Genomic DNA, 54,924 nt, shown 5'->3' on the forward strand with positions numbered 1-54,924 from the left:
GTGCCACGCGGGCCGGCACGCATCGCGACGGCGGCCAGGGCATGGCGTAGGTCGTGCACCGAAGGCGTGCGACATCCCGGGTCGGTCACCGAAGACGTCGCACACGGCTTTCGGCCGTGCCCGACCTACGGGATGGATGTCCCGGCGCTAGGCGGGTTCCGGTGGGGGGTCGGCGTGCTCGCGCAGATCGAGGGTCACGCGGACCACGTCGGGCTCGTCCGGGTGGGCGCGGCGCCGGAAACCGAGCTCCTGGCACAGGCGCAGCATGATCTGGTTCTCCCGGAGCACGTCGCCGAAGATCTCCTGGATACCGCGGCTGCGGGCGTACTCGATGATCCGCTCCATCATCAGCCGGCCCAGCCCGCGCCCGGTCAGCGAGCGGTGGATGATGATGGCGTACTCCGCGCGGGTGTTGTCCGGGTCGGCGTTGATGTGGACGACGCCGTGGATGGTGGCGTGCCCGGGCATGCCGGGATCGGTGAGCACCAGTGCCATGTCCCGGTCGTAGTCGATCTGGGTGAAGCGCGCCGCCTGCATGTGGGTCATGCGCTTCATGGGCATGAAGAAGCGCAGGCGCACCTGCTCCGGGCTCAGCCGGGTGAAGGCGTCGCGCAGGGGCATCTCGTCCTCCGGGGTGATCGGGCGCAGGCGCAGCTCGTGGCCGTCTTCCCCGGGGATGGTCTCTTCCAGCTCCCGGGGGTAGGGGCGGATGGCGAGCCGTCCGGTGCCGCTGCCGCTGCCCCGGCCCACGCGCACGCGCGCGTCGAGCGCCATCACCCCGCGGTGGTCGGCGAGCAGCGGGTTGATGTCCAGCTCGGCGACCTCGCCGAGATCCGCGACGATCTGCGAGAGCCGTACCAGGGTGAGGGCGATGGCGTCGCGGTCGGCGGCGGGCACGCCCCGGTAGCCCCTGAGCTGACGGTCGATGCGGGTGCGCTCCATCATGTCGTAGGCGAGCTTCATGTTCAGCGGCGGCAGGCCCAGGGCCTGGTCGCGGATCACCTCCACCGCCGTGCCACCCTGGCCGAAGAGCACCACCGGGCCGAACTGGTCGTCCTCGGTGACGCCGGCGATGAGCTCCAGGGCGTCGGAGCGGATGATCATGGGCTGGATCGTGAATCCCTCGAGCCGCGCGTCCGGCTTGTGCCGGCGCACCCGGGTGACGATGCTCTCGGTGGCCTCGCGGACCTCCTCGGCGTCCGCCACGTCCAGGGCGACGCCGCCGACGTCGCTCTTGTGGGAGATGTCCGGCGAGAGGATCTTGATTGCGAACGGCCCCTCGAGGTCCCCGGCCACACGGGCGGCGTCCTCCGGGTCGCGGGCGATGCGGGTGGGCACCACGGGGACGCCGTAGGCGGCGAGCAGCTCCTTGGCCTCCGCCTCGCTGAGCCATTCGCGCCCCTCGTCCCGCGCGGCGGTGACCAGCGAGCGGGCGTGCTCGATGTTCGGCGTGAAGCTCTCGGGCACGGAGGGCGGTGTCTCCAGCAGGGCGAGCTGGTTGTGGTGGAACTCGACCACGTGCATGAACGCCCGCACGGCGCCCTCGGGGGTGGTGTACGTGGGGATGCCCGCGTCGGCGAACTGCCGCCGTGCCGGCACCGCCAGGAAGTCGCCCACCCAGCTCGTGAGCACCGGCTTGCGCCCGCGCCGGCGGTGGCGGCCGAGCGTGAAGACGATCGCCCCCGCCGCCTCGCCGGGGTCGGCGATGGCGGTGGGGCAGTTGAGGGCGAGCACCGCGTCCACCTCGCGGGCGGCCATCAGCGTCTCCAGGGCCTGGCTGTAGCGCTCGCCGGGGGCGTCGCCGATGATGTCCACGGGGTTGCCGCGGGACCAGGTCGCCGGCAGGTGCTCGTTGAGCTTCTCGACGGTCTCCTCGGAGAGCTCCGCGAGGTGACCGCCGCGCTCGATCAGGGCGTCGGTGGCGAGCACGCCCATGCCGCCGCCGTTGGTGAGGATGGCGAGGCGGTCGCCGTTCGGGGTGGGGGCCAGCGCCAGTGTCTCCACCGCGGCGAACAGCTCGCCGAGGGTGTCCACCCGGAGCATGCCGGCGCGCCGGAAGGCGGCGTCGTAGACCTTGTCCGAGCCCGCCAGCGCGCCGGTGTGCGAGGCCGCCGCCCGTGCGCCCTCGGCGTGGCGGCCGGATTTCACCACGATAACCGGCTTCATGCGCGAGGCCGCGCGGGCCGCGGACATGAACTTGCGGGCATCGGTGATGGCCTCGACGTAGAGGAGGATCGCGCCGGTGTCCGGGTCGTTGGCCAGGTAGTCGAGGAGGTCGCCGAAGTCCGCGTCCGCCATGTCCCCGAGGGAGATCATGTGCGAGAAGCCGATGCTGTGGTTCTGGGCCCAGTCCAGGACCGCTGTGACGATCGCCCCGGACTGGGTGACGAAGGCGATGCGCCCGCGCGGCGGGCTCAGGTGTGCGAAACTGGCGTTCAGCCCGGCGCCCGGGACGATCAGGCCCAGGCAGTTGGGGCCGAGGATGCGCATCAGGTGCGGGCGTGCCGCGTCGAGCATGGCCTGGCGCAGGGTCTCGCCGCGCTCGTCGTGACCCTCGCCGAAGCCGGCGGTGATCACGATCGCCGCCTTGGTGCCGTGGGTCCCGAGCTCCTCGATGATGCCGGGGATGGTCTCCGGCGGGGTGGCGATCACCGCGAGGTCCGGCGTCATCGGCAGGCTTGCCACGTCCGGATAGGCGAGCACGCCCTGTACCGCACGGTGCTTGGGGTTGACCGGCATGATCGGCCCCTCGAACCCCGACTTGAACAGGTTCCGGGCGACCACGCTGCCCACGCTCCCCTCGCGGCGGCTCGCGCCGATGAGGGCAATGGAGCGCGGCTTGAACAGGTACTCCAGATTGCGAACGGTCATAGGGCGTTCCCTTGGTGGTCGATTGCCAGTGACTCAGTCATCCGATAGCCCGTCGCCGGATCGCGGGGCGGGCGACGCCCGCGCCGGGCATGTGTCCACGGCCCGCCGCGGCTGGGTGCTCGCCTGCGTGATGCTGACGATGTTCCTTGCCGCCATCGAGGGCACCATCGTGGCCACGGCGATGCCCGACATCGTATCTTCCCTCGGGGGCGTGAGTCTCTATACGTGGGTGTTCAGCGGGTTTTTTCTCGCCCAGGCGGTGGCGACGCCGCTTGCCGGCAAGCTTGCGGACCTGTTCGGGCGCCGGCCGCTGATCATCGGCGGTGTGGCGGTCTTCCTGGGGGCGTCGCTCGTCTGCGGCCTGGCCACCTCGATGCCGGTGCTGGTCGCCTGCCGGCTGGTGCAGGGGGCGGGGGCCGGCGCGGTACAGCCCGTTGCCATGACCCTGGTGGGCGATCTCTACACCCTCGCCGAGCGTGGCCGCATCCAGGGCTGGCTGTCGAGCACCTGGGGGATCTCGGCGCTGCTGGGACCGCTGGTCGGCGGCGCCATCGTCGACCATGGCCACTGGCCCTGGATCTTCTGGCTGCACCTGCCCTTCGGGGTGCTGGCGATGGCCGGGCTGGCGGTGTTCCTGCGCGAGCGGCCGGTGCACCGCCACGACGGCGTGGACTATCCGGGGGCCGGCTGGTTCCTGCTCGGCTGCGCCACGCTCATGCTGCTGCTGGTACAGGGCGGTGTCGCCTTCGCCTGGGGCTCCGTGCCGGCGCTCGCCCTGGCGACGACCGCCGTGGTCGGCGGCGTGGCGTTCCTGCGCCGCGAGCGCCGGGCCCCGGAGCCGCTGATGGACTTCGGCCTGTGGCGCTACCCCCTGATCCGCGTCGCCAACGGCGCGGCGCTGACCGCGGGGATGATGATCATCGGCCTGACGAGCTTCCTGCCCGCCTATGTCCAGGGCGTGCTCGGCACCTCGGCGACGGTGGCAGGGTTCGCGCTCACCGCCGTCTCCGTGGGCTGGCCGGTGGCGGCGGTGATCTGTGGGCGGATGCTGCCCCACGCCGGCCCCCGGGTGACCGCGCGTATCGGCGGCGTGTGCCTGTGCCTGGGCGGCGTGCTGTTCATCTCCCCGGGCATGGTGCTGGGGCCATGGTGGCCGGCGCTCGGCTCGTTCGTCACGGGGCTCGGCATGGGCTTCACCAATACCACCTTCGTGGTCAGCATCCAGAGCGCGGTGGGCTATCGCCAGCGGGGCGCGGCCACCGCCGGCAACCTGTTCATGCGGCTGTTCGGCAGCGCCCTGGGGGCCGCGATCCTCGGCGGAGTGCTCAACCAGCGGCTGCAGGCGGGGCTGTCGGGGACGTCCGCCGACCTGAACGAGGTGCGCGGGCTGCTCGGTCACGGCGGCGGCGAGGCCGTGGTGTCGCTGGCGCCCGCGCTCCAGACGGCGCTGGCGGATGCCCTCGGCTGGGTGTTCGCCGGTGTGCTGCTCTTCGGGGTGCTGACCGCGGTGCAGTCGTTCCGCCTCCCGGCGCTCGCGCCGGGTCACGCCGGGGAGCGGCGCTGAGCGCGACCCGTTCAGGGGTGGCCCGTCAGGATCAGCACGGCGGGCAGGGTGAGCGCGGAGATCATCGTCTGCACCGTGAGCAGCGCAGCGACCAGGGTGTGATCGCCGCCGAGCTGGCGGGCGAGGATGAACGCGGAGGTTGCCGTGGGCAGGGCGGCAAAGAGCACCAGCACCCGGGTCTCCAGCGGGGTGAGAATGAGCGCCGTCGCCGCGGCCCAGGCGATGGCCGGCATGATCGCGAGCTTGAGGATCACGCCGGCGGCGAGCACCGTCTTGTTGCCGCTGGCCGTGCGCAGCTGCAGCCCCGCACCGACGGTCATCAGGCCCAGGGGCAGGGCGGCACGGCCGACGATCTCCAGCACCCCTGCGCTGCCCAGCGGCAGGCCGATGCCCGTGCGGTTGAGTGCCAGGCCCGTGACGCAGGCGAGTACCAGCGGGTTGCGTGCGATCCCGCGCAGGGTCGCGCCCAGCGAGCCGTGGCCGCCGGCATAGCGCAGCAGCACGCTCACGCAGATCACGTTCACCAGCGGGATGAGCATCGCCATCACCAGCGCCGCCACCGCCGCGCCGTTGCTGCCGTAGACGGCCAGGGCGGTGGCCACCCCCAGGTAGGTGTTGAAGCGTATCCCCGCCTGGAACACCGACGTGAACCCGGGGCCGTCCACAGGCAGCGCCCGGCGCAGGGCGAGCAGCACCGCGCTCATCGCCGCCAGGGTCAGCGCCACGGCGGTGGCCACCGGGGCGATGCGCGCGCCGTCGATGCTGGCGGTGGCGAGCTTGTCCACCAGGAGTGCGGGGAAGAGCACGAAGTAGACCAGGCGCTCGAGCTGCGGCCAGAACCCCTCGCCCGGGAAACCCCCGCGGCGCATGAGGTGTCCCAGGGCAATGAGGGCGAAGATCGGTACGAGAGCGCCGGCGACGGTCTGCAGGCTGGATACTGGCATGTCAGTGGCTGCGGTCTGTCGGTGGCGCCGCCGCACCGGCGGCATCGGCCCGCCGGCGCGGGGCTGCTAACCTGTAGGGATTGCCCCGCCGGGTGTGCCTGCCGGCGGGGGCCGTCGTGACGCCGGGTCTTCGGGCTTGACGCCGCCGGCCATTGTAAGGCGTGTTAGTTAGTGTGACATCAATCATCCAACTGATCCCGGAGGCCAGCAGAATGAAGGCGTTCTTCCACCCATCCCAGGACGGTCATCACCCGCAGACGTATTTTTCGCGGGGTCAGATGCGCGCCCCCCAGGAGCTGCCGGAGCGCACCCAGCGCATCCGTGAGGGGCTCGACGCGCTCGACATCCCGGTGGTGGAGCCCGCGGACTACGGTATGCGTCCCATCAACGCCGTGCATGACCTGGGATATCTGCGCTTTCTGGAATCGGCTCACCGGCGTTGGCCCGAGGACTGGGGCAACGAGGTCATGTCGAACGTGTTCATGCGCTCGCCGAATCCGATGCGCGGTATCCTCGCCGAGGCGGCGCGCTACCTTGCCGACGGCAGCTGCCCCGTGGGCGAGCTGACCTGGAATGCGGCCTACCATTCGGCGCAGTCGGCGGTCTCCGCGGCCTCCACGATGCTGGACGGTGAGCAGTACGCGTACGCGTTGAGCCGTCCGCCGGGGCACCACGCGCGCATCGATGCGGCCGGGGGGTTCTGCTATCTCAACAACGCCGCCATCGCCGCGAGGGTGCTGCAGTCCCGCTATCCGCGGGTGGCGATCCTGGACCCGGACATGCATCACGGCCAGGGTATCCAGGAGGTCTTCTACGACCGCAGCGACGTGCTCTATGTCTCCATCCATGGCGACCCCACCAACTTCTACCCGGTGGTAAGCGGTTTCGAGGAGGAGCGCGGCGAGGGCGCCGGCTACGGCTACAACCTCAACCTGCCCATCCCCCATGGTTCGCCGGAGTCCGCGTTCTTCGACCGGTTCGACGAGGCCATGCAGGCGATCCGGCTGTTCGCGCCGGACGTGATCGTGTGCACCCTCGGCTACGACATCTACAAGGACGACCCCCAGGCGAAGGTCGCCGTCACCTCCGAGGGCTTCAACCGCATGGGCGCGACGCTGAACGATACCGGCGTGCCGGTGCTCGTCGTCCAGGAGGGTGGCTATTTCCTCGAGGCGCTCGCCGAGAACACCCGCCAGTTCTTCTCCGGCCTGCTCGGCCGCTGACGACCGGCCGCCCGGGCCGGTGGCCCGGGCGGCCCTCGCCTCCGCTATCCCAGGATCTCCGGCAGGAACAGCGAGATCTGCGGGATGTAGGTGATCAGGAGCAGGAAGATCAGCATCAGTCCCAGCCACGGCAGGGCCGCGGACATGGCCCAGCCCAGGCTGCGGTTGGTGATGCCGGCGGTAACGAACAGGTTCAGCCCCACCGGCGGGGTGATCATCCCGATCTCCATGTTCACCACCATGATCACGCCCAGGTGGATCGGGTCGATGCCGAGCTGCATGGCGATGGGGAAGAGGATCGGCGCCATGATCAGCAGGATCGCCGACGGCTCCATGAAGTTGCCCGCCACCAGCAGCAGGATGTTGACCACGATCAGGAAGCCCCATGCCGGCAGGCCCCAGCTCACGATCGCCTCGGCGATGTGATGCGGGATGCGCTCGGTGGTCAGCACGTGGGCGAACAGCATCGCGTTGGCGATGATGAACAGCAGCATGATGCTGGTCTTGGCCGCGCTCAGCACCGTCTCGCGCATGTCCGGATGCCAGGCGCTGCGCGGTACCGCAACGAGCATCTGCACGGCATTGCGGGCCACCGCGGTCGCGTTGGACTCGCCCTCGTGGCGCCACGGTGTCGCCTTCAGCGGACCGATGTCCCGGTAGACCAGCGCGGAGACCAGGAACGCGTAGATCGCCGAGACCGCCGCCGCTTCCGTGGGGCTGGCGACACCGCCGTAGATCGCGCCGAGCACGATCACTATCAGCATCAGCCCGCCGGAGGCCCGTGCCGCCGAACCGAACAGGGTACGGAAGCCGGGGAACGGCAGACGCGGCAGGTCCATGACCCGGGCGGCGATGTAGATCGCGAGCATCAGGATGCCGCCCATCATGATCCCCGGGATCAGCCCGGCCATGAACATCTTCGCCGCCGAGGTCTGGGTCGCGGCGGAGTAGACGAGCATGACGATGGACGGCGGGATCAGGATGCCCAGCGTGCCGGCGTTGGCGATCGCCCCGGCGGCGAACTTCTCCGGATACCCCGCCTTGGCCATGCCGGCGATCACCAGGCTGCCGATGGCCGCCACGGTGGCCGGCGAGCTGCCGGAGACCGCGGCGAAGAGCATGCACGCCAGCACCGAGGCCATGGCGAGGCCGCCCTTGATGTGGCCCACGCAGTTGTTGGCGAAGTCGATCAGCCGCTCCGCCACGCCCCCCGTGGAGAGGAAGGCGGAGGAGAGGATGAAGAACGGGATCGCCAGCAGCGTGTAGTGATCCGATGCCGCTGAGAAGAACTTCAGCGCGATCGAGGCCAGCGAGTCGTTGGAGAACAGCAGGATCGTGACGATGCTGGACAGCCCCAGCGACAGCGCCACCGGGATGCCGATCAGCATTGCCCCGAACAGCAGGATGAACAGGAATGCGGTGGTCACGACCGGCCCCCCTCGTCGGCGTGCGTGGCCTCGAAGTGCTCCATGGTCTCGTCCGCCTCGTTGGCGAACGGAAAGCCGTCGGCCCGGCCGCGGACGATGTTCACCAGCAGGATCACCAGCCGCAGCGCGATCAGGCCGAAGCCGATGAGCATCACGCTGTGCGCCGCCCATGTGGGCATGGGCAGGTCCTCCATTGGCAGCCCGAGCATCCACATCTTGTCGAGGTAGACCCAGGAGCCGTAGAGGAACAGGCCCGCGTAGCCGAGGCAGGCGACGACCGCGACGACCGCGACCGCGCGCCTGGCCCGGCCCGGCAGCGCCCGGGTGAAGAGATCCACGCCGATGTGCGTGCCCTCCTTGATCCCGTGCGAGGCGCCGAAGAGCACGAACCAGCCCGCCAGGGTCAGCGAGCCCTCTTCGGCCCAGTCGATGGTCGCGCCGAAGCCGAAGCGCATGACGGTCTCGACGAACACGAGCAGCGTCAGGACCACCAGGAGGAGGGCGATAATGTCCTCCTCCAGGCGGTTGAGCAGTCGAATGATGCTCATCGTGGGCCTACCCTCAGCCGTCGCACGCCTCGGCGGCGTCGATGAGGTCGCCACCGATCTGCGAGCGGAACTGGTTCCAGACCGGCTTCATCGCCTTGACCCACTGCTCGCGCTGATCGTCGGAGAGGTCGATCACCTCGCTCTCACCGGAGTCGATGACCTTCTGCTTGGCCTCCTGGTTGAGCTCATTGGCGAGGCTGTTGCCGTACTCCAGCGCCTCGTTCATGGACTCGCGGATCACCTTGCGGCTCTCCTCGTCGAGGCTGTTCCAGAAGCTGGTGGAGGTCACCACCATGTAGCCGAGATAGCCGTGGTTGGACTCGGTGATGTAGGGCTGCACCTCGTAGAACTTCTGGGTGTAGATGTTCGACCAGGTGTTCTCCTGACCGTCGATGGCCTCGGTCTGCAGCAGGGTGAAGACCTCAGAGAAGGGCTTCTTCACCGGGGCGGCGTCAACAGCCTTGAACTGCGCGGCCAGCACGTCGGAGGACATGATCCGGAACTTCTTGCCGGCGGCGTCCCCGGGGGTGCGCAGCGGATCGCTCGCGGAGAGCTGCTTCATGCCGTTGTGCTGGTAGCCGAGGCCGATGATGCCCTTGTCCTTCATGTGGTCGAGCAGCATCCGGCCCTTGTCGCTCTTCTGGAAGCAGCTCACGGCATCGATGTTCTCGAACAGGAACGGCAGGTCGAAGACCTGGAGGCGGTCGGTGTAGCGGGAGAACTTCGACAGCGCCGGCGCGGCCATCTGCACGTCGCCGAGCTGCATGGCCTGCAGCACCTTGTTGTCGTTGTAGAGCTGCGAGTTCGGGTAGACCTCGACCTGCACCTTGTCGCCGATGCGCTCCTCGACGAGCTTCTCGAAGCGCTGGGCCATCTTGCCCTTGGGGGTGTTCTCCGCGACCACGTGGGAGAACTTCAGGGTCACCGGCGCGGCGAAGGCGCTGGCGGAGGTCAGGGCGAGGGCGGCACCGATTGCCAGGGCGGAAAGTCGCATGGGGATGCTCCTCCGTCGTTGTGTCGTGTCGATTTCATATGTGACGCAGCCTCACAGGGCTGGTGCCTGTGCGGCAGCAGAAACCGTGCCAAGCTTAAAGACTGCCCCTGCACATCCGGTGAGAACGTCGGCGTGACGCTGCGCGGGTATTGTCGCCCGTGTCTGCCAGTCACCGGTAACATCCTGTTATTAAAAAGGATTTCTGGGCGGGGTGGCGGTCTCCGCGGGCATCGGGACGATGACGCGCGAGCGGGGCGCTGGGAGGTCGCCGTGACCCCGCCCGGCCGGGGTACCGGTGGCGGGTTCCCGCACACTTCGGTGTGTTCTGGGTGGCGGTTTTCCGCACACCCGTGGGATGGCTATTCGGTGAACTGCTCCCGGGTGAGCCCGTACTTCTGCATCTTGTCGTAGAGGGTCTTGCGCGGGAGACCGAGCGCGTCGGTGGCGCGGCTGATGTTGCCGTGCTCGGCGCGCAGCGCGCTCTCGATGAGGGCACGCTCGAATCCCTCCACCTGCTCGCGCAGGCTCATGGCCGCAGCGGTGCCGTCGCCGGTCTTGTCCAGCACCCGGTCGAGATCGAAGGCGTAGTGCTCGCCGAGGAGCACGTAGCGCTCGGCGACGTTGCGTAGCTCACGCACGTTGCCGGGCCACTGGTGCGCGAGCAGGGCGCTGCGCTGCTCCGGCGAGACCGCCGGCACCTCGCGCTGGTAGCGGTGGTAGCCCGCCACCAGCATGAAGTGCTGGAACAGCAGCGGGATGTCGTCGCGGCGCTCGCGCAGCGGCGGGACCTCGAGGCTGACGACGTTGAGCCGGTAGTAGAGGTCGTCGCGGAAGCGGCCCTCGTCCGCGGCCTGGCGCAGGTCGACCTTGGTGGCCGCGACCACCCGCAGGTCCAGCGGGACCGGTGCGTTGGCGCCGACCCGGATGACGCTGCGCTCCTGCAGCGCGCGCAGGAGCTGGACCTGCTGGGCCAGCGGCATGCTCTCGATCTCGTCGAGGAACAGCGTGCCGCCGCTGGCGTGCTCGAGCTTGCCGATGCGCCGGGTGCGTGCGCCGGTGAAGGCCCCCGCCTCGTGGCCGAAGAGCTCGCTCTCGATGAGCTCGTCGGGCACCGCGCCGCAGTTCACCGCCACGAAGTTGCCCTCCCGGCGGCTGCTGTGCTCGTGCAGCGAGCGCGCGACCAGTTCCTTGCCGGTACCGGTCTCGCCGTGGACGAGCACGTCCGCGCCGGTGTCGGCGACCTGGTGGATCAGAGAGCGCAGCCGCTGGATCGCCGGGGTGTTGCCGATGATCCGCGGACCGGGGGCGCTCTGGGCGGCAAGCTCCTCGCGCAGGCTGCGGTTCTCCAGGGTGAGCCGGCGCTTCTCCAGCGCCCGGCGCACGACCTCGGTGAGGGTTTCCGGGGCGTAGGGCTTCTCGACGAAGTCGTAGGCCCCGTCGCGCATGGCGCCGACGGCCATGGCGATGTCGCCGTGCCCGGTGACCAGGATCACCGGCAGGTCCTCGTCGATAGCGAGCGCCTCGCGCATGAACGCGAGCCCGTCCATCTGCGGCATCTTGATGTCGCAGACGACCACCCCCGGGAACTCCCGGTCGATCCGCGCCAGTGCCGGTGCCGCCCGTTCGCAGGCGGTCACCGACAGGCCCGCGAGCTCCAGGGTCTGGGTCGCGGCCAGCCGGATATGGGCCTCGTCGTCGATGAACAGTACCGGCGCCGTCGCCGTCTCACTCACCGCTGGCGTCCTCCGTGGTTCGTGGCAGCGTCACGGTGAAGACCGCGCCGCCGGCCGGGTCGTTGTCAGCATGCATCGTGCCACCCATCTCCTCGATGATCCGCGCGGAGATCGACAGGCCGAGGCCGAGGCCCTGACCGGTGTCCTTGGTGGTGAAGAAGGTCTCGAAGATCTGGGCGAGGTGCTCGTCGTCGATCCCCGGGCCGGTGTCGCGCACCCGCGCCTCGATCCAGTCGTCGCCGGCGCTCAGGGTGACGTGCACCTCGCGCCGTTCGGTCTCCGCCATCGCCTGGGTTGCGTTGCCGATGAGGTTAACGAACACCTGTTCCAGACGGACGGTGTCGCCCAGGCAGTACAGTGGCTCGGTGTCCCAGTGGCGGAAAACCGCCACCTCTTCCCGGGAGAGCTGCGGGTCGAGCAGCGCGAGCGCGTCGTCCACCGCCGCGGGCACGGACACCGCCACCGGTGTGCCGGTGCTCTTGCGCGAGAAGAGCTTGAGCTGGTTGACGATGCGCGCCATCCGCCCGGTGAGGTCGGAGATCAGCGACAGGTTGCCGCGGGCGTCGTCCTCGCGGCCGTGGTCCAGCAGCAGCCGGGCGTTGTCCGCGTAGGCGCGGATCGCGGTCAGCGGCTGGTTGATCTCGTGGTTGATGCCGGCCGCGAGCTGGCCGATGGCGGCGAGCTTGGCGGCCTGCACGAGCTCGTCGCGGGTGCGGGTCAGCGCGGCCTCGGTGCGCCGGTGCTCCTCGATTTCGCGGCTGAGGCGGCGGTTGGTGGCGAGCAGGTCGCGGGTGCGCTCGCTGACGCGCTGCTCGAGCTGGTCGTGGGCCTCGCGCAGGGCGCGCTCGCCGGCCTTGCGCTCGCTGAGGTCGTGGAGGGTGACCAGGTAGCGCCGGCCTTCGGGCAGGTCCATTGCGGAGACGGCGACCTCCAGCGGCAGGTCCGAGCCGTCGCCGTGGTGGGCGGAGACCTCCAGCAGCGGCGGGGTCGCGGTCTCCGCCGCCATCCGCAGGCCCTGCTCCAGGGTGCGCCGGTCGCCGCCGTCGAACAGTCCGGTCAGCGGGTCGCCGGAGACGGAGTCGCTGATGCGGCCGAGAAGTGTCTCGGCGGTGGGGTTGAGCGAGGCGATGCGCCCGTCCGCGGTCAGGGTCACGAGCCCGGCGCGGGTGTTGTCGATGATGGCGCGCACCCGCTCGGCGTTGGCCGCCGCGGCCTCCATGCTGGCCTGCTCGAAGCGCCGGCGCTCGGCGAGCCGTGCCCGCCGCTGGGCGAATACGCCCGCGGCCAGCGCGATGGCGAACAGGCTCGCCGCGGCGAGCAGCACCGAGCGCACGATCTGCTCGTAGACCGGCGCCGTGTCCGCCATCACGTGGACGCGCCAGCCCGCCGTGGGCATGCCCCGCTCCTGGCGCAGGAAGCGCCCGTCGTCGCCGAGGTCCACCAGGGCGCCGCCCCCGGTCAGCGCGGTGGTGGAGTCCCGTTCCAGCGGCGTGAGCGAGCGCCCGGGGTAGCGCTGGGTCGACTCGATGCGCCGGCGCTGGGGGGCGGTGAGCGGGTGCAGCGTCTTGAATCGCCAGCCCGGCTCGGTGGACAGGAAGATGACGCCCGCCGGGTCGGTGACGATGAACTCCCGGCCGCTGCCGCCGCGTTCGCGCTCCAGCGGGGCCAGCGGCACCTTCACCACCACCACGCCCAGGACCTCGTCGCCGCGGCCCACCGGGGAGGCGAAATAGTAGCCGCGCCGGTTCGAGGTGATGCCCAGCGCGTAGAAGCGCCCGAGCCGTCCCTTAACGGCCTGCTGGTAGTACGGCCGGAAGCTGTAATTGTCGCCGATGAAGGAATCGGTGTCGTCGAAATTGCTTGCCGCCACCGTCAGGCCATCCTCGTCGAGCAGATAGATGGCCGCGGCGTTGGAGACGTTCGCGGCGAGCTGGAGGTAGCGGTTGACCGAGTGCCAGGCGTCGGCGTCCGCGGGGTTGCGGAGCAGGCGCTGGAGCCGGCTGTCGTCGGCGAGCAGCGAGGGGAGGTACTCGAACTTCTCGAGTTCGCGGCGGACGTTGGCGATGTAGAGCCGCAGGTCGTTGGCGCTCTGCGTGCGCAGCCCGGCGTAGGCGGATTCCCGCGCGAGCCACCAGGTGCCCGTGAGTACGGTGGCGGCCACCGCGAGCGCCGTTGCGGCCACGAGGGCGCGTATCCGCCAGCGGCGGCTGCGGGGCATCGGTTCGGGGATTGCGGCTCGGCTCGTCACGGTCACCTGGCACAGTGTACTGATCTTCTCCGGGGGCGTGTCACGCGCAGGATGCCCGGTGTGCCCCCGGTCGAGTTGATCGTCGCTCACGTGCAGGCGATTCTGCCGTCCCCTGCCGCATGCGGAGGGCGGTGCTGGTAGACTGTTCCCGGTAGGGGATCCGGAGCCGAAAGATCTGGACGAGATGTGGGCCGAAAGGCTGTTCGGACAGTCGAACGGTCAGTTGCCCGTCAGTAGCAACATCCCGGGCCCCGACTATCGCTATGAGCGGACTCACCACGGAAGGCAGCAGAGGGTGACACCATGGAAGCGTTGTTCTCGACCGTCGTCATCGCGACGAGCGTCTGGGTTCTAATCGATGCCAGGACCATCGGTGTGGAGAAGGGCCAGCTAAGCGGCCTGGCGGACATTGGTCCCTGGGGATGGTTCTTTGTCTGCCTGTTCCTCTGGATCGTCGGGTTCCCCTATTATCTCGCGAAGCGCCCTGAACTGAAGCGCATCAACGGCAAGGACTGACACCAGCCCCGGGCTACGGGAACGCTTCCCCTGGGAGCGCGCGGACAATGGAGGTGGAAGCCATGGAATGTCCGGCATGCGGCTACGTCCGGCAGGAAACGGATGACGCCCCGGACTGGCAGTGCCCCAACTGCAAGCGGGCGTACAACAAGATCGGTGGTGGCCATAAGGAATACTCGGACGTCGACGTGCCGCAGCGCGGGCGCGTCCCGCATCGGGGTCACGGCGGGCGGACGTCCGCCTCCATCGGGGCTCCGAACAACGCGCTGGCCATCCAGCTGATAGGTCTTATCGGCTCAGCCCTCCTGATCATCGGTCCATTTGCGCCGTTCATCAGCGCCCCGTTCATCGGAAGCATCACCCTGTTCAAGGGTGGCGAGGGTGACGGCATCTTCATCCTGGGGTTCGGCCTGATCGCCCTGCTCTTCAGTTTTACCCGGCGCTACACCGCAGTCGCAGTGGCCGGGTGTCTCTCCGGCGCCTTGTTGGTCTTCACCTTTATCAACACGCGGATGAAGCTGAACGAGGTCAGCGACAACCCGTTCCTGGAAGCCGTGTCATTCCAGTGGGGGGGCGCACTCATCGTGCTGGGCGTCATCCTGACCATCGCGCCGGCGGTGATGGTGCGGCAGCGGTAAGGAGGCATCGGGGCCAGCGTTGTAGGGGCTCAATGTGAGTGAGAGCCAGGCCGAGGCTGGGAGCAATGTCTGCTCGTGTGGGTCCGGAACCGTGCCACAGTTCTCGCTAGAGAGGCGTTGATAGAGACTCGTATGGACCTGTCTTAACCTAAGAGTTAACATCGGTTGTGCGGTTAGCGATCGTATACAGGGATAAGTGGAGCATCGTCGCACCTATGGGCACTAACGGAGAGTGTCCGGTGCTCGATTATATGGAGGGGCTGGGCGATGAGTTCCAGTCAGCCGTTGATGGAATGGTCGCGCTACTTGCCCATATCGCCCAGGATCCCAAAGGTCCCAGGGAGCTTCCCGACAAGCTGTGCCACCAGGTCGGGGATCATCTGTGGCAGTTTACGAAGGGGAGGCTTCGCCTGATCTGGTTCTATGATGGGGGTCGTGTCGTAGTTTGCGCCCATGCTTACTTCAAGAAGTCTCAGAAGACCCCGAATCGCGAACTGGAGGCTGCGTGCAAAGTTCGTGAAGCTTACCTTGCTGCCAGGGAAAGAGGAGAATTGATGTATGAGCGCGACGAGTGAGCGATTCAATAGGCTACTTGACCGCGCGAAGAGCAGTGGTGCGCTGCAGGCCGAGCGTGCAAAGCTTGACTATGCGGTGTCGCTCAACAACCTTCTCAAGCGCCTTGGCCTCAAGCAGGCCGAGTTTGCGCGCCGAGCCGGGACTAGCCCTGCGTACATCACCAAGGTGCTCCGCGGCGATACCAATTTCACCATCGAAACCATGGTGAAGCTTGCAAACGCCGCCGACGGTGAGTTGTGCCTGAAGGTCGCCCCCCGTCACTCCGATATCCGGTGGGTTGGAATTGTTCGAGGCGAGGGAAGGAGGCACCCTTACCCGTGGGCACATGAAGAGGGGCGCCGACGCTATACGACAGGTGATGATCATGAAGACGACCGAATCAACCCCGTTGCGGCTTGAAGATACGTTTTTCCCGGAGATTGAGGTTAAAGCCAACCCCGAATTCTTCATGGGGCAGTGCGAGGAGGGTTTCTCGGTCGAGACGCGATGCACGATTTTCCCCGATGAGCAAAGGGCGACCCGCTTTTCCTTGCAGCTACACTTGCGCGTTCTCGATCGGGACGAAGAGGCGCTCTCACCTTACCATGTTAATTTGACAGCGTTTGGGGGGTTCTCGGTCGATGATGAGTATGTGGAACATTTTCAGAGCTATGTGACTGCTGCGGTTAGCATTTTAGTCTCCTCTGCCCGAGAGCTCACGTTGCAGCTGACCGGGCGAGGGCCGGGGCCGTCCATTCAAATTCCCACTCTGAATCCAGGTGAAATTATTCACGATGCCGAAGTGGTTGAAATGGACCACGAAACGGCCAATTCCGGTAATGACGGTGAGGAAAGGCGTGCGTAATTGCCTACACAGGAATTTTTGTGGGGCCGGCTCACGGACTTGCCGATACCTCAATTCCAGACATTTAATCCCGCCTTCCGGCGGGTTTTTTTCTCGTTACGGTTAGTGCGACGCTATTTGCGTACGCATTCTCGCGCTTGGCGTCATGTTCTAAGAAGCGAGGGGTATCCCTGCCAACCTTCCCTCCAAGGCACAGCCGGTGCTTCAGCGCATCCGGAAGAGCTCCTGGTGGAAGGCGCCCGCGGGCAGGCCGTGGCCGGTGAAGTCCCGTCGCAGTGCCCGGCCGAAGGCCACCGGGCCGCAGAACCAGAGGCCGGCCTCGCGCCACTCCGGCACCGCCTGGCGGATGTCGTCCGGCGTGAGCCGGCCGTCGCGCGGGGTAATGGTGACGTGCAGGCGCACGCCAGCGGCGCGGGCGTCCCGGGTCAGGCGTTCGATCGCGGCGGGATCGTGATCCGTGGTCGGGTGGAACAGGTCGACCGACGGTCCGCCCGGGTGACGGGCGAGATACTTCATGCGTGCGATGAAGGGTGTGATGCCGATGCCGGCACCGACCCAGATCTGGCGCGGGCGTGCGTCGTCGAAATCGAAGCAGCCGTAGGGCCCCTCCACGGTCACTGCCGTCCCCCCGCACAGCTGCTGTTGCAGCTGCGCGGTGTGGTCGCCGAGTCCCTTGACCACGAATTCCACGCAGCGCTCCTTCGGGTCCCAGGCCGAGGCAATGGTGTAGGGGTGCGCCCCCTCGTTACGGTCGACGGTCACGAAGGCGAACTGCCCGGGGACGTGGCCCGGCCAGTCCGGCGCGAGTGCGACGGTGGCGGCCACCACCCGCAACGGGTCGAACCGGGTGACCGAGCAGACCTGGCCGCTGACGCGGCGTGAACGGCCGATGCGGCCGCTGAGCGAGAGCGCCGCGGCGATGCTGCCTGCGGCGAGGAGTAACGCCAGCACCCAGCCGACCGGCTGCGCCCAGTAGTCTGTGCTGGTCAGCACAATCGCGTGAAAGACGAGGGCGAGGTAGCCCACCGCCAGCCACTTGTGAGTCCAGCGGAAGACGCGGTAGGGGACGCGCTGAAGCAGGGCGACCACGATCAGTGCGGCGACGGCGTAGAAGGTCCACTCGCCCACTGTCTCGGCGATCCCGCGCAGCATGTGCCCGAGCGATTCCCCGCCGGCTCCGCCGCCGTGGGCCGGGCCGGGTCCACGGCCGGGACGAGATAGCCATCCCCAGCCGACCATCCACTTCGTCCCCAGCGCCCACCACCAGTGAACGACCGCCACGGTCAGGGCGGCGATGCCCAGCCACCGGTGCAGGCGGTACATCTTGTCGAGGCCGTTGAGCCGGCGTTCCGCCCGGGCGGGTCGGGTGGCCAGGACCATCGCCACGCTCATGGCCCCGATCGCGAGCACGCCCGTGTACTGAACGAATGCGTGCCGGAACGAGAAGTAGTTGAGTGGCTCTGGGAGGAGCGTATCCGCGAGCAGCCAGAGGAGGGTCAGCCCGGCCAGGAAGGACCAGAGCGTGAGTTTGATGGCGCGCATCGCCGCGTGTCCCTTTTGCGTTGTCGTGTTACCCGTTTGACGGGAATGATGACGCCTTCTGGTGCCGGCGGGCATGACGCGGGTCAACGCCCGCCGGCGGCTCGTGTGCCGGCTCTGCCGGTTCTATTGGGGCGTGCCCCGCACCATGCGCTGCAGGGTCGCGTCCCGGTCGACGTAGTGGTGCTTGAGGGCCCCGAGGATGTGGAGGGCCAGCACGCCCACCAGGATCCAGGGCAGGATCTCGTGCGCCTCCTCGCCGAACTCGTGGAGCGCCTCGTTCTCGGCGACCAGCGGCGGGAGGGAGAACAGCCCGAAGAAGCCGGGCGTGTGTCCGCCGGCCGAAGCCATGAACCAGCCGGACAGCGGGATGATGACCAGCAGCGCGATCAGTGCCCACTGCATCAGTGTTGCGAGCCGGCCGGGGAAGTCGGCGTCCCGCGGCGGGCGTTTACGGTTGGTGGTCCGCCAGAGCACCCGGAGGATGCCGAGCCCGAGCACGCCCACACCGAGGCTGACGTGGAATCCCATCAGGGTGTGCTCGGTGGACTCCGGGAGGTAACCCGCGAACCAGCCGATGGCAAGCATCAACACGATGGCTGCGGCAGTAAGCCAGTGGAGCCAGCGGGTGACCGTGCCGTAATCAAACGGTGTGTCGCGCAGTTGCATTGGAAGAACTCCTTGGTCGTGTCGGTTCACTCGCAATGGTGCGATGCGATAGTGGGCGGAATATGAAGATACCGGGGAGTCGGCGTGGTTGTGCTTGCGTCGTGCGTCCCGCGCGGGATACTTGGCGCACGCAACGTGGCCTGCCATGACGGAGGTCAAGTCGAGAGGGTGGGCAGAAATTGATGAGACGACCGGGCATCACCGCGAAGCTGTTTCTCGCCATTCTGGGCGTCACGCTGTGCGTGGTCGTGCTCATGACCTTTGCGGTACAGATGACCTTTCGCAGCGATTTCCTCGACTACGTGCGAGAGCGCGAGGGCGAGCGTATCGACATGCTGGCGTCGGTGCTCGCCGATTATTATCGCGAGGCCGGCGACTGGCACGATCTGTCCGAAGACGGGCACTGGCGGCGCCTGCTCCGGGAGGCGCTGTGGCGCCAGCGAGAGGCGGAGGCCCATCACCGCGAGCGCGACGACGGCGAGGACCACGACGAACACCGGGAGCGGGATCACGGGGACGACGATGGCCGCGATGACCGCCACCGCGAGCGCGACGATGATGGCCACGGCGGGTCCCGGCGTGCGGTTGCCGGTCCTCCCGGGGACGTGCCGTCCATGCAGGGCCCGGTCCGTTTCGGCCCGGCCCTGCTGAATGCGGAGCGGCAGCACGTTGCCGGGCCTAAGGCGGTGCCGGGTCAGTCGGAGTCGCGGCCGGTCATGGTGGATGGCGTAACCGTGGGCTGGCTTGTCTATCGCCCCCCGGGGCGTATCACCGACCATCTGGCCCTGCGTTTCCAGGAGAAACAGTTCGACGCCGCCTGGATGACCGCGCTGGTCGTGGTCGTGCTGGCCACAGTGGTGAGCCTGCTGCTCGCCCGTGGCTTTCTGGCACCGGTGCGCCGGCTGGCGGGCGCGACCCGGGCGCTCACCGCCGGGCGGTTCGACACACGGGTGGACGAGCCCCGCCGCGACGAGCTCGGCCAGCTGGCCAACGACTTCAACCGCCTGGCCGAGACCCTGGAGCGCAACGAGCGCCTGCGCCGCGCATTCATGGCGGATATCTCCCATGAGCTGCGCACGCCACTGTCGGTGCTGCGGGCCGAGCTGGAGGCCATGGAGGACGGTGTGCGCCCGCTCACCCGCGAGTCACTGGCGGGCCTTCAGGGCAGTGTCGCCACCCTGAGCAAGCTCGTCGACGACCTCTACGAGCTCTCGCTCTCCGATGCCGGTGCGCTCAATTATCGTATGGAGACACTGGATCTTGCCGCGTTGGCGGGGGCGATCGCCGAGCAGTGGCGCCCGCGGATGGCCGATGCGGGGCTCATGCTGGAGCTGGAGTTGCCCGACGCGCCGGTGACAGTCACCGCCGACCGTGGCCGCATTGGCCAGCTCCTGGGTAATCTGCTGCACAACAGCCTTTGTTATACGGACCGCGGCGGCGAGGCGCGCCTCGCCCTGGCCACGGTGGGCGGCGAGGCCGTGCTGCGGCTGGAGGACTCTGCGCCCGGCGTGCCCGCCGAGGCCCTGGAGCGGCTTTTCGACCGGCTCTACCGGGTGGAGGGCTCGCGTAGCCGCTCGAGCGGCGGCGCCGGTCTGGGCCTTGCCATATGCCGTAACATCGCGGAGGCCCACGGCGGCCGCATCGACGCGTATACGGCCCCCACCGGCGGTGTCGGCATTCGACTGACGCTCCCGCTGGCGGGCTGAGTGACGGGACCTGATTAACCAGGAGGGTATCCAGGGCATGAGTGGACGCATCCTCATCGTCGAGGACGAGCCCCAGCTCGCGGGGCTGCTGGCGGACTATCTGCGCGCGGCGGGCTACGAGCCGCACGTGCTCGACGACGGCCGCGAGGTCGTTCCCTGGGTCCGGGCCAACCAGCCCGACCTCGTCCTCCTCGACCTCATGCTTCCCGGCGAGGACGGCATGAGCGTGTGCCGTGCGATCCGCGGCTTCAGCGATGTGCCGGTGGTCATGGTCACCGCCCGGGTGGAGGAGATCGACCGCCTTCTCGGCCTGGAGCTCGGTGCCGACGACTACATCTGCAAGCCGTTCAGCCCCCGGGAGGTGGTGGCGCGGGTCAAGGCCATCCTGCGCCGGACCCGCAGCGATCCACCCGTCGGGGGAGGCCGCGGACTCGCTGTGGATGAGGCCGGTTACCGTGCCAGCCTCGACGGCGAGCCGCTGTCGCTGACCCCGGTGGAGTTCCGCCTGCTCGCCACCCTGGCGGCGCACCCCGGACGGGTGTTCTCCAGGGATCAGCTCCTCGACCACCTCTACGACGACCATCGCGTGGTCACCGACCGGACGGTGGATACCCACGTCAAGAACCTGCGCCGCAAGATGGCGGCGATCCGCGGCGACCAGGAGCTGATCCGCTCGGTCTACGGGGTCGGCTACCGGCTGGAGGCGCTCGACTGATCGCCGCTCGGGGCGCGCACGTCCGGGAAACGGCCGGAGGCGTATCGGTCGTGACACTGCACGCAGTTCCTGGTCATGCGCTCGTAGACATGTAATTCCTTGGCGGTATCCCGGCGCTGGCCCGCGCGCGCGAGGTCGGCGGAGATGTCGTGGAATTCCCGGTCGAGCTTGATGAATCCGGGTGGAACGGCCGCCTTGAGATCCTTGCGGTCCTGGGACGTGAGCGAGCGTTTGAGTATGAAGCTGTCGTGGATGCGCTGCGCGTTCTGCCTCACCGACTCGTGATCGCCGGTCACGATAGCGGTGTGGATACGGCCCATGGCGGATTGCACGGAGCGCATCTCCTGGCGCAGCAGACGGTCGAGCTTGTCGGTGAGGTTGGGCGTCACCGACGCCTGGCCGAACGCGGCGCTGCCGACGGCGATAGCGAGCACCGTGGTAATGGCCGTTGCGAATAGCCGTGGATGACGGAGTACGGGCATGGCGCACCTCCTTTAACAAGTACATAAAATGAATGTTATAAAACGATAAGCGGCGCCTCCTGTCGGGTCAAACGCGCCCGGCAGACGTTCACATTGTCTTCGCGATTCGCGCATATTCCCTCCATTGCCCGTGAGCAGAATCGTCTGCGAGGTCGCGGTCGGCCGCGGCCGAAACCCTTGCAGCAATCACGGGAGATGACCCATGCGTAAAGGCAAGCTCTTGATCGGTGCCACCGTTCTCACTGTCGTCGTTGCGGGCGTGGCCAATGCCAGCCCGGACCGGCGCGGGGGCCACGGTGCGTCCATGATGTCGGGTGTGACCCCGGACGACCTGCCCATGAGCGTCCAGGACCTCAAGGACCGCCAGGCGGGCCGTTTCTCGGAGGCGGACGTCAACGGTGACGGCCAGCTCGACGCCCAGGAGATGCAGGCGCTGATGATGCGCATGCGTGCCGAGCGCCGCATCCAGCGGCTCGACAGCGACGGTGACGGTGCCGTCAGCCAGGACGAGTTCGCTTACCCGATGGAGCGCCGGCTGATGCGGATGGACCGCAACGGCGACGGCCGCATCGAGCGCAGCGAGATCGCTCGTGGCTGGCACGAGGGCGGTCGCCGGGGCGCCTACGGCGAGCGTGGTGAGGGCGGCGAGCGCCGGGGCGACGACGACTGACGCCACGGCCGGAGGCGCCGCGTGCGCGGTGCCTCCATACTGTGAGTGGACAGGGCGTCGGCCCGTTTCGACAAAGGAGGGTGTATGAGCACGGAAGAAGAGGATGGCGGAACCCCCGCCGCGGAGACGGTCCGGGTGTGGGACCCGCTCGTGCGGCTGTTTCACTGGTCGCTGGTGGTGGCCTTTACCGTCGCCTACCTCTCCTCCGAGGAGGAGAGCGCGCTCCACGTGTATTCCGGGTACGTCGTGCTGGGGCTGATCGTTGTGCGCCTGATCTGGGGCGTGGTCGGCTCCAGGCACGCGCGTTTCCGTGACTTCGTGCGGCCGCCGGGGGAGGTCTTTGCCTACCTGCGGGGGCTGGCGTCCGGTCAGCCGCGCCACTACCTCGGCCACAATCCCGCCGGTGGCTGGATGGTCATCGCGCTGCTCGTCAGCCTGTTCGTCGTGACCCTGAGCGGCGTGGTGCTCGACTTCGCCGAGGGCGGCGGCGCGATGGCCGCGGCCGGCAGCGGGGTGGCGGTGATCGCCACGGCGCGCGCGGATGAGGGTGAGTACGGCGAATACGGTGAGGGCGGCGAACGCGGTGAAGGCGGCGAGGAGTTCTGGGAGGAGGTCCACGAGGCCTCGGCCAACGTGACGCTCTTTCTCGTATTCCTGCATATCGCCGGGGTGATCGTCTCGAGCCTGCTCCATCGCGAGAACCTGGTCCGCGCGATGGTGACGGGCCGCAAACCCAGGGCCTGACCGCGGGCCCGGGTCGGTCGCCCGTCTTGCGGGTAAGTGGGCGGCCGGGCTGTCGCGGCGGGGGGCTGTATTGCGGGTCAGCCCCTCGCCGCCGGCAGGTTCAGCATCACCACGCCGGCGACGATCAGCGCGATCCCGCCGGCCTTGGCGAGCGGAAACGTCTCGCCGAACACCAGCGCCCCGGTGATCGCCACGCCGACCATCCCGAGCCCCGCCCAGAGGGCGTAGACGTAGCCCACCGGCAGGTGTTTCAGGCTCATCGACAGGAGCACGAAGGCGAGGGCGTAGCCCGCGACCACGATCGCCGATGGGCCGGGACGGGAGAAGCCGTCGGAGGCCTTGAGTGCGGTGGTTGCGATCACCTCGCTGGTGATCGCGACGGCGAGCCAGATCAGCGCGTTCATGTCCCCGCCTCCGTCATCGCCTGCAGCCGGGCCATTACCGCGGCCCGCTCGTGCGCGTCCAGCGCCGGCAGGGCGAAGAGGTCGTTCATCCAGAGCCCGTCCGCGGCCAGGCGCACCACCATGGCGTCCACCGCGTCGATGCCGTCGTCCGCCAGCGCCGCCCGCCATGCCGGCTGGCGCTCGCGGATCGGGTCGAGCAGCGCCGGCGCGCCCGCGCCGGCGGCGAGGACAGCGGCGGCCATGCGGCTGTCCGGGTGCTCGCCGCGGTCCGGCGGCGAACACGTTGCCAGGTAGCCGCGGGCCCAGCTCCCGGGGCCGGCATCGGTCTCGCGGTGGGCGGCGATGCCGTCCTCGGTGACGGTGAGCAGGTGGGTCACCATCGCCCCGAGCAGCGCCTCCTTGGACGGGAAGTGATAGATCAGCCCGCCCTTGCTCACGCCGGCCTCCCGTGCCACTGCCGCCAGGGTGAGGTGGCGCACGCCCTGCTCCCGCACGAGCCGCGCGGCGGCCTGGAGCAGGCGCTCCCGCGTTGAATCCCGTTCGCCCATGACGGACTCCACGTCTCACAGTATGACGGGCGAGGACTATACCGACCAGACGGTATAGTTTCCACCCGGCCGGCGAATGCTACGCTGAATCAGCAGGTTGGTGGGGGCTGGCGGGCACGCTACCCCCGCGGACCGCACCGATATTCACGTCGCCGCGGCAGGAGGCCGGCCATGCGTTTCCATCGTCCCCGTACCCGGCTCGGCACCCATGAGGTCGACAACCAGCCCTTTCCCCCGGACGACTACGATGCCTGGGCCACGGACCGGCCCCTGCGCCAGCACGTCGCCCGCCTGGCACCGGAGTGGACGGCCTCCTCCCTCGCGGCGCTGGGCGAGGAGACCGGGCGCGGGTACTGGTTCGAGCAGGCCCGGCAGGCGGAGCGCCATCCACCGGAACTCGTTGCCTTCGATAACGGCGGCCGCCGGGTGGACGAGGTCCATTACCACCCCGCCTACCATGCCCTGATGGCCCTCGCCATCGGCCACGACCTGCACGGGGTGGCGTGGCGACGGAACGAGGAGGCGGGCGGTCACGTCGCTCACGTCGCCGGGCTGTACCTCTTCACCCAGCCGGAACAGGGCGTGTGCTGCCCGGTGACCATGACCCACGCCGCCGTGCCGGCGCTGCTCGCCGAGCCGGCGGTGGCCGAGGACTGGCTGCCGTGGCTGATGAGCACCCGCTACGATGCGCGCTCGCTGCCGGCCGGGGAGAAGGCGGGGGCGACCTTCGGCATGGCGATGACCGAGAAGCAGGGTGGCTCGGACGTACGCGCCAACACCACCCGCGCCGTCGCCACCGGCGGCGACGGTGAGTACGCGCTCACCGGTCACAAGTGGTTCTGTTCCGCGCCGATGTCCGACGCCTTCCTCACGCTGGCCCAGGCCGACGAGGGGCTGACCTGCTTTCTCGTGCCCCGCTGGCGGCCGGACGGAGGGCGTAACGGCATCCGGCTGCAGCGGCTCAAGGACAAGTGCGGCAACCGCAGCAACGCCTCCGCGGAGATCGAGTACGAGGACGCCTGGGCCCGCCGGGTCGGTCCGCCGGGCCGGGGCGTGCGCACCATCATCGAGATGGTGCAGCAGACCCGCCTCGATGCGGCGACCGCGCCGGTCGGCATGATGCGCCAGGCGCTGATCCAGGCGTGGCACTTCTGCCGCGCCCGGCGTGCCTTCGGCGCGACCCTCGCCGAGCAGCCGCTGATGCGCGAGGTCCTCGCCGACCTGGCCCTGGAGGTGGAGGCGGGGCTGGCGCTGGTCCTGCGCCTGGCCGCGGCGTTCGAGGCCCCGGCCGAGGCGGCCGGCGAGCGCCGGCTCGCGCGCCTGGGCACGGCGGCGGCGAAGTACTGGACCAACAAACGGGCGCCGGCGGTGATCGCCGAGGCCATGGAGTGTCTCGGCGGCAACGGTTACGTGGAGACCGGGCCGCTGGCGCGGCTCTACCGCGAGGCGCCGGTGAACGGCATCTGGGAGGGGGCCGGCAACGTGATCTGCCTCGACGTCCGCCGGGCGCTGGTGGACGACCCGGAGGCGGAGACGGCGCTGCTCGCCGAGGTGGCGCCGGCGCGGGGGGCCGACACGCGCCTGGACGCCGCGATCGAGGCGCTGCCCGCCGAGTTCGCCGCGGTGCGCGAGGACCCGGCGGCGGCCCGCCGGGCCACGGGGGCGCTGGCCCTGGCCCTGCAGGCGAGCCTGCTCGTGCGTCACGCCCCGGCGCCGGTGGCGGAGGCCTTCTGCGCCACCCGGCTCGGCGGCGGTGGCGGCTACACCCTGGGCTGCCTGCCCGCGGGGGTGGATCGCGACGCCATCCTGGAGCGGGTCTGGCCGGAGTGACGCCACGCGGCGCGTTACCGCCATCCGTGCCCGGTGGGCTATCCTTGCCGCTTTCTTTCGCCGGGATCGGGAGAGGTGGATTTGGAGAACGCAACCACGGTACACCGCCGGGGCATGCTGATCGCCGCGGCGGGCGCGCTGGTGCTGAGCTTCGATGCGGTGCTGGTCCGCCTGGCCGCGACGGACGGCTGGAACGTGGCGTTCTGGCGCGGCTGGGGCATCGCCGCGTCGATGGGGCTGCTCGCGCTGCTCCACCGTGAGCCCTGGCGCCCGGCCAATCGCCGCGAGGTGTTCGCGGCGCTGGCGGCGGCGGGGCTGTATGGCCTGAACACCGCGCTGTTCGTGCTCTCCGTCTCCCTGACCCGGGCGGCGAATACCGTGGTGATCCTGAGCTGCGCGCCGTTCTTCGCGGCGCTGTTCTCCTGGCTGTTCCTCGGCGAGCGCGTGCGCCCGCGGACCCTGGCGGCCATCGTCGTGAGCATCGCCGGTGTGGCGATCGTGTTCGCCGGCTCCGTCGGCGGCGGGACGCTGCTCGGCGACGCCCTGGCGATCGTCCTGTGTGTCTCGCTGGGCGGGGCGTTCACGGTGCTGCGTCGTTTCCCGTCGATTCCGCGTATCCCGCTGACCTGCGGTTCGGGCATGGTGGCGGGGGTGATGGCGTGGCCGTTCGCCGAGCCGCTGACGCTGTCGGCCGTGAGCTACGGCTGGCTGGCGCTCATGGGGCTGGCGCAGATGCCGCTGGCCTCGGTGCTGCTGATGACCTCCACGCGCTACCTGCCCTCGCCGGAGGTGAGCCTGTTCCTGCTCATCGAGACCGTGCTGGCCCCGGTGTGGGTATGGGGCGCGGTGGGCGAGGAACCCCCGCCGCTGACCCTGGTGGGCGCCGTGCTGGTGCTCGGCGCCATCGCGGTGCACTCGTGGCTGTCGCTGCGCCGGGTGGCGCCGCTGCGCGCTACCACATGAGGTCGTCCGGGATCGGGTGCTCCTCGTAGGCGGGATCGTCCGCGCCCTCGGCCGGGCCGCCACGGAAGGCGATGAGGAACGCCGCCATGGGCTCGATCCGGTCGGCCACCTCGGCGGGGATCAGCCGGTAGTGGCCGCGGGTGCGCGCGATCGCCAGCTCGCCCCGGGCGAGCTGTGCCTGCTGGGTGCCGGTGACGTACAGCCGCTTGATGCGCTCGCCGTGGGTGAAGTGGAAGGCCACGTCGGCATCGCGCTCGCTGCGGCGGATCTCCGAGTCGATCACCATCTTGCGCGCGGCCTTCTCGTCCGCCTGGCGCTTGCGCTCGGCCTCGCGCTCGCGGTTGAGGTCGCGGTCACGGGCGCGCTTGGCCTGGTCGTAGAGCTCGGCATGGGAGGCCGCGTCGCTCTTCGACGCCTGACGCTGGGATTTCTTTTTCTTGGGGCCCTTCTTGCGCCGCTTCTGGGACTCGACCCGCTGGACGTCCTCTTCCGAGGCGAGCCCGGATTTCAGCATCTGCTCGCGCAGGGAGTTGCTCATGGCGAGACTCTTTCGTTCCGGTGACCGTGATGCCGACAGGTTACTAAGCCGGCGATCGGTGACGCCAGCCTTCGGTGTGCCGACGGGCGGCGGAGGCCGTGTGGGGCGGCGCGCCGTCGCGCCGCCCGCACACCGTCAGCTCCGCGGCAGGCGCGGGAAGTGCAGGCCCGCCATCTCCTGGGCGATGCGCATGACCTGGCAGCTGTAGCCCATCTCGTTGTCGTACCAGACGTAGACCACACAGTGGCGGTCCCCGGCGATCAGCGAGGTGGCGTCGATGACGCCGGCGTGGCGGGAGCCGACCAGATCGGTGGAGACGGCCTCGGTGGAGGCGGTGTAGTCGATCTGCTCGGCGACGTCCGAGTACAGCGCGGCGTCGCGGAGGAACTCGCGCAGGCCCTCCTCGTCCACGGAATCATTGAGGGTGAGGTTGATCACCGCCAGCGAGACGTTGGGGGTGGGCACACGGATGGCGTTGCCGGTGAGCTTGCCGGAGAGCTCGGGGAGGGCCTTGGCCACCGCCTTGGCCGCGCCGGTCTCGGTGAGCACCATGTTCAGCGGTGCGCTGCGCCCGCGGCGTGAGCCCTTGTGGTAGTTGTCGGTGAGGTTCTGGTCGTTGGTGTAGGCGTGCACCGTCTCGACGTGGCCGTGCTCGATGCCGTAGCGCTCGTTGAGCACCTTGAGCACCGGGGTGATCGCGTTGGTGGTGCAGCTCGCCGCCGAGAGGATGCGGTCCTCGGGGGTCATGTCCCGGTGGTTCACGCCGAAGACGATGTTCTTGAGCTCGCCCTTGCCCGGGGCGGTCAGGAGCACGCGGCCGGCGCCCGTGGCCTCGAGGTGGCGGGAGAGGCCGGCCTCGTCGCGCCACTTGCCGGTGTTGTCGAGGATCAGCGCGTCCTTGATGCCGTACTCGGTGTAGTCGATCTCCGCCGGGTCGCTGGCGTAGATGACCTTGATGTAGTTGCCGTTCGCGACGATGGCGTTCTCTTCCGGCACGGTGAAGATCGATCCGTTGAAGGGGCCGTGCACGGAGTCGCGGCGCAGGAGGCTGGCGCGCTTGTCGAGGTCGTCGTCGTTGCTGTTGGGGCGCACGACGACGGCGCGCAGGCGCATCTTGTTGCCGGCGCCGGTCTTCTCGATGAGCAGCCGGGCGAGCAGGCGTCCGATGCGGCCGAAACCGTAGAGCACGACGTCCTGGGGTTCGTTGAGCAGCGGGCCCTCGCGGTCGACGATGTCGGCGAGCTCCTCGCGCAGCCAGTCGGTAAGCGCCGGACGGGGCTCCTCGAGGCGGCCGTAGGCGACGGCGAGGCGGCCCAGGTCCAGTCGTGCCGGGGCCAGGCGCAGGGCGGTCAGCGCCTCCAGTACGGCGAAGCTGTCGCGGATGTCCAGCGCTTCGCCTTCGTACTGCTTGACGAAGCGGTGCGCCTTGAGGATGTCGACGGTGTTGACGTTGTTGAGCGGGCGGCCGTAGATGCGCAGGACCAGACCGCGATCGCGGTAGAGGCGGCCGATCATCGGCAGCATCTGCTCGGCGAGCTCCTGGGCCTGTTTCCACTGCTGGAGGTAGAGGTCGCGCTCGGTAATCGACATGGATCGTTCCCCTGGGTTGACTGGTGCATCCGCGGCGGCCGCAGTCCATCGACCCCGCCCGGGCATGGTCGCCCAACCGCCTGATCGGCGCGGCGAATCCTACGATAAATCGAGGCGTTTGTCCCGCCCTCCCGGGGGACGATCCGACGACGGGGCCCGGGCGGGCCGGGGTGCGGGTGAGGAGCGCGGGCAGGGTCGCAAAACGTTCGCCCGGCAATTATCCTGACCGCTTCATGTCCAGGGGGCGTGCCGGTGCCTGCCATACCGGTGCGGGCAGCCACCCCATCCATTCGAGGAATCGCGACGTGTCCGATACCCACCCGTCGGCCGGCGGCGTCGCAGCGGCACTGGGGGCGTTCGGCTTCTGGGGCGTGCTGCCGCTGTACTTCCATCTCATCGGGCCCGGTGTCCTGCCCTGGGAGATCCTGGTCCAGCGCGTGATCTGGGCGGCGGTGCTGCTCGCGGTCGTGCTCGCCATGGCGGGGCGCTGGGGCCGGGTGTGGGCGGTCTTCGCGCAGCCGCACCTGCGGCGGCCGCTGATGGCGAGCACGGTGCTCATCGTCGCCAACTGGGGGGTGTTCATCTGGGCCGTCACCAACGGCCACGTGCTCGAGAGCAGCCTGGGCTATTACATCAATCCGCTGCTCAATGTCTTCCTCGGTTTCGCGTTCCTCGGTGAGCGGCTGCGGCGCTGGCAGATGCTGGCGGTCGGTGTGGCCGCGGCGGGCGTGATCCTGCGCGTGATCGCCTTCGGCTCGGTGCCCTGGATCGCGCTGGTGCTCGCCGGCTGCTTCGGCGGTTACGGGCTGATCCGCAAGCAGCTCGCCGTCGACAGTGCCACGGGCCTGTTCCTGGAGACGCTGATGGCCCTGCCCGCGGCGTTGATCGGTCTGGCCTGGATGTATGCCGAAGGACGCGCGCAGCTGTTCATCGCCTCGCCCGTCATCGACGTATTGCTGATCGGGGCCGGCGCGGCGACGGTGGTGCCGCTGGTGCTGTTCACGGCGGCGGCGCAGCGCCTCCGGCTGGCGACGCTGGGGCTGTTCCAGTACATCACGCCGACCATGCACCTGCTTACCGGCGTGCTCGTACTCGGCGAGCCTTTCACCGGGGCCGACGGCGTCACCTTCGCCGCAATCTGGACGGGTCTGGCGGTCTACACTGCCGATACCTGGTCCGCCCAGCGCGCCGCCCGGCGGCGGCTTCAGCCGAGCAGCGCCTCGAGCAGGTAGAAGAACATCACCGAGAGGATCGCGCCGGCGGGCAGGGTGACGATCCAGGACATGAAGATGTGGCCGATCATGCGCAGGTTGAGCGCGGCCATGCCCCGGGCGAGGCCCACGCCGAGTACGCCGCCCACCAGCGTGTGGGTCGTCGAGATCGGCAGTCCGGTGCCGGAGGCGAGGACCACGGTGGTCGCCGCGGCGATGGTGGCGGCGAAGCCGCGGCTCGGCGACAGCGAGGTGATGCCCTGGCCGACGGTCTGGATCACGCGCTGGCCATAGGTGATCAGGCCGATCACGATGCCGCCCCCGCCGAGCAGCAGGATCCACACGTTGAGGCTGGCCTTGGCGCCGACCTCACCGCTGTTGGTGACGATGCTCACCACCGCCGCCACCGGTCCCACGGCGTTGGCGACGTCGTTGGAGCCGTGGGCGAAGGCCATGGCGCAGGCGGTGATCACCATGAGCACGCCGAAGATCCGCTCGACGTTGGTGTAGTGAAAGTCGAGGTCCGCGTCCGGATCGATGTCCAGACGACGGATACCGGCAATGCCCACGAGCGTGACGACGATGCCGGCGGCGGCCGCGATCAGCACCGCGAGTGTCGGCGGGAAGGTGACCCCCACGTGCTTGAGGCCCTTGGTGATGGTCACCAGTGCGACCACGAAGCCCACGCCGAACATGTACACCGGTACGTAGCGCCGGGCGTTCGCGAGCGGCGTGTGCGAGTCGAGTATCAGCCGTTGCACGGACAGGAACAGCAGGAACGCGATGGTGCCTGACAGCAGTGGCGAGACCACCCAGCTCGCCGCGATGGACACGATTTTGCCCCACTGCACGGCGTCCGGGCCGACGCCCACCGCGGCGAAGCCCACCACCGCGCCGACGATGGAGTGGGTCGTGGACACGGGCCAGCCGAAGTACGAGGCCACCAGCAGCCATACCGCCGCGGCGAGCAGGGCGGCGAGCATCCCGAAGACCAGGAGCTGGGGGTGATCGGCGAACACCGCCGGATTGACGATGCCCTTGCGCACCGTGTCAGTCACCGAGCCGCCGGCGAGCAGCGCGCCGGCGAACTCGAACACGGCGGCGATGACCACCGCCTGGCCGATGGTCATCGCGCGCGACCCGACCGATGTGCCCATGGCGTTGGCGACGTCGTTGGCGCCGATGCCCCACGCCATGAACAGTCCGAACACGGCCGCCAGCACGAGCAGTGTGATACCGAATTCCATTGGGCCCCCGGGGATGGAAAGAGAAAACGGGTAGTTGGTTTCTTCTATCGAGCGAGCATGAGCTGCAGCCGGCTGCCGACCCGCTGGGAGCGGTCGGCGAGGCTGCCGATCCAGTCGATGATCCGGTAGATGAACATCACGTGGACCGGCGGCAGCTCGTCCTCCAGGGCGAACACGGCGCGCCGCGTGGTCACCTGGAGGCGGTCGGTGTCGCTCTCGATGCGGTCGAGCTCGGTGAGCATGCCGTTGACGATGTCCACCTCGTGGCCGCGGAAGCCGGTCTCGAAGAGGTCGTCGAGCTCGTCGATGGCCTTGCGGGCCTGGCGGGTGGCGTCCACGGAGCGCTGCAGGAAGGCCTCCATGGGCTCGGCGACGGATTCGGGGAAGGTCATGCGCCGGCCGAGGATCAGCCCGGCGATGTCCTTGGCGCGGTTGGCGACCTTGTCCTGCATGGCCAGGACCTCGAGGAGGTCGCGGCGGGCGACGGGTAGCATCAGGCCCTTGGGCAGCTGCAGGCGCAGCTCGTGCTTGAGGCGGTCCGCATCGCTCTCGATACGGCCGATGCGCTGCTGATGGGCCTCGGCGGTCGCCCAGTCCCCGGCCCGGACCGCGGCGAGGAACGGTGGGAGCTCCTCGACACAGGCGCTGACCTCCGCCATGTGTCGCTGCAGGGGGCTCACGGGGGATTTGCCGAAGAGCTGCGAGAAGAAGTTCGGCGCCATGTGCGTTCCCATCCCGGCTTGTTCAGGGGAGGGTATGGTAACGCCGGTGCCATCGATTTGTAACATTCGCGGCCCGGCCGGCGGCCGGGCCGCGGGGCGGGCTCAGGGGCTGATGCGGTCGAGCGCCGCCGTGAAGCCCATCAGCGAGAGCGGCAGGTTGACCGTCTTGCCGTTGGGTACGCGGATACTGACCTGGGCCTTGGTGCCGCCCTTGAGCTTGGCGAGGAGCTCATCCTTGAGTGGCAGGTCCGCCCGGCAGCCCGCCTGGAAGCAGATCTGTACGGGGAAGCGGATCGGCTCGCCGCCGTCGATGCTCATCTGCACGCCCGGGGGCAGGTGGATGCCCAGGGGCAGCTGGAAGACCGCCACGGGGCCGTCGACCTGCTCCTGGGGTGGATAGGCCACCGCCACCCGCATGACGAGCTTGTCGTTGTCGCTGCGGGTCACGCCCTGGAACATCTCGCAGCCGTTGCGCGGGCCGTTGTCCCCGAGTCCGCAGCGCACGCCCCAGTCCTCGAAGCGCTCGACGTTCTCCGAGTCGCCCTGCTGGCCCTGCGGCTGGCCCTGGGTGGTCTGCTGCGCGGTCTGGCCGCCGTTCTCGGCGGGTTTGAGGAAGTCGCTCTCGCCGCCGCGGCCGCCGTTGTCCAGCAGTCCGCCGCTCCCGCTCTGGGCCTGGGCCGCGCCGACCACGAGGATCAGTGCCAGGCCGATGCATCGTTTGAGATAGCGCATGGTGCTCCGTTCGCTAGCTGAAGGTGATCGGTGGCCCTCCAGTGTAGGGCCTGCACTCCGGCCTGGCGAGGCCGGTCACTCCCGGGACATGTCGGGCTTGGGGGTTTCCTTCTCGGTCGCCTGGAAGTGCTCGCGCAGCTGGCGGTAGCTGTCTACGAAGCCCGTCTTCACGTCGTCCCAGGTCTCCGCCGAGCTTTCGCCCAGGCGGTCGAACGCGCGGCCGAGGTCCTCGCGCTCGTCCTCCAGGGCGCGCAGGCTTGCCTGCGTCTTCTCCCGTGTCGCCTCGCTCATCTCGGACCACTGCTCGTCGGCGCGCTCGCGCAGGTTCGCAATGCGTTTGTCCAGCGCGTCCATGAGCTCATGGGCCTTGGTCACCGCCTGGTCGCGCTTTTCCGCGGAGTAGCGCTGCAGCGCCTCCAGGTTGGATTCGCCGCCCTGCTCCATGGTGGTCTCCGCACCGTTGCCGGCGGCGCTGCCCTCCGCTGCGGCCAGCGGCGCGGACAGGATCAGTCCGGTGAGCAGGCAGGTGAACAGCACGTATCGCATGGTCACTCTCTCTTGGCGTTGGGCGATGTCTTCAGCGTTGGGGGCGGGCGGCGCGAATGCAAGCCGCCCGCGGCTCACGAGGAGCACGAGAGCACGATGCCCCGTCCCCAGTCCGGCGGCGGCGCCGCGTATTCCGCGTATCCCGGTTGGTCGTCGAACGGCCGGCGCAGGCAGTCGAGCAGGCGCTGCGTCTCGCCCATGTCGCCGTCCTCCGCGCGGTCGATGGCCTGCTGGGCCATCCAGCTGCGCAGCACGTAGCGCGGGTTGACGCCGTGCATCGCCTGGCGGCGCGCGGCGTCGTTGCGCCCCTCCGTTGCCAGCCGGCGACGCCAGCGCCCGAGCCATTCCGCTGCGGCGTCGCGGTCGGCGAACTCGTCCAGGAAGTCCTCGTCCCCGCCGTCGGTGGCCGAGTGGAGTTCGCCGAGGGCGCGGAAGGTGCGGGTGAAATCGGCACCGCCGTCGGCCATGCGGGCGAGCAGGTCGCCGATCAGCCGCTCGTCGCCGGCCTGTGGCTCGGCGATGCCGAGCTTGTCGGTAAAGGCCTCGAGCCAGGCCGCGTCGAAGGCGCCCTCGTAGCCCGCGACGATGTCCCGGCCGATCTCCACCGCCGCCTCCGGCGTGTCCGCGAGCAGCGGCAGGCAGGCCTGCACCAGCTGGGTGACGTTCCACTCGCCGATGGCAGGCTGCATGCGGTAGCTGTAGCGCCCGCCCATGTCGGTGTGGTTCGGGGTGAAGGTGTCGCTGAACGCATCCATGAACGCGAACGGCCCGTAATCGATGGTCTCGCCGAGCACGGACATGTTGTCGGTGTTCATCACCCCGTGGACGAAGCCCACCGCCTGCCAGCGGGCGATCAGTGACGCCGTCGCGCGGACGACCCGCTCCAGCCAGAGGCGGTACCGGGCGGTGTGGCCGACGAGGTCCGGGTGGGCGTCGGCGATGACGTGATCGGCCAGGACGGGCAGGGCGTCGAAGCGTTCGCGGTAGTAGAAATACTCGAAGTGTCCGAAGCGCACGTGCCCGCGGGAGACGCGCAGCATCGCCGCGCCGGGCTCGACGCGTTCGCGCTGCACGGCGAGCGACGTGCCCACCAGCGCCAGCGCCCGGGTGGTGGGGATGCCCAGGTGATGCAGCGCCTCGCTGGCGAGGAACTCCCGCAGGCATGAGCGCAGCACCGCGCGTCCGTCGGCGCCGCGGGAGTAGGGGGTGGGACCGGCACCCTTGAGGTGGAGGTCGTAGAGTTGGCCGTCGTTGCCACGGGCCTGGCCGAGCAGCACGGCGCGGCCGTCACCGAGGCGGGGTACGTACTGCCCGAATTGGTGGCCGGCGTAGACCATGGCCAGGGGGGCTCCGCCGGGCAGGGGGACGTTGCCCGCGAGGATGTCGGCGTCCGCGGCCACGGCGCCGGGGTCGAGGCCGAGCAGCGCCGCCGTCTCCGGGCTCACGGCCAGTACCCGTGGCTCCGGCAGTCCGCCGGGTGCCAGGCGGGTGTGGAATTCGCCCGGCAGGCGGGCGAACCGGTTGTCCAGGCGTAGCGATGCCAGGCCTGCGGTCATGGTGGCTCCCGTGCTCGATGTTATCGGGTGAGGTCGCTCTCCACTGGTTGACCGTCCTGAACCCCGCCGGGTTTCCCGGCGTCGCGGACGAAATCCACCAGCGCCGGGAAGAACGCGTGGAAATCCGCCTCCAGCGCCGGATACAGGGCGGTCAGGGTGGGGCCGGCGCCGCGCAGCATTTCCCGGCGCCGGGACAGCCGTGCGGCCATGCGCTCCAGTGCAGCCACGGTGCTGTCGAAGTCCGCGTAGGCGGCGAGCCAGTCGTCGTCGCGCATCCGCGGCAGGATTGCGGCGAGGCGTGGCGGGAGGTGCCGGCCCTGGCGTTCCAGTGCGGTGTACGCGCCGCGGGTGAAGGTGGGCAGCGCCGTGGGGTGGTGGCTGGCCCAGTCCCGGGCGAGGAAGTGATCGAAGGCCATGTCCAGGATGATTCCGGCGGCCCGGCGATGGGGCGGCGGGAAGCGCCGCCGGGCGTCGCGCACGACCGGGTGCCGGTCGGTGAAGACGTCCACACGGCGGTGCAGCCGGATACCGGCACGCACGGCGTCCGGCAGTGCCGGGTCCGGCGTGCCGCGCACGAAATCGCCCATGAGGTTGCCCGCCAGGAATGCCGGATCGTCGTCGCCGGCGAGATAGGCGTGGGCGAGGAAGTTCACGAGCCCGGCAGCAGCGCCCGGACGTCTGCAGGTACGGCGACCGCGCGCCCCGCGTGGTGGTCCACCCACACCACCCGGGCTGAGCCGGTGGCGTAGACGACCCCGCCGTCGCCGGCGTCGCGGATCTCGTAGCGGGTGTCGAAGCTGCTGCGCCGGGGGGTGTCGCCGAACATGCGCACGTTGAGCGTGGCGGGGTAGACGATGGCGCGGCGGAACTCGCAGAAGGCGTTGACCACCACCGGCCCCAGTGCGGTGCCGCCGCCGACGCTCTCGCCGACGCCGATCTGCTGCAGCCACTCGATGCGGACCTGCTCGAAGTAGCGGAAGTAGATGGTGTTGTTCACGTGGCCGAGGGCGTCCATGTCGCCCCAGCGCACGGGGATTTCGGCCTCGGCCAGCAGGGTGGTGTCGGTGTTCTGGTTCACGCCGCCTCCGGTGTCTGCCTGGATCGGCCGCGCGCCGCGCGCGGCCCGTCGAAGGGGCATTGTAGCGCGCCGGCGCGGGCGCCGGCGCCGTCAGCGTCGGCGCGAGCCGCCGCCACCACCGCCACCGCTATCGCCGCGGCGGTTGTTGCGCTGCGGAGGGCGGCCGTTGCCGCGGCGCGGCGAGCTCACCCGCTTGGGCGGCTTGATGTCCTCGACGATGAGCTCCGGCGGGGCGAGCTCGGAGGGGATCTTCTGGTCGATGTAGGCCTCGATATCCGGCAGCGAGTAGACGTAGCTCTCGCAGGCGAAGCTGATCGCGTCGCCGCGCTCACCGGCCCGGGCCGTGCGCCCGATACGGTGGACGTAGTCCTCGGCGTCCTGCGGCAGGTCGTAGTTGACGACGTGGGAGACGCCGGGGATGTGCAGGCCGCGCGCGGCCACGTCTGTGGCGACCAGCACCGGCAGCTCGCCCTTCTGGAACTCGCCGAGCAGCTGCTCGCGCTTGTTCTGGGGGATGTCGCCGGAGAGCACCGCGGTCTTGATGTCGTTGCCCAGCAGGTAGCCGGTGACCTGCTCGGCGGCCCGCTTGGTGTTGACGAACACCATCGTGCGGGTGACGTCCTGGTGGCGCAGCACGCCGAGCAGCAGGCCGATCTTCTGGTTGTTCTCGACGTGGTAGAGCTTCTGGTTGACCTTCTCGGCGGTGATCTGCTCGGGCTCGATCTCCACCGTCTCCGGGTCGTTCATGTGCTCCCAGGCGAGCTCCTTGACGCGCTCGGACAGCGTCGCCGAGAAGAGCATGTTGATGCGCTTGTTCGGCGGGGGCATGCGCCGCAGGAGGTAGCGGATGTCCGAGATGAAGCCCATGTCGAACATGCGGTCCGCCTCGTCGAGGACGGCGACCTCCACGTTGTCCAGGGTGAACACCCGCTGCTTGTAGAAGTCGATGATCCGCCCGGGGGTGCCGATGAGCACGTCCACGCCGCCCTCGAGCTGGCGGCGCTGCTTGTCGTAGCCCGTGCCGCCGTAGATACAGGCGAACTCCATGCCCGTGAAGTAGCCGAGCTTCTCCGCGTCCCGGTGGATCTGCAGTGCGAGCTCGCGCGTCGGCGCGAGGATCGCCGCCCACGGCCCGGATTTGCCCTCGGCCACCGGTGTGGTCATGAGGTAGTGCATGGTCGCCAGCAGGAAGGCCGCGGACTTGCCGGTGCCGGTCTGTGCCTGGCCCGCGACGTCCTTGCCCGCGAGCGCCAGCGGCAGCGTGGCCTCCTGGATGGGCATGCAGCGCGTGAACCCCGCCTCGTCCAGGCCGGTCAGCAGCGATTCGTGGAGTCCCAGGGACTTGAAAGTGGTCTGAGTCAGATGGTCTTTGTCCATGGCGCGGCAGGATAACGGATTTCTCGCCGGTAGGGGAGGCCGCGTTACTAAAACCGCGTTTGGGGTCAGTGTATTGGCCGGGGCAATAGCGGTAGAATGCGCGCTACATTCACGGGCGGCCCACCCCCCGGCGCCCGGACAGACGAGGGAGTAGGCATGAGCGACATCCAGGACACCATCCGTCAGCAGGTGCAGGACAACCCGATCATCCTGTACATGAAGGGCACCCCGCAGTTCCCGCAGTGCGGCTTCTCCATGCGCGCGTCCCAGGCGCTCGCCGGCTGCGGTCAGGAGTTCGCCTACGTCAACGTGCTCGAGGACGAGGCGGTCCGTCAGGGCATCAAGGAGTTCGGTGACTGGCCGACCATCCCCCAGCTCTACGTCAACGGCGAGCTCGTCGGCGGCTGCGACATCATCCTCGAGATGTACGAGTCCGGCGAGCTGCAGAAGACGGTCGAGTCGGCCACCGCCAAGGAGGCGTAACCGCGCCAGCGCCCATCCCGCGGGCGCCGCCGGTAGAGGCGGCGCCCGTTCACGGGGTGTCCACGGCAATCCCCGTCAGCGGTTCCCGGCCGGCGCCCGGCGGGCGGCGAACTCCTCCGGACTGATCCAGCCGTTGCCGTCGGCGTCGATATCACCGAATCCCGGGGCGTTGCCGGCGTTACGCATTGGGTAGCCGTCCTGTGCCCGCTCGCCCATCCGGGTCGCACGGGCCCGGCTGAACTCCGCCTTGCCGATACGTCCGTCACCGTCCAGGTCAAAATCCGCGAACGTGGGCCGTCCGCCCTGCATGCCGGCGCCGGGCCCCTGGCCACCGCCGCGTTTCTCCTCCATGCGGACGCGCTGGCCGGCACGGAACTCCTCCCGTGTCAGCCGGCCGTCGCCGTCGCGATCGAATGACGAGAACGGCGGTGCGTTCGCCGCCCGGCGCCTCCCGGACATGCCGGTCTCGTCGCGTTGCGCCATGCGCCGCTCACGCACGGCGGCGAATTCCGCCTCGCTGATGAACCCGTCGCCGTTACTGTCGTACGTGGCGAAAGGCACGGGGCCGCGGGAGGGGAGGTCGGCCGCCGCGCTGCCGGCGGAGGCGAACATACCGGCGAGGGCGATCGTCACGACGAGGGAGCGGGTGCGTTCACGTGTTGCCATGATGGCCTCCGGAGACACAGTCGAATGACCGTCCGGCCGCCGGCTGTGGCGCGGTGGCCGGTCCCTGTCCCGGGTGGGTGCAGGAGTCAGTATCCGCCTGTCAGGCCCGGCTCACAAGCGGCCTTCGTCGCACCGGGACGATCGCCATGCTGCCGTGTCAGCGCCGGGCGAGGACGGCGTAGTCCGGGAAGCCGTTGAGCTCGTCCCAGCGATTGACGATGGTGCAGAACAGCTCCGCGGTCTTCTCGGCGTCGTAGATCGCCGAGTGGGCCTCGCGCCCGTCCCAGTCCTCGCCGGAGGCCTTCACGGCGCGGGCGAGCACGGTCTGGCCGAAGGCCAGCCCGGCGAGGGTCGCGGTGTCGAAGCAGGAGAACGGATGGAAGGGGTTGCGCTTGACGTCCACGCGCTTGACCGCGGCGTTGAGGAAGCCGAGGTCGAACCAGGCGTTGTGCCCCACCAGCACGGCGCGGGTACAGCCGGTCTCGCGGATCTCCTGGCGCACCGGACGGAAGATCTGGCGCAACGCCTCGTCCTCCGGTTTGGCCATGCGCAGCGGATGATCCGGGTCGATGCCGTTGAACTCCAGCGACTTGGGGTCGAGATTCGCGCCCTCGAAGGGTTCGACGTGGGTGGTGTGGGTCTCCGCCGGGTAGAGACGGCCGTCTTCACCCGCGCGCACGATCACCGCGGCGATCTGGAGCACGGCGTCCGTGGCCGCGTTGAGGCCGCCCGTCTCGATGTCCACGACCACGGGCAGAAAGGATCGGAATCGGTTGGCGATGGGGCGGTCACCCTCGCCGGGGAAGTCGGGCTCGTTCACGCTCGCGGCTCACTCCAGTCACTGTGGCAGTTCGGCAGCCCGCGCGCGGACCGCCGGTGCGGGGAACATCATACACGGCCGGCGGCACCGCCCGCAGGCGTCGTCCGTCGCCGTTCCGTGGCTACCCGGCGTCGTCTGCGTCCTCGACCCGCCAGGCCACCGTGGCACCGGCGCGCAGCGGCACGATCTCCCCGCCCGCCAGCGGCAGCGTCGCCGGCACCGGCGTGTCCTCGCGCACCAGGCGGATGCGCGAATCGTTGCGCGGCAGGCCGTAGAAGTCGGCGCCGTGGTGGCTGGCGAAGCCCTCGAGCCGGTCCAGCGCGCCGACGGCCTCGAAGGCCTCGGCGTACAGCGCCATCGCGAACGGGGCGCTGTAGACGCCGGCGCAGCCGCACGCGTTCTCCTTGGCGGTACGCGGGTGCGGGGCGGAGTCCGTGCCCAGGAAGAAGCGCGGGTCCCCGGAGGTGGCCGCCTCCAGCAGCGCCTCCCGGTCGCGTTCGCGCTTGAGGATGGGCAGACAGTAATGGTGCGGGCGGATGCCGCCGACGAGCAGGTCGTTGCGGTTGAGCAGCAGGTGGTGCGCCGTGAGTGTGGCGCCCAGTCGGTCCGGGCCCTGGCGGACGAACTCGATCCCGGCGGCGGTGGTGACGTGTTCCAGCACCACCCGCAGCCGCGGGTGGCGCCCGATCAGCGGTGCCAGGCGTTCCCCGAGAAAGGCCCGCTCGCGGTCGAAGATGTCCACCCCGGGGGTGGTGACCTCGCCGTGGACGAGCAGCGGCAGGCCCGCCTCGGCCATGGCGGCCAGGGCGTCGTCGCAGCGGTCGAGGTCGGTGACGCCGGAGTCCGAGTTGGTGGTGGCGCCCGCCGGGTAGAACTTGACCCCGTGGACAATGCCGCTCGCCGCGGCGGCCTCGATGTCCGCCGGCGTGGTGTTGTCGGTGAGATAGAGCGTCATCAGTGGCGTGAAGCCGGAGCCCGGCGGTGTATGGCGCAGGATGCGCTCGCGGTAGGCCGCGGCCTTGCCTGCGTCGGTCACCGGCGGTGTCAGGTTGGGCATGATGATGGCGCGGCCGAACTGCCGTGCCGAGGCCGGGACGACATCGGCGAGCACGTCGCCGTCGCGCAGGTGCAGGTGCCAGTCGTCGGGGCGGGTGAGGGTGATCGTCTCCAAGGTCAGCTCCGTCGGGCTCGCTGAGAGGCGGCAGTGCGAATGGCCGTATCAGTATACAGACACGCGGGCGGTTGATTTGTCCCGGCGCGCGTTCGATCATGTCCGGTTTACGGTGCGGACGCGCGAGCGGGATGCGCGCACGGCCGATTCAGGTTCAGCGATTCTAGGGACGACTGCGCGATGAGTGACGTGAAAAAGGTCGTGCTCGCCTACTCCGGCGGGCTGGACACCTCCGTGATCCTGCAATGGCTGCGGGATACCTACAATTGCGAGGTGGTGACGTTCACCGCCGATCTCGGCCAGGGTGAGGAGCTCGAGCCCGCCCGCGAGAAGGCCGAGCGCTTCGGTGTCAACGAGATCTATATCGACGACCTGCGCGAGGAGTTCGTCCGCGACTTCGTCTTCCCCATGTTCCGCGCCAATGCGCTCTACGAGGGCGAGTACCTGCTCGGCACCTCCATCGCGCGCCCGCTCATCGCCAAGCGCCAGATCGAGATCGCCCGCGAGACCGGCGCGGACGCCGTCTGCCACGGCGCCACCGGCAAGGGCAACGACCAGGTGCGCTTCGAGCTCGGCTATTACGGCCTGGAGCCCGGAATCAAGGTGATCGCGCCCTGGCGCGAGTGGGACCTCAATTCCCGCGAGCGGCTGCTGGCGTACGCCGAAAGCCACGGCATCCCGATCGAGGGCAAGACCGAGGACGGCGGCTCGCCGTACTCCATGGACGCGAACCTGCTGCACATCTCCTACGAGGGTGGCGTGCTGGAGGACCCGTGGACGCCGAGCGAGGAGTCCATGTGGCGCTGGAGCGTCGCCCCGGAGCGCGCCCCGGACGAGGGTATGGAGCTGGACATCACCTTCGAGAACGGTGATCCGGTGGCCATCGACGACGAGCGCCTGAGTCCGGCGGAGCTGCTCTCGCGGCTGAACAAACTCGGCGGCATGAACGGTGTCGGCCGCATCGACATCGTCGAGAACCGTTACGTCGGCATGAAGTCCCGGGGCTGCTATGAGACCCCCGGCGGCACCATCCTGCTGCGCGCCCACCGCGCGATCGAGTCGATCACTCTCGACCGCGAGTCCGCGCACCTCAAGGACGAGATCATGCCGAAGTACGCCGAGGCCATCTATAATGGCTACTGGTGGAGCCCGGAGCGCCGCGCCATGCAGGCGCTGATCGATGAGACCCAGCGCACCGTCAACGGCGTCGTGCGGATCCGCCTCTACAAGGGCAACGTCATCGTGGTGGGCCGCCAGTCGGAGACCGACAGTCTCTTCGACGGCAGTATCGCCACCTTCGAGGACGACGCGGGCGCCTACGACCAGAAGGACGCGGAGGGCTTCATCAAGCTTAACGCCCTGCGCCTGCGGGTGGCCGCCAAGCGCCGCGACTGAGGTCGGCACCGCCCGCCGGATGGCGGGCGGGTCCTTCCGCCACGGCCGCGGGATACCGCGCCTAGAATTGTAGCTTCGCGAGCTCGTCGGCCAGCTCCGAGACCAGTCCCCGCTGGCGTCGTGCCGCCTCCCGGATCCGCTCGACACCCTCGCGGGTCTCGCCGGCGACGTCCCGGATGCGCACCACCCCGCGATTGATCTCCTCCGCGGTGGACGCCTGCTCTTCGGCGGCGCTGGCGATCTGGGTGTCCATGTCACTGATGGTGTCCACCGAGCGGGTTATGGCGTTGAGGCTCTCGCCGGCCTCGGCGGAGCGGTTCACGGCGTTGTCCGCCTGGTTGCTGCTCTCGGCCATGCGCGCGGTGGCCTCGCGGGCGCCGCACTGGAAGCGCTCGGTGATGGTGCGTATGTGCTCGGTGGATTCCTGGGTGCTCGCCGACAGCCGCCGGACCTCCTCGGCGACTACCGCGAATCCCCGGCCCTGATCGCCGGCCCGGGCCGCCTCGATGGCGGCATTGAGTGCCAGCAGGTTGGTCTGCTCGGCGATGCCGTTGATGGCCTCGAGCACGCCGGCGATGTCGTCGGACTCGCTGGCGAGCCGTTCCACGGCGCTGCGCGTGTGCGCCAGCTCCCCGGCAAGGGCCTGGATGGCGTCCACCGTCGATTCCACCACCCGGCGGCCGTTGCTGGTCTCGCGGCTCGCCTCCGCGGCCGCGTCGGCTGCGGTTGCGGTGTTGTGGGCAACCTCCTGAACGGTGGCGACCATCTCGTTCATCGCCGTGGCGAGCTGCTCGGCATCCGCCTCCTGGGCGGCCATGCCGTTGCCGGCGGCGTCCGTGACCTCGTTGAGGGTGGCGGCGGAACGCTCGAGCTCGTCGCGCACGCCGGCCGCCTTCTGCAGGGCGCCGCGACAGGTATCGGTGAGGGCGTTGACACTGCGCGCCAGCGCCGTGAACTCGTCGCCGCCGCGGGTATCCAGCCGCGGCGTGAGATCGACGGTCTCGCCGGTCATGGACCGGATGCCCGCCACCGCGCGGTTGAGGGGACGCACGATGCTGCCGATGGCGATGGCCACGACGCCGGCGAGCAGTACCAGAACGAGCCCGACCTGCCACGCCAGGTCCAGCGCAAGGGCCGTGACGGCACCGTCGACGCGGTCCAGGTACACCCCGGAGCCCACCACCCAGCCCCAGGGCTGGTAGAGACGTACGTAGGAGACCTTCTCCACCGGCTGGTCGCTGCCGGGCATGGGCCAGCGGTAGGTCACGAAGCCGGCACCGTCGGATCTGGCGGTGCGTATGAATGCCTCGAAGATGTGCCGGCCGTCGGTGTCGGTCAGCGCGGACATGTCGCGTCCTTCCATCGACGGCCTGGCCGGGTGGACGATCACCCGCGCGTCGAGGTCGTTGATCCAGAGGTACTCCCGCGAGCCGTCGTCGTACTCGTGGTAGCGCATGCTGCGGACCGCCGCCGCGGCCAGCGATTTCGCCCGGGCCTCGCTGATGTCTCCCTCCGCCGCCTGCCGGCGGTAATGGTCGATGACGCCGGTGGCCGCCTCCACCACCTGGCTGACGCCTTCCCGGCGCTCGTCGAGCACCATCTGCCGGGCAGCCACCAGGGCGAGCAGGGCCACGGCGACGAAGCCGATCACGGCCCAAAGCAGTATCGACCAGATGCGCGTGCTCACGCGGAAATTACGAAACGCTTCCATGTCACCCCCGGGGGAAACGGGATTGTTGTTGTGGTCGCCGATCTGTCTCTTCGGCTTCAGGCTGTCGCCCGGTCTCCCTGTGGAAGCGTCCGGCATTCCGGGATGGGGCCGGCTTTTGGTTAAGTCCGGGCCATCGGGATTGCAGGGCGGTGCGGCGTTCAGCCTGGAATCGCGGCCCGGCACCAGGCCGTGATCGCGGCCGGATCCGACGGCAGCCGCTCGGCGAGGCCGCCGGTAAAGCCTTCCCAGGCCTCCGATTCCGCCGGGCGAACCGAGGTGAGCAGGGGAATGCCGTCGGTGACGATGGCGAGTATTTCGTCCGCGAACCCGCGGCCCTTCGCCTCCAGCGGGCCGAAGCGGTCGATGATGATCAGCCCCGGACGTTCGGCACGGAAGCGCTGCAGCCAGGCGGCGGCGTCGGCCAGGGCGGCGGTGTCCAGACTGCAGGCCCGGGAGCCGGCCCCGAGGGCCTGGGAAATGCCGAAACCGCGGTCGCTGCCGATTACCGTCAGGCGCCGGCTCAGTGCGCCGGCGGCGTTATATCTCCGCTGCTGGACGAGGCCGCGCACGGCGACGCCCTTCGCCTGAAGGTCGTCGGCGAGGCCGGCGAAGGTGTCGGAGAGGTCCTCGTCGTCGCCGCGGCGTATCGCGGCGATGTGCACCGTGTCGTTCTGCATGGCCGCGTCCCGGAATGTTGCACTCTACCGGGCCCAGTAAAGCACGGTGCGTGCCCCCATGACTTGACCCGGGTCAGACCTGTGGACCGCGCCCCGCGGCGAGCCCCTCCAGGCAGGTCAGGTAGGCGGCCTCGTCGGGCATGCCGCCCTGGCGCTGGGCTTGCCACAGGGCCTCGGCGAGGCAGTCCATCATGCGGTGCTCCGCGGCCATGCGCTCGCCGTGGGCGCGGGTCAGCGTCTCGTGGATGCGCCGTATCCCCGGTGGGCGGTCGTTCGCCACCTGCTCGCGCAGGGCGATGTGCAGGCCCATGTGCAGGAAGGGATTGGTCTCGCCGTCCTCGGGCAGGTACTCCCGGCCGAGGGCGCGTTCGCCGTCGGCGAGCACGCCGTGGTATTCCGGGTGCTCGGCGACGACCTCCGCGACCAGCCGTTCCATGGGGTCCATGGGCTCGCCGTCCTGTGCCTTGCGCCAGCTCTCCAGGTAGAAACGGCGCATCTGGTTGCGGTCCTGACCCAGCATGAATGCACTCTCCCGGGTGGTGTGTCGGTGGTGGCGCTCACTCGCCGGCGTAATCGGTCTTGTCGTCGAACTCGCAGAGGTCGTGGATCACGCAGGCCCCGCAGCGCGGGCGGCGCGCCGTGCACACGTAGCGCCCGTGGAGGATGAGCCAGTGATGGGCGTCGCGAAGGAACGACTTCGGCGTCCAGCGCGTCAGCCGGTCCTCCACCTCGCGCACGGTGCGGCCCGGCGCCAGCCCGGTGCGGTTGGCGACGCGGAAGATGTGCGTGTCCACGGCGATGGTGGGCTCGCCGAAGGCGGTGTTGAGGATCACGTTGGCGGTCTTGCGCCCGACCCCGGGCAGCGCCTCCAGTGCCCGGCGCTCCCGCGGGACCTCGCCGCCGTGCTCCTCGATGAGGATGCGGCAGGTGGCGATGATGTTCCGCGCCTTGGCGTTGTAGAGCCCGATGGAGTTGATGTAGCCCTTCAGCCCCTCCTCGCCGAGGGTGAGGATCGCCTGCGGTGTGTTTGCCGCCGGGAACAGCTGCGCGGTTGCCCTGTTCACGCCGCGGTCGGTGGCCTGGGCGGAGAGGATCACCGCCACCAGCAGCTCGAAGGGCGTGGTGTAGTTGAGCTCGGTGGTCGGCGCCGGGTTCTCCGCCGCCAGCCGCCGGAATATCCCGGCACGGCGCTCGCGGTTCATGCGGCCGCCTCCCCGCCGGCCGGGGCGCCGGCGCGGGCGTGCCGGCGGCGGCGCTGGCGCGCGTCGATGGCGTTGCGCCCGGCGAGCAGCAGCCCCAGGCCGATGAAGGCGCCCGGGGGCAGGGCGGCGAGAAGGAAGCCGTCGTAGCCCGGCAGCACCGCGATCTCCCAGCCGCGGGCCCAGTCGCCGAGGATCAGGTGCGCGTTGTGGAACAGCGTGCCCCGGCCGAGTACCTCGCGGCCGGCGCCGAGGACGACGAGCACCGCGGTGAAGCCGGCGCCGGTGGCGAGCCCGTCCAGCGCCGCCGGCCCGGCCGGGTGACGGGAGGCGAAGGCCTCGGCCCGGCCGAGGATCGCGCAGTTGGTCACGATCAGCGGGATGAAGATGCCGAGGATGCCGTAGAGGGCGTGGAAATAGGCGTTCATGAGCATGCCGATGACGGTCACGAACGTCGCGATCACCAGCACGTACACCGGGATGCGGACCTCCGCGGGGACCTGGCGGCGCAGCAGCGAGACCGTGGTGTTGGAGGCGAGCAGGGTAAGCGTCGTGGCGAGGCCCAGGCCCAGGGCGTTGACCACGGTCGCGCTCACCGCCAGCAGCGGGCACAGGCCGAGGAGCTGGACCAGGCCGGCGTTGTTGTGCCACAGCCCGTCCGCGAGGATGCGTTGCGCGCCGGGGGTTGCCATGGTCGTCGTCATCCGTCCGTCGTGAGGAGTCGCTCGCGATGCGCGCGGAAGTATACCAGTGCCCGCCGCACCGCGCCGGTCACCGCCCGCGAGGTGATGGTCGCGCCGGTGATGGCGTCGAAGGCGCCGCCGTCGGCGGCCACCCGCCAGGCCTCCGCCGGCGGGGCGCCGAGGCGCCGGCCGTGGAACTGGCGGATCCAGTCGGAGCGGTCCGCCTCGATGGCGTCGCCGAGCCCGGGGGTCTCCTGGTGGGCGATCACCCGCACCCCGGTGATGCCGCCGTCGCGCTGCACGCCGGCCAGCAGCCGGATCGCGCCGCCGTAGCCGTCCGGGGCGACGGCGGTGAAGACCACGGCGATGACCTTGCCGTCGCGCACCGCACGGTAGACCGGCAGGGCGTCGCGGCTGCCCAGCGCCGCCGGCGCCCGCACCTGCAGCGGCGCCTGCGCCGGGGAGCGGTCGAAGGGCCCGGGCGGCAGCACCGCGGTGAGGCGCTCGCGCACCGCGCTCTCGCGGTTGGCGGCGATCGCCGGGGCCGTCTCCCGGTGGGTGAGGGCCACCAGCGCCGCCCCCACCAGCGCGCAGGCGGTGAGCACGGTGGCGGCGATGACCGTCCCGCGGGCGGTGCCCTCAGTCATGGCCGCCCCCGCGGGGGTGGCCATAGATCCGCGGCGGGGTGTAGCGGTCGATCAGCGGTACGGCCATGTTCATCAGCAGCACCGCGAAGGCGATCGCGTCGGGGTAGCCGCCCCAGGTCCGGATCAGCCAGGTCAGCACGCCGATGCCGGCACCGAAGATCAGCCGGCCCCGGGGGGTAGTCGCCGCGGATACCGGGTCGGTGGCGATGAAGAAGGCACCGAGCATGGTCGCGCCGCTGGCCCAGTGGAACCACAGCCCCGGGTGGAGGCTGGGGTCGATGGCCCAGAGGAAGGCCGCGGGCACGCCGATGCCGGCGAGCACGCCGGCGGGGATGCGCCAGTCGGCGGTGCGCGTCGCCACCAGCACGGCGCCGCCGGCGAGGTACAGGCCGTTGATCGCCGCCCAGCCCCGTCCGCCGAGTGCGCCCCACAGCGGTCCCTGGCGGATCTCCGGGAGGGTCAGGGCCTGACCGAGCTGGGTGCGCACGGCGTCCAGCGGCGTCGCCGCGGTCACCGCGTCCACCCCGCCGCCGAAGATGGCGTGGGCGGCGGCGATCGGTCCGGGTGCCCCGCCGGCGAGCCCCGCCGGTGCCGGCCACTGGCTCATCAGCCGGGGGAAGGCCACCAGCAGCACCACGTAGCCCACCATCGCCGGATTGAACGGGTTGTGGCCGAGGCCGCCGTACAGGTGTTTGGCGAACACCAGCCCGAAGGCCGTGCCCAGCACGGCCATCCACCAGGGCGCCAGTCCCGGCAGGCTCACCGCCAGGAGCACGGCGGTGACCACCGCCGACCAGTCGCGCAGGAACAGCGCCAGCGGCCGGCCGCGCAGGTGGAGCATGGCGGCCTCGGTGGCCACCGCGGTGGCCGTGGCCAGGCCGATCTGCCAGAGCACGCCGGCGCCGAAGAACCACAGCTGGCCGAGCACGCCGGGTACCAGCGCGTAGAGGACCAGGCGCATGGTGCCGCCGACGGTACGCGGCGGGCGCAGGTGCGGGGAGACGGCCTGGCGCAGGGTCATGGGCGTCCCCCGTCATCGCCGTCGGATTCCGCCGTTCCGCGGCGGCGGCGCCGTTTCTCCAGGGCGGCCGCGACCGCGGCCTTGCGGGCGTCGCCGCCGCTGCGCGCCTGTGCCTTCTTCTGCTCGCGGCGCTGGCGGCGTTCCTCGGCCTCGCGGGCGAGCCGTGCCTGACGGGCCTCGTAGCGCTCGCGGGCGCGCTCGGCGATGGTCCGGGCCTGGCGGGCGTCCGCCATCTCCGCCTTGCCGTGGCGGAAATACTGGATCAGCGGGATGTGGCTGGGGCAGACGTAGGCGCAGGCGCCGCACTCGATGCAGTCGCCGAGGCCGAGTGCCGCCAGGGTGTCGACCTCGCCGCCACGGGCGTGCCAGTAGAGCTGCTGGGGCTGGAGCGAGGCGGGGCAGGCCTCGGCGCAGGCGCCGCATCGGATGCACGGCAGCGCCGGCTGCGGTGGCGGACACAGCGCCGTGGTGGCGGCGAGGATGCAGTTGGTGGCGGCCACGACAGGCACCGCCGGGTCGGCGACGGTGAAGCCCATCATCGGCCCGCCCATGATCAGCCGGTCGAGCCCCGGCGTCGCCCCGCCGGCCGCCGCGAGGAGGTCGGAGAACGGTGCGCCCAGGGGGGCGAGCACCACCCGCGGGTCGGCGACCGCGTCGCCGGTGACGGTGACGTAGCGGTGGGTGAGCGCACGGCCCTCGACCGCCGCCCGGTGGACGGCCTCGGCGGTGCCCACGTTCTGGCAGAGGATGCCGAGCGTGGTGGGCAGGTCGCCGGCGGGGACCTCCTGGCCGGTGAGCGCCTGGACCAGCTGGCGCTCGCCCCCGGCCGGGTAGCGGGCCGGGACGGTGACCACCTCGACGTCGTCATCCGCCGCGGCGGTCACGGCCTCGAGGGCTGCCTCCGCGTCCGCCTCCAGGGCCACGACGATGCGCCCGGCGCCGACGGCCCGGGCCAGCAGCCGGCCGCCGGAGAGCACGGCCGCGGCGCGGGTGCGCATGAGCATGTCGTCGCAGCTGATCCAGGGCTCGCACTCCGCGCCGTTGAGGACCAGCGTGTGCACCCGCCCGGCGGCGTCCGCGAGCTTCGCGGCGGTGGGGAACCCGGCGCCGCCGAGGCCGGTGATGCCCGCGGCGTGGACGCGCGCGCGCAGCGCCGCCGGGTCGGCGCCGGCGTCCAGGGCGGGCCACGCGGGCTCGGCCGCCGCGTCGGGGTCCGTCTCCAGGACCAGGCTGGTCACGGCCAGATTCGAGGGGTGGGGCGCGGGATGCGCGGTGATGGCTGCGACCCGCCCGCCCGCCGGGGCGTGCAGCGGCGGCACCGCCGGGTCTTCGCCCTCGGCCAGGCACTGGCCCGCGCGCACCCGCTCGCCCTCGCTCACGCAGGGCTGCGCGGGGGCGCCGAGGGCGGCGCCCAGCGGCAGGATCAGGCGCTCGGGCAGCGGCACCGCGGTGACCGGGTGGCGGGTGGAGATCGCGCGGTTGGGTTCGAGCCGCAGCCCGCCGGGGAAGCGATGGGCGGCGTTCACGGCCGCCCCGGCTCCGCCGGCAGCGGCCAGCGCCAGGCCCGCACGCCGGTCTCCCGCGGTGCCATGTGGATGCAGTCCACCGGGCAGGGCTCGATGCAGAGCTCGCAGCCGGTGCACTCGTCGCGGATGACGGTGTGCATGTGCTGCGGCGCGCCGACGATGGCGTCCACCGGGCAGGCCTGGATGCACTTGGTGCAGCCGATGCACACGGACTCGTCGATCCAGGCGACCGTGGCCTCGGTCTTGGCCTCGCCGTTGTCCGGGTTCAGCGGCTTGGGCTCGCGGCCGAGGAGCTCGGCCAGGGCCTGCACGCCGGTCTCGCCGCCGGGCGGGCACTGGTTGATGTCCGCCTCGCCGCTGGCGACGGCCTCGGCGTAGGGCCGGCAGCCGGGGTAGCCGCACTGGGCGCACTGGGTCTGGGGCAGGACCGCGTCGATGCGCTCGACCAGCGGGTCGTCGTCGTCACGCAGCCGCCGAGCGCTGAAGCCGAGCAGCGCACCGAAGGCGAGGCCGAGGCCACCGAGCACGAGCAGCGCCGCCCACATGGTCAGCCCCCCGCGGTGACCAGGCCGCTGAAGCCCATGAACGCCAGCGACATCAGCCCGGCGGTGACCAGCGCGATGGCGCCGCCGCGGAAGGGCGCGGGCACGTCCGCGCCGTCCAGGCGCTCGCGCAGCCCGGCGAAGAGCACCAGCACCAGCGAGAAGCCCATCGCCGCGCCGAAGCCGTACAGCGCCGAGGCCACCAGGTCGTGGGCCTGCTGGACGTTGAGCAGGGCCACGCCGAGCACGGCGCAGTTGGTGGTGATCAGCGGCAGGAAGATGCCGAGCACCTGGTGGAGTACCGGGCTGGTGTGGCGGACCACCATCTCGGTGAACTGCACCACCGCGGCGATTACCAGGATGAAGGCGATGATGCGCAGGTACCCCAGCCCGAGCGGGGCCAGCAGGTAGGTGCCCACGAGGTAGCTCGCCACCGAGGAGAGCGTGAGCACGAAGGTCGTCGCGAGCGCCATGCCGATGGCGGCGTCCAGGCTGCGCGACACCCCCATGAAGGGGCATAGCCCCAGGAACTTCACCAGCACGAAGTTGTTCACCAGCACGGTGGACACCAGGATGAGGGCGAGCTCCGTCATGGGCGCGCTCCGCGGCCTACTTCACGCGCATTCCCGCACGGGCGCCGCTGTCCGGCGAGAGCAGCCACAGCTCCTCGCCCCCGGGGCCCGCGGCGAGGACCATGCCCTCGGAGACGCCGAAACGCATCTTCCGGGGCTTGAGGTTCGCCACCATCACGGTGAGCCGCCCGACGAGGGTCTCCGGCCGGTAGGCGCTCTTGATCCCGGCGAAGACCGTGCGCTGCTCGCCGCCGAGGTCCAGGGTCAGGCGCAGGAGCTTGTCGGCGCCGTCCACGTGCTCGGCGTTGACGATCTCCGCGACGCGCAGGTCCACCCCGGCGAAGGTATCGAAGTCGATCTGCTCGGCGATGGGCTCGCCCGGGGCCTGCGCCTGCGCTGGCTTGGTCTGCCCCCTGGGCGCGAGGCTCTCGCGGGATTCGTCGATCATCGCCTGGATGCGGTCGGGATCGACCCGGGTCATCAGCGGCTTGAACCGGTTGATGGTGTGCCCGAGCAGCGGCTGGCGCGCGTCCGCCCAGCGCTGGGGCTCCAGGGCGAGGAACGCCTCCGCGTCCGCGGCCATCTTCGGCAGCACTGCCTTGAGGTAGATGGTGAGCACGCGGAAGAGGTTAATCCCCTGGGTGCAGATCGCCTGCAGCCGGGCCTCGTCCTCGCCGGACTTGGCGATGACCCAGGGCTTCTGCTCGTCGATGTACTGGTTGGCCTCGTCGGCGAGGGCCATGATCTCGCGCACCGCCCGGGAGAACTCCCGGCGCTCGTAGAGCTCGGCGATCTGCTCGCCGGCCTGGGTGAACTTGCGGAACAGCTCCGGCGCGTCGAGGGTGTCGGCGAGGCGGCCGTCGAAGCGCTTGGTGATGAAGCCCGCGCAGCGGCTGGCGATGTTCACCAGCTTGCCGACCAGGTCGGCGTTCACGCGCTGGGCGAAGTCGTCCAGGTTGAGGTCCAGGTCGTGGACGCTGCCGCCGAGCTTTGCCGCGAAGTAGTAGCGCAGGTACTCCGGGTTGAGGTGGCGGAGGTAGGTGTCCGCCATGATGAACGTGCCCCGGGACTTGGACATCTTCTGCCCGTCCACGGTGAGGAAGCCGTGGGCGGTCACCATGGTCGGCTTGCGGAACCCCGCGCCGTGGAGCATCGCCGGCCAGAACAGGGCGTGGAAGTAGAGGATGTCCTTGCCGATGAAGTGGTAGAGCTCGGCCTCGGAGTCCGCCTTCCAGAAGCTGTCGAAGTCCAGCCCGCGCCGCTCGCAGAGGTTCTGGAAGCTCGCCATGTAGCCGATCGGCGCGTCGAGCCAGACGTAGAAGTACTTGCCCGGCGCGTCCGGGATCTCGAAGCCGAAGTAGGGCTCGTCCCGGGAGATGTCCCAGGCGCGCAGGCCCTCGTCGAACCACTCCTGGAGCTTGTTGGCCATCTCCTCCTGGAGCCGGCCGGCGGAGGCCCACTCCCGGAGCATTTCCTCGAAGTCCTGCAGCCGGAAGAAGTAGTGCTCGGACTCGCGCTCCACCGGGCGCTCGCCGGAGATCACCGAGACCGGATCGCGCAGCTCGTCCGGCGAGTAGCTCGCCCCGCAGACCTCGCAGTTGTCGCCATACTGGTCCTCGGCACCGCAGCGCGGGCAGGTGCCCTTGATGTAGCGGTCCGGCAGGAACATCCCCTCCTTGGGGTCGTAGGCCTGGGTGATGGTCTGGCGCTCGATGTGGCCGGCGTCGCGCAGCCGGGCGTAGATCAGCTCGGAGAACTGGCGGTTCTCCTCGCTGTGGGTCGAATAGTAGTTGTCGAAGGCCACCCCGAAGCCGGCGAAGTCCCGCTGGTGCTCCGCGCTCATGCGCTCGATCAGCGTCTCCGGCGTCACTCCCTGCTCGCGGGCCTTGAGCATGATCGGGGTGCCGTGGGCGTCGTCGGCGCAGACGTAGTAGCACTCGTTGCCCTGCAGCTTCTGGAAGCGCACCCAGATGTCGGTCTGGATGTACTCCACCAGGTGGCCGAGGTGGATCGGCCCGTTGGCGTACGGCAGGGCGCTGGTGACGAGGATCTTTCGCGTCATAGGGGGCGTGTTCGCTGACTTCGACAGGAACACCGCATTATGCCAGATGCCGCGGTGGGCATGTTACTGGACGGGAGTGCGCCGGCCATTCTCAGTGTGCAAAGCGCGCCGGTTCGACGATGGTCCAGGGCCAGCGTCGCCCCGTTCCCGAGTGCGGTGTCGCCCCGGCCGTCCATGCGCGCCCGCGACCGGCGGAGGCGTCAGCCCGGTCGGGTAGGTCGTGCGCCGTAGGCGTGCGACGTCCCCGGTGGTGACCCGGTGGGCGTTGCGAAGCCCCGTCGCACACGGCCGGCGGAGGCGTCAGCGCGGACCGGGGATATCGTGGCGGTTCAGGAACGCCTCGATCTCCGCGATCACGGTCTCGGGCGCCTCCCGGTAGGGGGTATGGCCGCAGCCGGGGAGCAAGGCCTGTTCGGCGGGGCCGCTGCAGGCCGCGGCGATGCGACGGACCTGCTCGGAGGTGCCGTACTCGTCGTCCGCTCCCTGCATCACCAGTGTGGGGGCGTGGATGCCCGCAAGGTCGGCCTCGATATTCCAGTCCCGGAAGTCCGGCGCCTGCCAGGTCTGCGTCCACGCGCGGAATATCGTCTCGGTCTTGTCCCCGTGATAGCGCGCGAGCTTCGCCGGCAGGTCGGTCTCGGCGAAGGCGCGTTCGGCGGCGGCGATGCCGGCGAGGGTGTGAGGCTCGACGAAGGCGTGGGCCGCCATGGTCACGCAGGCGCGGACCGGGTGCCGGGCCGCGTACAGTAGGGCGACGCTGCCTCCGTCGCTGTGGCTGACCAGGATGACGTCCGACAGGCCGGCGGCGTCCAGTGCCGCCGGCATCCAGTCGTGGGCCTCGTGGTGCAGGTAGGCCGGCGTGCGGGTGTAGTCGAGGGGATCGGAGCCGCCGTAGCCGAGGCGGTCCCAGGCGAAGGCGTCCAGCCCCAGCGTCTGTCCCAGGCGTGCCGGGAAGTCCCGCCAGAACTCGATGCAGCCGAGCCCCTCGTGGAGGAAGACCAGCACCGGACGCCCGGGCTGCCAGCGTCCGTCACGGCGCCAGGCCGCCGCGCGCAGGCGATGGCCGAGGACATCGAGGTGGAAGTATTCCGGCGTCGCGGCCATCGTCGCCTAGCCCTCCTGCTGCCGGCTCTCCAGGGCCGACTGCTCCCGTGCCCGGGCCCGCGCCAACGCCGGCCGGCCGAGCTGGTGCTCGGCATAGGCCGCGAGGGCAGGCTGTTCCATCGGTGCCTTCGCCGCCCGGGCCCAGGCCAGGGTGTGCGCGGCGAGGATGTCGGCGATGCTGAACCGTCCGCCCACCAGGTGGTCGCGGCCGTCCAGGGCGTCGGCGAGCAGGTCCGCTGCCATCGTGAATTCCCGGCGTGCCGTGGGGATGACGTCCGGCACCCGCAGTTTCTCCGGCAGGGCGAAGCGATGCTTGGCCATGGTCCACAGCGGCTGCTCCAGCTCCGTGGCGATGAAGAACAGCCAGCGCATCAGCTCGGTGCGCCCCTGCGGGTCCGTGGGGGCGAGCCCGGCGTCGGGGTAGGTTTCAGCCACCCACAGGCAGATCGCCGGCGACTCGGTCAGCAGCGCGTCGCCGGTACGGAGGGCCGGGAGCTTGCCCGCGGGGTTGAGCGCACGGAAGCGCTCGCCGCGGTGCTCGCCACGGCCCAGGTCGACCAGGGTGTAGTCGTACGCCGCGCCGGCCTCCTCCAGGGCCCAGACCACGCGGGTGCTGCGGCTGTTCGGGTAGCCGAACACCTCGATCGTCATCGCGTCTCCTCCGTTCCGGTGGGTACGGCCATTACCGAGAGTGTCACCGTGGCCTTGGCCACGAGTCGTTCGTCGCCCGCCGGGGCCGCGCAGTGGACCTCCGATTCGGCCACGATCAGCGTGCGTCCCGGCTTGAGCACCGTGGCCACGCAGCGCAGGGTCTCGCCCCGCGCGGCGCGCAGCAGGTTGATCTTGAACTCGGCGGTGAGCACCCGGAAACCGGGCGCGAGCAGCGTGCCGGCGGCGGCCCCGGCCGTGTGGTCCGCCATGGCGGCCTGGACACCGGCGTGGACGAATCCGTCCTGCTGCAGGTGGCGTTCGCCGAGGCGGATGCGGCTCTCGCAGCGGCCGGCGGCGATGTCCACGGCTTCCAGACCCAGGGTGCGGGCGAACGGCGCCTCATCGAAGATCCGCGCCGTCTCCTCGCGGTTGTATGTCTGCTCGTCCACGTGCCGGTCACCTCGCTGCCGTCACTGCCGGGGAGTGCAGAGCATAGCCGGATGACGTCGCGGCAGGGCAAGCCCGCCGGGGGTGTTAGTCGGGCGCGCCGCGCGCGGCGAGCCCGGATGCCACCTGTTCCATGCACTCGTGCTGACCGAGGCCCGTGCAGTCCACGCAGAGGTCGGCGGCGGCGCGGTAGAGCGGCACCCGCTCGTCGTAGACCGCGCGCAGGCTCTGGGCCGGATCGCGGGCGATGCCCCGGCTGTCCAGATTGTGGATGCGCCGCTCGATCTCCGGCCAGGGTACGGACAGGTAGACGATGACCCCGTCGCGTCGCAGGTGGGCCATCGCCCGCTCGCTGTAGACCGCGCTGCCCCCGGTGGCGATGACGTGATCATGCACCTCGAGCCCGGCGAGGGTATCGCCCTCGATGCGGCGCAGATCGGCGGCGCCGCCGGCGTCCACGATCGCCTGCAGGGAGCGGCCCTCGCGCTGCTGGATGAGCACGTCGGTATCGACGAAGGCCTTGCCCAGGCGCTTGGCGAGGAGCACGCCCACGG

55 protein-coding genes and 1 pseudogene (1 of these 56 only partly in view) are annotated in these 54,924 nt (G+C 69.9%); 16 read left to right on the forward strand and 40 right to left on the reverse strand.

Going from position 1 to position 54,924, the window contains the following annotated elements; genetic code table 11:
• Window positions 1–147 precede the first annotated feature (147 nt).
• Entirely contained in the window at window positions 148–2,871 is a 2,724-nt protein-coding gene (locus tag C516_RS0115080; RefSeq protein WP_018719247.1) for a bifunctional acetate--CoA ligase family protein/GNAT family N-acetyltransferase, read from the reverse strand.
• 28 nt (window positions 2,872–2,899) lie between these two features.
• On the opposite strand from C516_RS0115080, the gene C516_RS19735 reads away from it, so the two are divergent.
• Window positions 2,900–4,435, forward strand: a complete 1,536-nt coding sequence (locus C516_RS19735; RefSeq protein WP_169509156.1) for an MDR family MFS transporter — start codon at window positions 2,900–2,902, stop codon at window positions 4,433–4,435.
• 11 nt (window positions 4,436–4,446) lie between these two features.
• Here the strand turns inward: C516_RS19735 and C516_RS0115090 are convergent, their stop codons facing one another.
• Window positions 4,447–5,379 carry an AEC family transporter gene (locus tag C516_RS0115090; protein ID WP_018719249.1) on the reverse strand — a complete coding sequence of 311 codons (933 nt, stop codon included), beginning with the start codon at window positions 5,377–5,379 and terminating at the stop codon, window positions 4,447–4,449.
• Window positions 5,380–5,591: 212 nt separating this feature from the next.
• Here C516_RS0115090 and C516_RS0115095 point away from each other — a divergent pair, with 212 nt between their 5' ends.
• Window positions 5,592–6,602 carry a histone deacetylase family protein gene (locus tag C516_RS0115095; protein ID WP_018719250.1) on the forward strand — a complete coding sequence of 337 codons (1,011 nt, stop codon included), beginning with the start codon at window positions 5,592–5,594 and terminating at the stop codon, window positions 6,600–6,602.
• Between the two features lie 44 nt (window positions 6,603–6,646).
• On the opposite strand, the gene C516_RS0115100 is transcribed toward C516_RS0115095, so the two are convergent.
• The 5 genes from C516_RS0115100 to C516_RS0115120 form a co-directional block, all read right to left on the reverse strand.
• Window positions 6,647–8,029: a TRAP transporter large permease gene (locus tag C516_RS0115100; protein ID WP_018719251.1), complete on the reverse strand. Its 1,383-nt coding sequence runs from the start codon at window positions 8,027–8,029 to the stop codon at window positions 6,647–6,649.
• Window positions 8,026–8,577 (reverse strand): TRAP transporter small permease, encoded by a 552-nt coding sequence (locus C516_RS0115105; protein WP_018719252.1) that lies wholly within the window; start codon window positions 8,575–8,577, stop codon window positions 8,026–8,028. Before C516_RS0115105 ends, C516_RS0115100 begins: the two co-directional genes overlap by 4 nt.
• A gap of 13 nt (window positions 8,578–8,590) precedes the next feature.
• Window positions 8,591–9,571: a TRAP transporter substrate-binding protein gene (locus tag C516_RS0115110; RefSeq protein WP_018719253.1), complete on the reverse strand. Its 981-nt coding sequence runs from the start codon at window positions 9,569–9,571 to the stop codon at window positions 8,591–8,593.
• A gap of 359 nt (window positions 9,572–9,930) precedes the next feature.
• A complete protein-coding gene (locus C516_RS0115115) occupies window positions 9,931–11,304 on the reverse strand; it encodes a sigma-54-dependent transcriptional regulator (RefSeq protein ID WP_018719254.1) in 1,374 nt (457 codons plus the stop codon).
• Window positions 11,297–13,642 carry an ATP-binding protein gene (locus C516_RS0115120; RefSeq protein WP_156831269.1) on the reverse strand — a complete coding sequence of 782 codons (2,346 nt, stop codon included), beginning with the start codon at window positions 13,640–13,642 and terminating at the stop codon, window positions 11,297–11,299. Before C516_RS0115120 ends, C516_RS0115115 begins: the two co-directional genes overlap by 8 nt.
• Window positions 13,643–13,855: 213 nt before the next feature.
• Between C516_RS0115120 and C516_RS0115125 the strand changes: the two genes are divergently transcribed.
• The 5 genes from C516_RS0115125 (at window position 13,856) to C516_RS0115140 (ending at window position 16,126) form a co-directional block, all read left to right on the forward strand.
• Entirely contained in the window at window positions 13,856–14,068 is a 213-nt protein-coding gene (locus C516_RS0115125) for a hypothetical protein (protein WP_018719256.1), read from the forward strand.
• Window positions 14,069–14,115: 47 nt separating this feature from the next.
• On the forward strand, window positions 14,116–14,706 hold the full coding sequence (locus tag C516_RS0115130; RefSeq protein ID WP_040409621.1) for a hypothetical protein: 591 nt from the start codon (window positions 14,116–14,118) through the stop codon (window positions 14,704–14,706).
• A 239-nt stretch (window positions 14,707–14,945) separates the two neighbouring features.
• On the forward strand, window positions 14,946–15,281 hold the full coding sequence (locus C516_RS19740) for a type II toxin-antitoxin system RelE/ParE family toxin (protein ID WP_018719258.1): 336 nt from the start codon (window positions 14,946–14,948) through the stop codon (window positions 15,279–15,281).
• A complete protein-coding gene (locus C516_RS20910; RefSeq protein ID WP_084594240.1) occupies window positions 15,265–15,681 on the forward strand; it encodes a helix-turn-helix domain-containing protein in 417 nt (138 codons plus the stop codon). Before C516_RS19740 ends, C516_RS20910 begins: the two co-directional genes overlap by 17 nt.
• Complete coding sequence (locus C516_RS0115140) at window positions 15,647–16,126, forward strand: hypothetical protein (protein WP_156831270.1); 480 nt, start codon at window positions 15,647–15,649, stop codon at window positions 16,124–16,126. The genes C516_RS20910 and C516_RS0115140 overlap by 35 nt, the downstream gene beginning before the upstream one ends.
• A gap of 204 nt (window positions 16,127–16,330) precedes the next feature.
• Here C516_RS0115140 and C516_RS0115145 read toward each other — a convergent pair whose 3' ends face one another.
• Complete coding sequence (locus C516_RS0115145; RefSeq protein WP_018719260.1) at window positions 16,331–17,668, reverse strand: ferredoxin reductase family protein; 1,338 nt, start codon at window positions 17,666–17,668, stop codon at window positions 16,331–16,333.
• Window positions 17,669–17,791: 123 nt separating this feature from the next.
• Entirely contained in the window at window positions 17,792–18,334 is a 543-nt protein-coding gene (locus tag C516_RS0115150; RefSeq protein ID WP_018719261.1) for a cytochrome b, read from the reverse strand.
• Between the two features lie 182 nt (window positions 18,335–18,516).
• Between C516_RS0115150 and C516_RS0115155 the strand changes: the two genes are divergently transcribed.
• Window positions 18,517–20,040 (forward strand): ATP-binding protein, encoded by a 1,524-nt coding sequence (locus tag C516_RS0115155; protein WP_018719262.1) that lies wholly within the window; start codon window positions 18,517–18,519, stop codon window positions 20,038–20,040.
• A gap of 37 nt (window positions 20,041–20,077) precedes the next feature.
• On the forward strand, window positions 20,078–20,755 hold the full coding sequence (locus C516_RS0115160; protein ID WP_018719263.1) for a response regulator: 678 nt from the start codon (window positions 20,078–20,080) through the stop codon (window positions 20,753–20,755).
• Here C516_RS0115160 and C516_RS0115165 read toward each other — a convergent pair.
• On the reverse strand, window positions 20,731–21,237 hold the full coding sequence (locus C516_RS0115165; protein ID WP_018719264.1) for a hypothetical protein: 507 nt from the start codon (window positions 21,235–21,237) through the stop codon (window positions 20,731–20,733). The two genes, C516_RS0115160 and C516_RS0115165, sit on opposite strands and share 25 nt — an antisense overlap.
• Before the next feature lie 202 nt (window positions 21,238–21,439).
• Between C516_RS0115165 and C516_RS20620 the strand changes: the two genes are divergently transcribed.
• Together C516_RS20620 and C516_RS0115175 are read left to right on the forward strand one after the other, a co-directional pair.
• Complete coding sequence (locus tag C516_RS20620) at window positions 21,440–21,907, forward strand: EF-hand domain-containing protein (protein WP_018719265.1); 468 nt, start codon at window positions 21,440–21,442, stop codon at window positions 21,905–21,907.
• 84 nt (window positions 21,908–21,991) lie between these two features.
• Window positions 21,992–22,651, forward strand: a complete 660-nt coding sequence (locus C516_RS0115175) for a cytochrome b/b6 domain-containing protein (RefSeq protein WP_018719266.1) — start codon at window positions 21,992–21,994, stop codon at window positions 22,649–22,651.
• 77 nt (window positions 22,652–22,728) lie between these two features.
• Here C516_RS0115175 and C516_RS0115180 read toward each other — a convergent pair whose 3' ends face one another.
• Both C516_RS0115180 and C516_RS0115185 read right to left on the reverse strand, forming a co-directional pair.
• Window positions 22,729–23,055, reverse strand: a complete 327-nt coding sequence (locus C516_RS0115180) for a DMT family transporter (RefSeq protein ID WP_018719267.1) — start codon at window positions 23,053–23,055, stop codon at window positions 22,729–22,731.
• Window positions 23,052–23,603 carry a TetR/AcrR family transcriptional regulator gene (locus C516_RS0115185; protein ID WP_018719268.1) on the reverse strand — a complete coding sequence of 184 codons (552 nt, stop codon included), beginning with the start codon at window positions 23,601–23,603 and terminating at the stop codon, window positions 23,052–23,054. Before C516_RS0115185 ends, C516_RS0115180 begins: the two co-directional genes overlap by 4 nt.
• Window positions 23,604–23,774: 171 nt before the next feature.
• On the opposite strand from C516_RS0115185, the gene C516_RS0115190 reads away from it, so the two are divergent.
• Window positions 23,775–25,433 (forward strand): acyl-CoA dehydrogenase family protein, encoded by a 1,659-nt coding sequence (locus C516_RS0115190; RefSeq protein ID WP_018719269.1) that lies wholly within the window; start codon window positions 23,775–23,777, stop codon window positions 25,431–25,433.
• A 75-nt stretch (window positions 25,434–25,508) separates the two neighbouring features.
• A complete protein-coding gene (locus C516_RS19750) occupies window positions 25,509–26,396 on the forward strand; it encodes a DMT family transporter (RefSeq protein WP_425386809.1) in 888 nt (295 codons plus the stop codon).
• Here the strand turns inward: C516_RS19750 and C516_RS0115200 are convergent.
• Window positions 26,386–26,934 carry a DUF2058 domain-containing protein gene (locus C516_RS0115200; RefSeq protein ID WP_018719271.1) on the reverse strand — a complete coding sequence of 183 codons (549 nt, stop codon included), beginning with the start codon at window positions 26,932–26,934 and terminating at the stop codon, window positions 26,386–26,388. The two genes, C516_RS19750 and C516_RS0115200, sit on opposite strands and share 11 nt — an antisense overlap.
• Before the next feature lie 135 nt (window positions 26,935–27,069).
• Entirely contained in the window at window positions 27,070–28,524 is a 1,455-nt protein-coding gene (locus C516_RS0115205; protein WP_018719272.1) for a glyceraldehyde-3-phosphate dehydrogenase, read from the reverse strand.
• A 305-nt stretch (window positions 28,525–28,829) separates the two neighbouring features.
• Between C516_RS0115205 and rarD the strand changes: the two genes are divergently transcribed.
• Window positions 28,830–29,756, forward strand: coding sequence for an EamA family transporter RarD (gene rarD / locus C516_RS0115210; protein WP_018719273.1), 927 nt, complete (start codon window positions 28,830–28,832; stop codon window positions 29,754–29,756).
• Here the strand turns inward: rarD and C516_RS0115215 are convergent.
• The 8 genes from C516_RS0115215 to C516_RS0115250 form a co-directional block, all read right to left on the reverse strand.
• Window positions 29,729–30,982, reverse strand: a complete 1,254-nt coding sequence (locus C516_RS0115215; RefSeq protein ID WP_018719274.1) for an inorganic phosphate transporter — start codon at window positions 30,980–30,982, stop codon at window positions 29,729–29,731. The two genes, rarD and C516_RS0115215, sit on opposite strands and share 28 nt — an antisense overlap.
• A 44-nt stretch (window positions 30,983–31,026) precedes the next feature.
• Complete coding sequence (locus tag C516_RS0115220; protein WP_018719275.1) at window positions 31,027–31,704, reverse strand: TIGR00153 family protein; 678 nt, start codon at window positions 31,702–31,704, stop codon at window positions 31,027–31,029.
• A gap of 102 nt (window positions 31,705–31,806) precedes the next feature.
• The gene (locus tag C516_RS19755) at window positions 31,807–32,436 is read right to left on the reverse strand and encodes an invasion associated locus B family protein (RefSeq protein WP_018719276.1); all 630 of its coding nucleotides are present in this window, start codon (window positions 32,434–32,436) and stop codon (window positions 31,807–31,809) included.
• A 75-nt stretch (window positions 32,437–32,511) separates the two neighbouring features.
• Window positions 32,512–32,982 carry a hypothetical protein gene (locus tag C516_RS0115230; protein ID WP_018719277.1) on the reverse strand — a complete coding sequence of 157 codons (471 nt, stop codon included), beginning with the start codon at window positions 32,980–32,982 and terminating at the stop codon, window positions 32,512–32,514.
• A gap of 74 nt (window positions 32,983–33,056) precedes the next feature.
• Window positions 33,057–34,538 carry a protein adenylyltransferase SelO gene (locus C516_RS0115235; RefSeq protein WP_018719278.1) on the reverse strand — a complete coding sequence of 494 codons (1,482 nt, stop codon included), beginning with the start codon at window positions 34,536–34,538 and terminating at the stop codon, window positions 33,057–33,059.
• A gap of 20 nt (window positions 34,539–34,558) precedes the next feature.
• Window positions 34,559–35,191: an acyl carrier protein phosphodiesterase gene (locus C516_RS19760; RefSeq protein ID WP_018719279.1), complete on the reverse strand. Its 633-nt coding sequence runs from the start codon at window positions 35,189–35,191 to the stop codon at window positions 34,559–34,561.
• Window positions 35,188–35,616, reverse strand: coding sequence for an acyl-CoA thioesterase (locus C516_RS0115245; protein WP_018719280.1), 429 nt, complete (start codon window positions 35,614–35,616; stop codon window positions 35,188–35,190). Before C516_RS0115245 ends, C516_RS19760 begins: the two co-directional genes overlap by 4 nt.
• Before the next feature lie 90 nt (window positions 35,617–35,706).
• Window positions 35,707–36,993 carry a DEAD/DEAH box helicase gene (locus C516_RS0115250; protein ID WP_018719281.1) on the reverse strand — a complete coding sequence of 429 codons (1,287 nt, stop codon included), beginning with the start codon at window positions 36,991–36,993 and terminating at the stop codon, window positions 35,707–35,709.
• A gap of 156 nt (window positions 36,994–37,149) precedes the next feature.
• Between C516_RS0115250 and grxD the strand changes: the two genes are divergently transcribed.
• Complete coding sequence (gene grxD, locus C516_RS0115255; RefSeq protein ID WP_018719282.1) at window positions 37,150–37,476, forward strand: Grx4 family monothiol glutaredoxin; 327 nt, start codon at window positions 37,150–37,152, stop codon at window positions 37,474–37,476.
• Window positions 37,477–37,551: 75 nt separating this feature from the next.
• On the opposite strand, the gene C516_RS0115260 is transcribed toward grxD, so the two are convergent.
• From C516_RS0115260 to pyrC, 3 genes are all read right to left on the reverse strand, one after another.
• Window positions 37,552–38,142 carry an EF-hand domain-containing protein gene (locus tag C516_RS0115260; protein ID WP_018719283.1) on the reverse strand — a complete coding sequence of 197 codons (591 nt, stop codon included), beginning with the start codon at window positions 38,140–38,142 and terminating at the stop codon, window positions 37,552–37,554.
• A 157-nt stretch (window positions 38,143–38,299) separates the two neighbouring features.
• Window positions 38,300–38,962, reverse strand: a complete 663-nt coding sequence (gene rnt, locus C516_RS0115265) for a ribonuclease T (RefSeq protein WP_018719284.1) — start codon at window positions 38,960–38,962, stop codon at window positions 38,300–38,302.
• A 121-nt stretch (window positions 38,963–39,083) separates the two neighbouring features.
• Complete coding sequence (gene pyrC / locus C516_RS0115270; RefSeq protein ID WP_018719285.1) at window positions 39,084–40,133, reverse strand: dihydroorotase; 1,050 nt, start codon at window positions 40,131–40,133, stop codon at window positions 39,084–39,086.
• A gap of 165 nt (window positions 40,134–40,298) precedes the next feature.
• Here pyrC and C516_RS0115275 point away from each other — a divergent pair.
• A pseudogene (locus tag C516_RS0115275) lies at window positions 40,299–41,528 on the forward strand (argininosuccinate synthase); the annotation flags it as partial.
• A gap of 61 nt (window positions 41,529–41,589) precedes the next feature.
• On the opposite strand, the gene C516_RS0115280 reads toward C516_RS0115275, so the two are convergent.
• From C516_RS0115280 to C516_RS0115350, 15 genes are all read right to left on the reverse strand, one after another.
• Complete coding sequence (locus tag C516_RS0115280) at window positions 41,590–43,239, reverse strand: methyl-accepting chemotaxis protein (protein ID WP_026321228.1); 1,650 nt, start codon at window positions 43,237–43,239, stop codon at window positions 41,590–41,592.
• A gap of 158 nt (window positions 43,240–43,397) precedes the next feature.
• Window positions 43,398–43,916 carry a DUF2478 domain-containing protein gene (locus C516_RS0115285; protein ID WP_018719288.1) on the reverse strand — a complete coding sequence of 173 codons (519 nt, stop codon included), beginning with the start codon at window positions 43,914–43,916 and terminating at the stop codon, window positions 43,398–43,400.
• Window positions 43,917–43,989: 73 nt separating this feature from the next.
• Window positions 43,990–44,436, reverse strand: a complete 447-nt coding sequence (locus tag C516_RS0115290; RefSeq protein WP_018719289.1) for a DUF1841 family protein — start codon at window positions 44,434–44,436, stop codon at window positions 43,990–43,992.
• Window positions 44,437–44,473: 37 nt separating this feature from the next.
• A complete protein-coding gene (gene nth, locus C516_RS0115295) occupies window positions 44,474–45,118 on the reverse strand; it encodes an endonuclease III (protein ID WP_018719290.1) in 645 nt (214 codons plus the stop codon).
• Complete coding sequence (locus tag C516_RS0115300) at window positions 45,115–45,807, reverse strand: electron transport complex subunit E (protein ID WP_018719291.1); 693 nt, start codon at window positions 45,805–45,807, stop codon at window positions 45,115–45,117. The genes nth and C516_RS0115300 overlap by 4 nt, the downstream gene beginning before the upstream one ends.
• 8 nt (window positions 45,808–45,815) lie before the next feature.
• Window positions 45,816–46,445, reverse strand: a complete 630-nt coding sequence (gene rsxG / locus C516_RS0115305; protein WP_026321229.1) for an electron transport complex subunit RsxG — start codon at window positions 46,443–46,445, stop codon at window positions 45,816–45,818.
• Entirely contained in the window at window positions 46,438–47,466 is a 1,029-nt protein-coding gene (locus tag C516_RS0115310; protein ID WP_018719293.1) for an RnfABCDGE type electron transport complex subunit D, read from the reverse strand. Before C516_RS0115310 ends, rsxG begins: the two co-directional genes overlap by 8 nt.
• A complete protein-coding gene (rsxC, locus tag C516_RS19765) occupies window positions 47,463–48,992 on the reverse strand; it encodes an electron transport complex subunit RsxC (RefSeq protein ID WP_018719294.1) in 1,530 nt (509 codons plus the stop codon). Before rsxC ends, C516_RS0115310 begins: the two co-directional genes overlap by 4 nt.
• Window positions 48,989–49,543, reverse strand: a complete 555-nt coding sequence (gene rsxB / locus C516_RS21205; protein ID WP_040409629.1) for an electron transport complex subunit RsxB — start codon at window positions 49,541–49,543, stop codon at window positions 48,989–48,991. Before rsxB ends, rsxC begins: the two co-directional genes overlap by 4 nt.
• Entirely contained in the window at window positions 49,540–50,127 is a 588-nt protein-coding gene (rsxA, locus tag C516_RS0115325) for an electron transport complex subunit RsxA (RefSeq protein ID WP_018719296.1), read from the reverse strand. Before rsxA ends, rsxB begins: the two co-directional genes overlap by 4 nt.
• A 16-nt stretch (window positions 50,128–50,143) precedes the next feature.
• Window positions 50,144–52,168, reverse strand: coding sequence for a methionine--tRNA ligase (gene metG, locus C516_RS0115330; RefSeq protein ID WP_018719297.1), 2,025 nt, complete (start codon window positions 52,166–52,168; stop codon window positions 50,144–50,146).
• A 300-nt stretch (window positions 52,169–52,468) separates the two neighbouring features.
• Window positions 52,469–53,272, reverse strand: coding sequence for an alpha/beta fold hydrolase (locus C516_RS0115335; RefSeq protein WP_018719298.1), 804 nt, complete (start codon window positions 53,270–53,272; stop codon window positions 52,469–52,471).
• Window positions 53,273–53,278: 6 nt separating this feature from the next.
• The gene (locus tag C516_RS0115340; protein ID WP_018719299.1) at window positions 53,279–53,923 is read right to left on the reverse strand and encodes a glutathione S-transferase family protein; all 645 of its coding nucleotides are present in this window, start codon (window positions 53,921–53,923) and stop codon (window positions 53,279–53,281) included.
• Window positions 53,920–54,372: a PaaI family thioesterase gene (locus tag C516_RS0115345; RefSeq protein WP_018719300.1), complete on the reverse strand. Its 453-nt coding sequence runs from the start codon at window positions 54,370–54,372 to the stop codon at window positions 53,920–53,922. Before C516_RS0115345 ends, C516_RS0115340 begins: the two co-directional genes overlap by 4 nt.
• Before the next feature lie 85 nt (window positions 54,373–54,457).
• Window positions 54,458–54,924, reverse strand: partial view of a shikimate kinase gene (locus C516_RS0115350; RefSeq protein WP_018719301.1) — the 3' portion only. The gene runs 58 nt beyond the window's last position; only the last 467 of its 525 coding nucleotides appear in the window; its start codon lies beyond the right edge, outside the window; the stop codon is at window positions 54,458–54,460.

Source organism: Arhodomonas aquaeolei DSM 8974 (genome assembly GCF_000374645.1).
In the GTDB taxonomy this organism is placed as follows: domain Bacteria; phylum Pseudomonadota; class Gammaproteobacteria; order Nitrococcales; family Nitrococcaceae; genus Arhodomonas; species Arhodomonas aquaeolei.

What these genes read in the sequence shown, in the direction of transcription:
- C516_RS0115080 (WP_018719247.1), bottom strand. Translation starts at nt 2,871, where the DNA reads ATGACCGTTCGCAATCTGGAGTACCTGTTCAAGCCGCGCTCCATTGCC.
- C516_RS0115090 (WP_018719249.1), bottom strand. Translation starts at nt 5,379, where the DNA reads ATGCCAGTATCCAGCCTGCAGACCGTCGCCGGCGCTCTCGTACCGATC.
- C516_RS0115095 (WP_018719250.1), top strand. Translation starts at nt 5,592, where the DNA reads ATGAAGGCGTTCTTCCACCCATCCCAGGACGGTCATCACCCGCAGACG.
- C516_RS0115105 (WP_018719252.1), bottom strand. Translation starts at nt 8,577, where the DNA reads ATGAGCATCATTCGACTGCTCAACCGCCTGGAGGAGGACATTATCGCC.
- C516_RS0115110 (WP_018719253.1), bottom strand. Translation starts at nt 9,571, where the DNA reads ATGCGACTTTCCGCCCTGGCAATCGGTGCCGCCCTCGCCCTGACCTCC.
- C516_RS0115125 (WP_018719256.1), top strand. Translation starts at nt 13,856, where the DNA reads ATGGAAGCGTTGTTCTCGACCGTCGTCATCGCGACGAGCGTCTGGGTT.
- C516_RS0115130 (WP_040409621.1), top strand. Translation starts at nt 14,116, where the DNA reads ATGGAGGTGGAAGCCATGGAATGTCCGGCATGCGGCTACGTCCGGCAG.
- C516_RS20910 (WP_084594240.1), top strand. Translation starts at nt 15,265, where the DNA reads ATGAGCGCGACGAGTGAGCGATTCAATAGGCTACTTGACCGCGCGAAG.
- C516_RS0115140 (WP_156831270.1), top strand. Translation starts at nt 15,647, where the DNA reads ATGAAGACGACCGAATCAACCCCGTTGCGGCTTGAAGATACGTTTTTC.
- C516_RS0115145 (WP_018719260.1), bottom strand. Translation starts at nt 17,668, where the DNA reads ATGCGCGCCATCAAACTCACGCTCTGGTCCTTCCTGGCCGGGCTGACC.
- C516_RS0115150 (WP_018719261.1), bottom strand. Translation starts at nt 18,334, where the DNA reads ATGCAACTGCGCGACACACCGTTTGATTACGGCACGGTCACCCGCTGG.
- C516_RS0115155 (WP_018719262.1), top strand. Translation starts at nt 18,517, where the DNA reads ATGAGACGACCGGGCATCACCGCGAAGCTGTTTCTCGCCATTCTGGGC.
- C516_RS0115160 (WP_018719263.1), top strand. Translation starts at nt 20,078, where the DNA reads ATGAGTGGACGCATCCTCATCGTCGAGGACGAGCCCCAGCTCGCGGGG.
- C516_RS0115165 (WP_018719264.1), bottom strand. Translation starts at nt 21,237, where the DNA reads ATGCCCGTACTCCGTCATCCACGGCTATTCGCAACGGCCATTACCACG.
- C516_RS20620 (WP_018719265.1), top strand. Translation starts at nt 21,440, where the DNA reads ATGCGTAAAGGCAAGCTCTTGATCGGTGCCACCGTTCTCACTGTCGTC.
- C516_RS0115175 (WP_018719266.1), top strand. Translation starts at nt 21,992, where the DNA reads ATGAGCACGGAAGAAGAGGATGGCGGAACCCCCGCCGCGGAGACGGTC.
- C516_RS0115180 (WP_018719267.1), bottom strand. Translation starts at nt 23,055, where the DNA reads ATGAACGCGCTGATCTGGCTCGCCGTCGCGATCACCAGCGAGGTGATC.
- C516_RS0115185 (WP_018719268.1), bottom strand. Translation starts at nt 23,603, where the DNA reads ATGGGCGAACGGGATTCAACGCGGGAGCGCCTGCTCCAGGCCGCCGCG.
- C516_RS0115190 (WP_018719269.1), top strand. Translation starts at nt 23,775, where the DNA reads ATGCGTTTCCATCGTCCCCGTACCCGGCTCGGCACCCATGAGGTCGAC.
- C516_RS0115200 (WP_018719271.1), bottom strand. Translation starts at nt 26,934, where the DNA reads ATGAGCAACTCCCTGCGCGAGCAGATGCTGAAATCCGGGCTCGCCTCG.
- C516_RS0115205 (WP_018719272.1), bottom strand. Translation starts at nt 28,524, where the DNA reads ATGTCGATTACCGAGCGCGACCTCTACCTCCAGCAGTGGAAACAGGCC.
- C516_RS0115215 (WP_018719274.1), bottom strand. Translation starts at nt 30,982, where the DNA reads ATGGAATTCGGTATCACACTGCTCGTGCTGGCGGCCGTGTTCGGACTG.
- C516_RS0115220 (WP_018719275.1), bottom strand. Translation starts at nt 31,704, where the DNA reads ATGGCGCCGAACTTCTTCTCGCAGCTCTTCGGCAAATCCCCCGTGAGC.
- C516_RS19755 (WP_018719276.1), bottom strand. Translation starts at nt 32,436, where the DNA reads ATGCGCTATCTCAAACGATGCATCGGCCTGGCACTGATCCTCGTGGTC.
- C516_RS0115230 (WP_018719277.1), bottom strand. Translation starts at nt 32,982, where the DNA reads ATGCGATACGTGCTGTTCACCTGCCTGCTCACCGGACTGATCCTGTCC.
- C516_RS0115235 (WP_018719278.1), bottom strand. Translation starts at nt 34,538, where the DNA reads ATGACCGCAGGCCTGGCATCGCTACGCCTGGACAACCGGTTCGCCCGC.
- C516_RS0115250 (WP_018719281.1), bottom strand. Translation starts at nt 36,993, where the DNA reads ATGGACAAAGACCATCTGACTCAGACCACTTTCAAGTCCCTGGGACTC.
- grxD (WP_018719282.1), top strand. Translation starts at nt 37,150, where the DNA reads ATGAGCGACATCCAGGACACCATCCGTCAGCAGGTGCAGGACAACCCG.
- C516_RS0115260 (WP_018719283.1), bottom strand. Translation starts at nt 38,142, where the DNA reads ATGGCAACACGTGAACGCACCCGCTCCCTCGTCGTGACGATCGCCCTC.
- C516_RS0115280 (WP_026321228.1), bottom strand. Translation starts at nt 43,239, where the DNA reads ATGGAAGCGTTTCGTAATTTCCGCGTGAGCACGCGCATCTGGTCGATA.
- C516_RS0115285 (WP_018719288.1), bottom strand. Translation starts at nt 43,916, where the DNA reads ATGCAGAACGACACGGTGCACATCGCCGCGATACGCCGCGGCGACGAC.
- C516_RS0115290 (WP_018719289.1), bottom strand. Translation starts at nt 44,436, where the DNA reads ATGCTGGGTCAGGACCGCAACCAGATGCGCCGTTTCTACCTGGAGAGC.
- nth (WP_018719290.1), bottom strand. Translation starts at nt 45,118, where the DNA reads ATGAACCGCGAGCGCCGTGCCGGGATATTCCGGCGGCTGGCGGCGGAG.
- C516_RS0115300 (WP_018719291.1), bottom strand. Translation starts at nt 45,807, where the DNA reads ATGGCAACCCCCGGCGCGCAACGCATCCTCGCGGACGGGCTGTGGCAC.
- rsxG (WP_026321229.1), bottom strand. Translation starts at nt 46,445, where the DNA reads ATGACTGAGGGCACCGCCCGCGGGACGGTCATCGCCGCCACCGTGCTC.
- C516_RS0115310 (WP_018719293.1), bottom strand. Translation starts at nt 47,466, where the DNA reads ATGACCCTGCGCCAGGCCGTCTCCCCGCACCTGCGCCCGCCGCGTACC.
- rsxA (WP_018719296.1), bottom strand. Translation starts at nt 50,127, where the DNA reads ATGACGGAGCTCGCCCTCATCCTGGTGTCCACCGTGCTGGTGAACAAC.
- metG (WP_018719297.1), bottom strand. Translation starts at nt 52,168, where the DNA reads ATGACGCGAAAGATCCTCGTCACCAGCGCCCTGCCGTACGCCAACGGG.
- C516_RS0115335 (WP_018719298.1), bottom strand. Translation starts at nt 53,272, where the DNA reads ATGGCCGCGACGCCGGAATACTTCCACCTCGATGTCCTCGGCCATCGC.
- C516_RS0115340 (WP_018719299.1), bottom strand. Translation starts at nt 53,923, where the DNA reads ATGACGATCGAGGTGTTCGGCTACCCGAACAGCCGCAGCACCCGCGTG.